We start from the raw sequence: 57,671 nt of genomic DNA on the forward strand, positions 1-57,671 counted from the left end.
ACCGCTCGATCACCGAAAACATCCGGCTCGGCCGTGAGGATGCCAGCGAGCGGGAGGTTGTCGCCGCCGCCGAGGCGGCAGCCGCGACCGAATTCATCGAAAGCCGTCTGGCCGGCTTCGAAACCGAAGTCGGCGAACGTGGCAACCGCCTGTCCGGAGGCGAGCGACAGCGCATCGCCATCGCACGCGCCATCCTGAAGAACGCCCCGATCCTGGTGCTGGACGAGGCGACCAGCGCGCTGGACGTGGAGACGGAGGCCCGGGTCAAGGAAGCGATCGACCGTCTGCGCAAGGACCGCACGACCTTCATCATCGCCCATCGTCTGTCGACCATCCGCGACGCGGACGTGGTGCTGTTCCTCGATCATGGCCGCGTCATCGAAAAGGGCACCTATGACGAACTGTCCGCACTCGGTGGCCGCTTTGCCTCGCTGCTCAAGACGAGCGGCATCCTGACCGATGACACCCGCCCCGTACTGACGCTTGCACCCGTCGGCCAGAAGGCCTGACCGTTCCCGGCGGTCCTGCTGGACACCGGCACACGCAGCCAGCCCTTTACCCTGCGCACGCTCGGCTCTATCAATGACCGACTATACCTACCGTATAGTCGGTTAGTTTATGGAGCTGGCCTGCCGCTCTTGAGGAGCGGCCGGAGGCGACGCTGGGAGGAGCACATGCATCACACCATGAGAAAAACCGCGGCGTCGGGCCTTGTCGCCATGACGAGTCTTTTGGGCATTGCCGGAACGGCCTCGGCCGCCGGCTGCGGCACGCCGCGGGATCCGGGCCGCGCCATGATGGAGATCCGTTCAGGCGACAAGGTCAGGCAGATCGCCTATTTCATCCCGTCCGGCTATGACGGCAGCCGCAAGGTTCCGGTGGTCTTCGATTTCCACGGCAGCACCAGCAGCGCCAACGAGCAGCTGGACCGCAGCGAATGGGAGCGCGTCGCTGAAGCCCAGGGCTTCATCGCGGTGGCGCCGCAGGGCCTGATGCCGGGACAGAAGCCGGACACCTTTTCCTGGAACGTGCCCGGTGTGACCGCCCCCGGCGGGCCGGACGACATGGCCTTCATCCACGATGCGATCAGGGCGGTAGAGGAAACGTTCTGCGTCGACGATACGAAAATTTTCGGCACGGGCTATTCCGGCGGCGGACGCGTGCTTTCGCAATATATCTGCAACGGAACCACGGACTTTGCCGCGGCGGGCTTCGTGGTCGGGCTTCGCGCCGGCTATCCGAAGGAGACGGCGGGCACATGGGCGCCGGACAGCGAGACGTGCAAGCCGGCTCGCCCGCTGTCGCTCATCGCCTTCGCGGGGCGGCAGGACAAGATCAACCCCTTCGACGGCGGCGGCCTGCCCTACTGGCAGTATGGCGCGCAAGCCGCGCTGCAGCGCTGGACGGAACTCGACGGCTGCAAGGGGGAACCGACCGTTACTGAAAACGGGACGGTGCGCACCGTCCGGTATGAGAACTGCGCCGGCAAGGCCCGTATCGTCTCCACCGTGATCAGCGATGGCGGGCACACCTGGCCCTCCTCCACCGCGCTGCTGCGCTACCAGAAGCAGCTCGGCAAGATCTCCTATGCGGTAAACGCCACCGACGCGATCTGGCGCTTCTTCGAAACCGCGGCCCCCTGACGGCAACGCCTTCCTCGCAGGAAACCCTCCACGAAAAAGGCCCCGGATCGATGGATCCGGGGCCTTTCCGTTTGATGGATCGCTCCACCGGTCAGCCGAGGCGGAAGCCGTCCTCGGCCGCCACGGTCGCACCGTTGACGGTGACACGCGCCTCGCCATCCGCCATCTCGACGGCAATCGCATAGGTCTTGTCGTCCAGCGTCAGTTCGGCCGAGAAGCCGCTCCACTCCGTCGGCAGGACCGGACGGATGAAGAGACGGTCACCTTCACGGCGGATGCCAAGAATGCTTTCGACGGCAGCACGGTAGAGCCAGCCGGCAGAACCGGTATACCAGGTCCATCCACCGCGGCCAGTGAGGTCCCCGACGCCGTAGACGTCCGCGGCCACGACATAGGGTTCGACGCGGTAATGGTCTGCAGCCGCGCGATCGAGCGCATGGTTGACCGGGTTCAATAGCTTGAAGGCCTTCCAGGCATCGTCCCCGCGCTTCAGGGCTGCCAGCGCCAGCACGACCCAGATGGCCGCATGCGTATACTGGCCGCCGTTTTCGCGCACGCCCGGAGGATAGGCCTTGATATAGCCGGGGTCCTTCGGGGTGGTGGCAAAGGCCGGCGTGAAGAGGCGAATCAGGCCATCCTGTTCATCGACCAGCTTCTCCATGACCGCATTCATCGCCTGCTGCTGGCGAGCCGGGTCACCTTCGCCGGAGAGCACGCTCCACGACTGGCCGAGCGAGTCGATCGCGCATTCCAGATTGCCATTGGCACCAAGCGGGCCACCATCGTCAAAGTAACCGCGACGATAATAGGTGCCGTCCCAGCCGGCCGTTTCCAGCGCATGCTTCAGCGAAGCCAGATGCGCGGTCCACCGTTCGACGCGTGCCTGATCGGCCCGCTCTTCGGCATAGGGCAGGAAGCGGCGCAGTGCTGCCGCCAGGAACCAGCCCAGCCAGACGCTGGTGCCGCGACCGCCAACGCCGACACGGTTCATGCCGTCGTTCCAGTCGCCGCCGAGGATCAGCGGCAGGCCGTTGGACCCGGTGCGCTTGATGGCGAGGTCGAGCGCACGGGCGGCATGCTCGTAGAGCGAGGCCTGCTCGTCGGTCACGTCAGGCTTGAAGAAGGCATCATGCTGGCCGGCGGTCAGCACCGCACCCTGCAGGAAGGGCGTCGTTTCCTCGAGGATTGCGGCATCGCCGGTCGCCTGGATGTACTGATGCGTCGCATAGGCAAGCCACACCACGTCGTCGGAGATCGAGGTGCGGACACCCGCGCCGGTGCCCGGCAGCCACCAATGCTGCACGTCGCCTTCCTTGAACTGGCGGCTGGCGGCATTGACGATCTGACGGCGGGCAAGATCCGGCTCGTGCATCAGGAAGGCCAGCGTATCCTGCAACTGGTCGCGGAAACCATAGGCACCGGATGACTGGTAGAAGGCCGTGCGCGACAGGATCCGGCAGCCGAGCGCCTGATAGGGCAGCCAGGTGTTGACCATCAGATCCATCGCCTTGTCGGGCGTCGAGATCTTCAGGCGGCCGGTAAATTCCTGCCAGAAGCCGTTGGTGGCCTTCAGCACGCCGTGGAAGGACTGGGCCTTCACCTCGGCGGCAAGCGCTGCGGCCTCCTCGCGGCTGGCGCAGTCACCCATGAAGAAGGTGACCACCTTCTCCTCGCCGGCGGCGATCTCGATGTCCTGGGCAAGAGCCGCGCAGGGCGCGCCATCCGGCTCCAGCGAACCGTTGAGCGCCGAGCGACCCGTTACCGCGGTCGGTGCAGCGATCGTGCCGAAACGACCGATGAAATCGCGGCGGCTGGTGGTGAAGCCGGAGGCCTCGCCATCCAGGCCGAAGAAGGCCGTGCGGCGGTAGTCGATGCTGTAGGGGTTGGTGGCAAACAGCGTGCCCGTCGCCTCGTCCCGAGCGCTCAGGATGAAGGGCTGGGTGCGCTGCGGGTTGTTGCCGAGGATCCATTCCGCATAGCCGTAGACGCGCAGGCGCTTCTTTTCCGTGCCGGTGTTCTTCACGACCAGGCGGGAGAACTTGACCGGACGAATCCGATCCACAGTCTGGGTCAGCGTCAGCGTCACACCCTCATCCTCGGACACGAAGGTCGAGTAGCCGAGGCCATGGCGCGTTTCAAAACGCACCGAGGGACGACGCGACAGCGCGGCAAACGGAGTGGCGACCACGCCCGTCTCGAGATCCGTCACGTAGAAGGCCTCGCCCGGACGGTTGACGACCGGATCGTTCGCCCAAGGCGTCAGCTGGTAATCGCGCGAGTTCTGGCTCCAGGTGAAGCCTGCGCCTTCCGCCGAAATGTGGAAGCCGAAGATCTCGTTGGAGATGACGTTGATCCACGGATGCGGCGTGGCGCCGCCACCGGCCAGCCGGACGACATATTCCTTGCCGTCGTCGGCGAAGCCGCCATAGCCGTTCCAGAACTGCAGGTCGCCCGCATCCGCTTCGACCGGCCGGCCGAAATCCGCTGCCGACAGCAACGCGCGACGGTCCATCTCGGTCTCGACGCCGCGCGGCGCGGAGAAGAGGGCGACGGCGCGTGCCACCTGATCCTCGATCTTGCCGTTGCGGGCATGCAGGACGACGCGCGAGGCGGCAATCAGGGCAGCCCAGGTTGTGTCGTCCATCAGGTCGCGGCGCAGCGCAAATACCTGCTGGCGGCCTTCGGTCTGGCCGAGGCGGCGGATGCTTTCACTGATCTGGTCGATCGCGTGCTGCATGTCCTGCGCATAGGAGGCAGGCTTTTCGTTGACGATGGCCAGATCGATCATCACGCCGCGCGAGCGCAGATATTCCTGCGCCGACAGGGCTTCTTTGACGACTTCCATGTCCATTTCGTCATTGACGCGCAGCGTGAAGATCGGCAGGTCGCCGGAGATCGACAGACCCCAGAGCTGGCGCTGCGAAGCAAGACCGGATTCCACCGTCTGGGCATCGGCGCGCAGATGCATGTCCGGATAGACAAGGTAGCGGCCGAGATGCTGGAAGGCGGCGGCCTGCTGCGAGTTGACGCCGATATGGCGCATCTGCACCTGCACGCGGGTCCAGGCCTGGGTGAGTTCGGTCGCAAACGAGTCCGGGTGGCGATAGCGTTCGATCGCCACGTCCAGTTCCTCGCGGCTCGGCGCCGCAATGGTCCAGAAGATCACGCTGACCTTCTTGCCCGCCGGAACGCGCACGACGCGGCGCAGCGACAGGATCGGATCGAGCGTGAAGCCATCGGTGCCAGAGAGCGTTGCATCCGCATCGAAGGCGGCGGCTTCGGCGAGCGTGCGGCCACGGCCGAGGAAGCGGCGACGGTCGGTCTCGAACTCGGTCGGACGCGAAGCGCCCGCATTGTCGGCCGCCAGATGCGCGATCTGCATGGCCGGTTCGTTCGGGTTGCGCTTGTTGCGCCAGGCGCGGATCACGTCGCCACGGCGGCCGATCTCGGTGCGGACGAACATCCGCGAGAAGACCGGATGCGCATTGTCGTCATCCTCGTTGGCAATCACCGGCTCCAGATAGGAGGTGACTTCGATGAAGCGGTCCTCGGTGCCCGTGTTGAGCAGCGTCAGGCGGCGGCCTTCGGCATCATGCTCGGTGGCGACGATGCATTCGACCGTAGACACGAGCGTGCCGACCGTCTTGTGGAACTCGGCCTTCTCGTCGCTGAAGACGGTCTTGACCTTCTCGCCCTCGATGCGGCGCGGCTCGGCGGTCGTCGACCACCACTGGCCGGTCGCGGTATCGCGCAGGAAGAGGAAGTTGCCCCACCGATCCTCGACCGGATCGGGCTTCCAGCGGGTGACCGCAAGCCCGTTCCAGCGGGAATAGCCGGTGCCGGTTGCCGTCAGCATGGTCGAGTAATGGCCGTTCGAGAGGAAGACCATTTCGCGGTCGCGGCCGGCCGGATCCTGGATGGTGCGGATTTCCGGCCGAAGCAGGTCGGCCTGGCCCTTGCCGGGGGTTTCCGGCTCGTACTTGGAGCCCATCACCGGCACTTCGCGCGGCGCCTTTTCCTGCAGCAGCAGTTCGGCCGCTTCCACCACCGGATCGGCATGGAAGAGTTCGCGCAGCTTGCCGTTGTTGACGACGTTGGCGATGGCCGCAATCGACATGCCATGATGGTGGGCATAGTAGTTGAACACGACGGCGCAGCGCTTGCCTTCCGGAACACGGGTCGGGGTGAAATCGACTGCATCATGGAAGCCGTACTTGCCGAGCGCCCCGACGGCCCGCAGCTTCTGCAGGTTTTCCAGCGCTTCCAGCGGCTTGTACTGGCTGGCGAGGATCGAGGCATAGGGCGCGATGACGGCATTCTGGCCAAGACCGCGCTTCAGGCCAAGCGTCGGCACGCCGAAGTTCGTGTACTGATAGTTATAGTTGTGGTCGCGGGCATTGAAGGCGGCCTCCGAAATCCCCCAGGGGATGTTCAGACGGCGACCATGGTTCATCTGCTCCTCGACGATCAGATTGTTCGTCTGGTTCAGAATACCGCCCTGACGCTCCTGCATGACGAGCGGCGGCATCAGATATTCGAACATCGAGCCGGACCAGGAGATCAGCGCGCCACGCGCACCGATCGGCACGACCTGACGGCCGAGGCGATACCAGTGTTCCGTCGGCAGGTCACCCTTGGCGATGGCAAACAGACTGGTCAGGCGGCATTCAGAGGCCAGAAGGTCGTAGCAGGCCTCGTCGAGGTCGTTGCTTTCGACACGGTAGCCGATCGACAGCAGGCGGCGATCCTTCCGGTAAAGGAAGGTGAAGTCCATCGAAAAGGCCAGATTGCGGGCCCGGTCGCGCAGCTGGATCAGGCGCTGGCGCAGCGGCTCGATGTTGGTCATGTCGAATGTGCTGTCAGCGATATGCGCCTCGCAGGCTGCCACCAGCATTTCCGACCAGCGCGTCACTTCCGTGCTCTGCGCGGAGCTGACCTCATGGTCGAGATTGGTCGACAGCTTCAGGATGTCGCGCGCCAGAACCGCAAGGTTGATGATGCGGATCGAGGCGAATTCGTGCTCGCGCTTGACGGCAGCCAGCGCATTGCCGAAGCCGACGATGCGCTCTTCCAGACGACGACGCAGCGGGCGAACCGTCTTGCGGTCATCCGGCAGGTCTTTCAGCGTCTCGGAGAGGATGCCGGCGACATCGCCGATACCGTCGAGGCTCGCCTGCAGATGCGCCGAGGGCGCTTCCGCCCATTCGCGGCAGGCGGAGGATACGGCGATCAGATGGCCGGCGAGGTTGCCGCTGTCGACAGTCGAGACATAGCGGGGGCCGAGCGTCTGGAGCGTATCGGTGTGGTACCAGTTGAACAGGTGGCCGCGATACTTGTCCATCTTCTCGACGGTCGCGATCGTGTTCTCCAGCCGGTCCAGCGTTTCCTGGAAGCTGATCCAGCCGAAATGCCGGGCCGAGACGGTCGACAGCAGGTAGACACCGATATTGGTCGGGGAGGTCCGCTTGGCGACGATCGGCTCCGGCTTCTCCTGGAAGTTGTCGGGCGGCAGGAAGTTCTGGTCCTCGGTAACGAACGCCTCGTAGTAACGCCAGGTGCGGCGCGAGATCTTGCGCAGCTCGACGGACACGGCCTCCGGAACAAAGAGCGTGTCTTCCGTCTCGGCGGACTGGCTGACATACCAGGCAACCAGCGGCGAGAGCACCCAGAGCAACACGAAGGGCAGGCCGACGAGGAAGGCATTGTCATCCGGCAGCGCGGCGAGCATCAGGCCGAACACGGCCGCGACCGGCGCATGCCACATGGAGCGGTAATAATCCTGCGGGCTGCCCTGCGCAGACGACTGGATGCTGGCGGCGGTGCGCCATTCCAGCATCAGCTTGCGGCTGACGAACAGGCGGTAAAGCGAGCGCACGATCGCATCGATCATCATGAAGGCGGAGTCGGCGATGAAGACAATACGCAGTGCCACCTGGGCATTGGCCGAGCGGATATCCGACCAGACCGAATAGAAATGCGCGCGCGGCACGATGTCGGTGGAGCGCGGCAGGAGGCCGGTGATCAGCGACAGGGTCGGCGCCACGAACAGCGAGAAGATCAGCAGGATCTGCCAGATCAGCGCACCGAGCGGGTCCATGAAGTACCAGCCGAGCACGGAAGACAGGAACCAGGCGATCGGGGTCAGCGAACGACGCAGGTTGTCGACCATCTTCCAGCGGCCGAGCGCGGTGACGCCGCGCATCGGATCGAGGATGTAGGGCAAGAGCTGCCAGTCGCCACGCGCCCAGCGATGCTGGCGCGAGACTTCCACCTCGTAGCGGGTGGGGAAGTCTTCCACCAGCTCGACATCGGTCACGAGCGCGCAGCGTGCGAACGAGCCTTCGAGCAGGTCGTGGCTGAGGATCGCGTTTTCCTCGATGCGGCCGCGCAGCGCCGTCTCGAAGGCGTCGACATGGTAGAGGCCCTTGCCGGTGAAGGAGCCTTCGCCGGTCAGGTCCTGATACACGTCGGAAACGGTGAAGACGTAAGGGTCAATGCCGCGGCTGATCGAATACACGCGCTGGAACACCGAGGCATCCTTGCCGGTGGTGAGCGACGGCGTGACGCGCGGCTGCAACAGCCCGTAACCATGGATCACACGGCCGGAATTCGGGTCGTGCACCGGGCGGTTGATCGGGTGGTGCATCTTGCCGACCAGCTTCGTCACCGCATCGCGCATCAGGCGCGTGTCGGCGTCCAGCGTCATGACATACTGCACGTTGTCCGGCACCGTGTTGGCGCCCGGCATGTAGGTCGTGTCCTTGTCGCCGCGCAGCAAAAGGTTCAATTCGTGCAGCTTGCCGCGCTTGCGCTCCCAGCCCATCCAGACACCTTCGGACGGGTTGAAGAGGCGGCGGCGATGCAGGAGGTAAAAGCGCGTCTTGCCGTCGAACGCATAGCGGGCGCTCAGCAGCGCCACCTCGCGACGGGCATATTCGAGCACTTCGAGATCGGCATCCGTCTGCTCGACCGAGCTGTCACGCCAGTCGCTCAGCAGCGCGAAATAGATCTCGCCATGCGGGTTGGCGAGATAATGGACTTCCAGATTGCGCACCAGTTCATCGACGGTGTCGCGGTTGGTGATCAGGCAGGGCACCACCACCAGGGTGCGGGCGTCTGCCGGAATGCCTTCCTTGAACTCGTAGCCGACCAGGCGCGCGGGCTTCACCACATAGGTGACGAGCGTGTTGAAGAGGCCGGTCGCACCTTCCGAGGCAGGCAGCGAGAACATCAGCAGGAACAGCAGGATGACCGGCGTGCTCATGCCGGCATGGGCGAGGAAGCCGCCAACGATGGCCAGCGCCAGGAAGGTGAAGAACAGAACCGGGATTGCCACCGCAAACCAGTTCATCTTCTGGGCGGTGCGCAGCAGGCGCTGGGCAATGTTCGGCGTATAACCGACACGCTTTTCCAGCTCGGCGCGATACATGCCGGTCAGGAAGGCGCCGACATTGGCCTTGTGCGGATCGGGCTCGGGGGCTGATGCCGCCTCCGAAGCAAGCGCGATGGCCGCACGCGCCACCTCGATTTCCGTCTTGCCGCAATAGCGGGCGATCTTCTCGATGCGGTTGCGGTAGGAGTTGCGCGATCCGAAATCGAGTTCGTTGTAGTCGCTCTGCTCGCGCAGCACCTGGTCGACAAGGCAGACTTCCTCGAACCAGACGCTCCATTCGGTATCATCGATCTCGCGCAGGCTCTTGATGATGTTGCCCATCGTGAGATTGCCGGAGGAGAGGCGGTTCTGCTCCGCCATCATCACTTCTTCGGTGTCGGTGCCGGCCGCCTCAAGGCGCGCTTCCAGCCAGGCGATCGCAAAGGCGGGCGACTGCGAGGCATTGCGGAGGCGATAGAGGAACTGCGTCGAGAAGGTATTGTCTTCCGTCAGCGCCTCGATCTTCTTCAGGATCTCGGCGGACGCCGCCTCGTCGTTCAGCTTGATGATCTCGTCGGCTGCGTCATTGGCCTGCTGGCGCATGCGGCGGGATTTTTCCACGCGAATCGAAATGCGCCGCAGGTTTTCGATCAGCACGAAGCGCAGGAAGGACGGCAGCGCCCAGAGTTCGCCGATTTCCAGCGACTGGTGAACCTGGAACCCTTCCGTCATCGCCGTCAAATTGTCGCGGTTCAGCGTGCTGTGGGTATGGGCAACATAGAGCCAGGCGAGCGCCAGCACGCGGGGCATCTCCATGCCACCGATACGGATGGTCGGCAACTGGCGATAGAACTTCTTCGGGAAATCGCGACGGACTTCCTGGATCGCTTCTTCCACGATGTAGTGGTTGTCGAGCAGCCATTCCGCCGCGGGCGTGATGGTGGCGCCGGCCTCCACATCCTTGGCGGTGGTGCGGTAGACGCGAAGGATTTCCTTCTCGTTTTCCTTGTGCCGCTCGCGGAAATCGAAGGGCATCAGGCCGGGAAGCGTCTGGGCGCCGTCGCGGGCAAGGGCCTCGCCGCAACTGCGCAACTCCTCGGCATTCAGATAGACTGCGCGGATCGCCTCGTTGTGGTCGATCTGCTTGCCTTCCGTTTCACGCGGGGTCTGAGAGGGCGTCTGGTGAAATGACATCGTGGCGGCTTCTAAGAATGAGTGGCACTGTCTTGGCGAAAGGGCGACGGGCAAGGCCCGATCAGGTTCGGCAAAAAGCCTTAAGCGCAAGAAGACGAATGGAGGATGACACCGGATGCGGCCCGCAATGGCCGCCGGATGCGCGAACGGACGAGGAAAACCTGTTCACATGCTTCTCCAATTTTATCATCGCTCGCCTCTATCCCGCCAGGTCTGAATGAAACCTGAACGTAATCAGCCGGTTGAACAGCGCGCAGAACAGCGGAGCCCGGCGCATCGACGCAAGACCCCATGAACGGCAATGAGCGTAAGTCTCCTCAACTTCACTGGTTCCATGACATCATCACAGGCCCGGTTCAAGCGCCATGTTCAAACCGGGGGATCGACGCGGAAAATCGGCAAAAGCCGGGCCCTGCGGCAGGCCGTGACGTAAAGTGACTTAACCCGCACCAGCCCGCCTGCTATGGCTTCAGCTGCCGCCCTCGAGGCGGCTCAATGCCAGACATCGACCGGGGTTTGCCGATGACGATCCAGTTTTCCAACTACCTTCCCGACCTTGTCGCCACCCGGCGCTTCCTCCACCAGAACCCGGAACTCGGGCTCTCCGAATTCAAGACCTCGGATTTCATTGCCGAGCAACTGACCGCCATGGGCTATGAGGTCACCCGCGGGCTTGGCCAGACGGGCCTCGTCGCGACCCTGAAGAATGGCAGCAGCGATCGCGCGATCGGCATCCGCGCCGATATCGACGCCCTGCCGATTTTGGAGGAAACCGGCCTCGATCACGCCAGCCAGACGCCCGGCCTGATGCATGCCTGCGGCCATGACGGACACACCGCGATCCTGCTCGGCGCTGCGCGCGCACTCGCCGAGCGGCGCAATTTCGACGGCACGCTGAACCTGATCTTCCAGCCAGCCGAGGAAAATTTCGCCGGCGCCAAGCTGATGATGGATGACGGCCTGTTCCAGCGTTTCCCCTGCGATGCGGTGTTCGGCCTGCACAACGACCCGGCCATTCCCTTCGGCAAGATCGCCGTCAAGGAAGGCCCGATGATGGCGGCGGCCGATGAATGCCTGATCGTCGTCAACGGTCGCGGCGGCCACGGCGCCGAGCCTCAGGACGCCCGCGACCCGATCGTCTGCGGCGCGAGCATCATCATGGCGCTGCAGACCATCGTTTCGCGCAACCTGCATGCCATGGACCAGGCGGTGATCACTGTCGGCGCCTTCAATTCCGGCAAGGCGAGCAATGTGATCCCCGAGCGGGCCGAGATGGCGATCACGGTGCGCTCCTTCGATCCGGCCGTGCGCGACACGCTGGAACGGCGCATCCGCGAGGTGGCGGAAGGTCAGGCGGCAAGCTACGGCATGGGCGTCACGATCACCTACGAGCGCGGTTACGAGCCGACGATCAACCACAAGGCCGAAACGGATTTCGTGCGCCGGCTGGCCGGCCGCGTGGTCGGCGACAGCAATGTGATCGATCTCGCCCGTCCCTCGATGGGCAGCGAGGATTTTGCCTTCATGCTGGCGGAACGCCCCGGCACCTATTTCCTGCTCGGCACCGGCAAGACCGACAACGATCCGCCGCTGCATCATCCGCGCTTCGACTTCAACGACGATGCGCTGCCGATCGGGGTGTCGATGTGGGTCGAGATCGCCGAGGAATGGCTGAAGCCCGCCTGAACCCGCTCTTTTCGCAGAACGGGTTCAGTCTGGACGGAAGGCAAAGCGGAGGAAAGCCATGGCGGATGTCGATGCCGTCGTCATCGGAGCCGGCGTCGTCGGGCTGGCGGCTGCGCGCGAACTTTCGCTGGCTGGCGCCTCCGTGCTGGTCCTCGAGGAGGCGGGCGCCATCGGCACCGGCACCTCCTCGCGCAACAGCGAGGTCATCCATGCCGGGCTCTACTATCCGAAGGGCAGCCTGAAGGCCCGGCTCTGCGTCGAAGGTCGCGAAAGGCTCTATGATTTCTGCCTGAGCCATGGCGTGGAGCATCGCCGCGCCGGCAAGCTGGTCGTGGCGAGCGATCCCGGCGAACTGCAGGCGCTCGCGAACCTCAAGCAGAAGGGCGAGGCGAATGGCTGCACGGATCTGCGGCTGCTGACGCGCGTCGAAGCGGAAGCACTGGAGCCGGCGCTTGCCTGCGTCGGCGCCCTTCTGTCGCCCTCAACCGGCATCATCGACAGCCACGGTCTGATGTTGGCGCTACAGGGCGCTGCGGAGGAGAACGGTACGGCGATTGCCTTTCATGCCCCCTTCCTCTCGTCGCGCCGCATCCACGACGGTTTTGTGGTGCAGGCCGGCGGCGCCGAACCGCTGGAGCTTTCCACCACGATGATCGTCAATGCCGCCGGCCTCGCCGCCTCGCAGGTGGCGCGGACCATTGACGGACTGCCGGTAGAGACGATTCCGGAGACTCGCTATGCCAGGGGCAACTACTTCCTGCTTACCGGCCGGGCGCCGTTTGACCATCTTATCTACCCGGCGCCGCACACCCACGGGCTCGGCGTGCATCTGACGCTCGATCTGGGTGGACAGGCCCGCTTCGGGCCGGATGTCGAATGGATCGATACCATCGACTACCAGGTGCGGCCGGAGCGCGTGGCCGGCTTTGCCGAGGCGATCCGCCGCTACTGGCCGGATCTGCCGGACGATGCGCTGGCACCCGGCTATAGCGGCATCCGCCCGAAAATCTGCGGACCGGACGATCCGGCAGCGGATTTCCGTATCGACGGGCCGGAGGTGCATGGCGTGCCGGGACTGGTCAATCTCTACGGCATCGAAAGCCCGGGGCTGACAGCCTCGCTGGCGATTGCCCGCGAAATCGGCGACCGGCTTCTGCCGGACCGGCGCACACAGGCCGCCTGACAGGCCTAACCGCTTTCGGTAAACCGCAGCCTCGCCTTGATCGGCAGATGGTCGGAGGCGACGCGGGCAAGGGCGGTATCATGCACCTTGACCTCGCCAAGCAGGCCCGGCCGGTTGCTGATGATGCGGTCGAGCGCCAGCACCGGCAGGCGCGAGGGGAAGCTCGGCACAGCCGGCGGCATGCCGCGGAACATCGGCGCGAGCGAATGCAGCGCGGAACGGTCGCCCAGCCGCCATTCGTTGAGATCGCCCATCAGCAGCGTCGGCGCGTCGCCGCGCCCGGAGAGAATGTCGAGGATCATGCGCGCCTGCTGCTGGCGCGAGCGGTTGAGGAGGCCGAGATGGGCGGCGATGACCCGCAGCATCCGCCCGTCCTGCATGTCGAGTTCGGTGATGAGCGCACCGCGCGGCTCCAGCCCCGGCAGCTTCACCTGATGCACGTCGCGCACCGCGCCCTGCCGGAAGAACAGCACATTGCCATGCCAGCCATGCGCCTTGGCGACGCCTGACAGCGGCACCGGCTGCAAGCCCGTCTCGCGCTCCACCCAGGTAAGGTCCAGCAGGCCGCGCCGTTCGCCGAACCGGGTATCGGCCTCCTGCAGGGCGAGAAGATCCGGGCCGATCTCGCGGATCACCTGGGCAATGCGGCCGGGATCGAAGCGCCCGTCGACACCGACGCATTTGTGAACATTGTAGGAGGCGACCAGCAGCGAGGCATCCGCCCGGCCCTCCTCATCGTCGCCGAGGCCCGAGCCGCGCTGCCTGCGATTGCGTAGCGAGTGCAGAATGTTGGCCCGAAGAGTCGGATTCGTCAGTTGCGTCATGCCGTGGGCCAGAATGTCATCGCAGTCATCATGATCAGACTATAGCGCCTCGCGGCAGGGCTTCCAGAGCCTGCATCAAAGATAGGGTGAGCCGAGCCAGAGAATGCGGTCGATCAGGCGCAGCGCGAAAGGCCGGGCCCTCAACGCCTCCAGCGTCACCGGTGTGGCGGTCTTCAGCATCCGATCGGTGCGTTCCTCCAGCAGGCGGGCGAAATCGAGATCGTAAACCTCGACATCGACCTCGAAATTGAGGCGCAGCGAGCGCGGATCGAGATTGGAGGACCCGATATAGGCCCAGCGTCCATCCACCACCAGAAGCTTGGAATGGTTGAACGGACCATTGGCACGCCAGATGCGGCAATCGCCCTTCAACACCTGATCGAACTGCGCAGTCATGGCGCGATCCACCAGTGTCAGATTGTTGGAAGCTGGCACGATGATATCGACAGAGACCCCGCGCCGGGCGGCCGTCGCCAGCGCCGCGATCAGTTCGCGATCCGGCAGGAAATAGGGCGAGACGATGCGGATCGAGGTGCGGGCGACGGAAAAGGCGCCCATCAGGATCTGCTGGTTGGCTTCGAGGCTGCGATCCGGGCCAGACGCCACCGCACGCGCCAGCATGGGGCTGCCGGGGCGGGTGGCGGGCGTTGCGATCTGCCAGGCCTCGCCGGACAGCAGTTCACCGCTCACGAAGCGCCAGTCCTCGGCCGCCACCGAAAAGAGATCGGCGACCACCGGGCCCGTCAGCCGGAAATGCGTATCGATGGCATGGACGACACCGGCATCATCGCGGGCGAAATCCTCCCGGATGTTCATGCCGCCGGTGAAGGCGACATGGCCATCCACCACCAGGATCTTGCGGTGGGTGCGCAGGTTCGCATAGGGCAGGCGCAGGCCCATGATGACATTGCCGTTGAAGACATCCACCGTGACGCCGCCTTCGGCCAGCAGGCCAAGCACGCTCGGCACCGAATAGCGGGCGCCGACGGCATCGATCAGCACCCGCACCGCCACGCCACGCTTCACCGCCTCCGCCAGCGCTGTGGCAAAGCGGCGGCCGATGCGGTCACGGTCGAAGATATAGGTTTCGAGCAGGATGCTGCGCCTGGCCCCGGCAATCGCCTGCAGCATGGCCTCATAGGCCGCATCGCCGCCATCCAGAATCTCGATCGTGTTGCCGGTGGTGAGGAAATAGCGGTTGACCCTGTCGCCCAGCGTCTTCATCGCCAGGAACCGCCGGCCGAACTGGGCGGCAACCGCTGCATCTTCCGCGTCGAACACCTCGATATGATCGACAAAGGCATCGCCGAGCAGCTGGCGCTGGTTGCCGAGCGCGCTGCGGCGCATGCGGTTGATGCCGGCGATCAGATAGAGCAGCGCGCCGATGATCGGCGACAGCAGGATGACGCCGACCCAGCCGACGGCAGAGCGCACCTCTTCCTTGGTCATCGTGACGTGAATGGCTGCGGGCACTCCCATCAGAACGGAAAGTGCAAAGACAATGTGCGGCCAGTAGTGGGCAATAAGATCCAGCATCGGCTGGAATATAGGGCCCATCGCGGCGGGCGCAATCAGGCACCCGCCGCGATGAAGAAGAAGATCAGGCGACCTTCAGCTGCGCCTGGAACTGGTCGAGCGAGGCTTCGAAGATATCGAACATCGCGCCCACCTGCTGTTCCGTGATGATCAGCGGCGGGCAGAGCGCCAGCGAATCGCCGATGGCACGCGAGAACAGGCCGTTTTCCTGCATCACGGCCGCAAGCTTCGGACCGAGCTGGCCGGTGGCAAAACCCTCGCGGGGGGCAAGCTCGAGCGCGCCGATCAGACCGATGCCACGCGCCTCGATCGCCAGCGGATGGCTCTCCAGCGCCTTGAAGCGCGACTGGAACAGCGGCGCCAGCGCCTGCACATTGCCGAGCAGGTTGCGCTCCTCGATGATCGCGAGGTTTTCGAGCGCGACGGCGGCGGCGACCGGATGGCCGGAGCCGGTATAGCCATGGCCGAAAGTGCCGATGCGGCCGGATTCCTCGGCGATCGGCTGGTAGACGCGGTCGTTGATCAGCAGCGCCGAGATCGGCTGGTAAGAAGACGACAACTGCTTGGAGACGGTGATGATGTCCGGCTCCAGCCCCATGGTGGTGGTGCCGAACATTTCGCCGGTGCGCCCGAAGCCGCAGATCACCTCGTCGGCGATCAGCAGGATGTCATGCTTCTTCAGCACCGCCTGGATCGCCTGCCAGTAACCGGCCGGCGGCACGATGACGCCACCGGCGCCCATCACAGGCTCACCGATGAAAGCGGCGATGGTCTCGGCCCCTTCCCGTTCAATCAGCGCTTCGAGATCGGCCGCGCAGCGGGCCACGAAAGCGGCCTCATCCTCGCCTTCCTGCGCAAAGGCGCGGAAATGCGGACAGTTGGTGTGAAAGATCCCCGGCAGCGGCAGGTCGAAGGAGCGATGGTTGTTCGGCAGGCCCGTCAGGCTGGCGCTTGCCAGGGTGACGCCGTGATAGCCCTTGATGCGGGAAATGATCTTCTTCTTTTCCGGCTTGCCGAGCGCGTTCGAGCGGTACCAGATCATCTTGATCGCGGTGTCGTTGGCCTCGGAACCGGAATTGGTGAAATAGGCCTTGGACATCGGCACCGGCGCCATCCGGATCAGCTTTTCCGCCAGATCGACCGCCGGCCCGTGCGTGCGGGCGCTGAAGGTGTGGTAATAGGGAAGCGTTTCCAGCTGCCGGCGCGCGGCCTCGACCAGCCGCTGCTCACCGAAGCCGACGGCAACGCTCCAGAGACCGGCCATACCCTCGATATAGCGCTTTCCGCTGGCGTCATAGACATAGATGCCTTCGCCGCGCTCGATTGCCAGCGCCCCGTCGCGCTCCAGCGCCTTCGCATTGGTATAGGAATGCAGATGATAGGCCCTGTCGCGGCCTTCGATGGAATTCGGCTGGATCGTCATGGGGCTTCCTGCGATATCTTGAGGGTGAAATTTCGCGATCTGCGATCGCAATATCACGATCTCGGAGCAAACGAAAGCACTGCTTCGGCCTGTCCCGAAATGTAACTCCTGAGAAAATTTTTTTACAAAAATCTAACCCTGCCCTGAGAAGATTGCGACAGACTATCGAAAAATCCAGAAGCAAAGCCGCCATCCGGGGAACCATGTCATGACAAGCGCCAGAAGCCTTGCCACAACCCAACCGCAGATCCCTGCCACGCCGCGCTCCATGCGCGTGGTGACGGACGGGATCAGCATAGACCTGCAGCGGTTCAGCGCCGACAACACGCATGTGGTCAAGCAGATCAAGCTTCTGGCCATCAACGCGCTGATCGAGGCCGCACGCGCCGGCGAGACGGGCAAGGGCTTTGCCGTCGTTGCCAACGAGGTACAGCGGCTGGCGCAGGTGGCGACGGACATTTCGGGACGTTTCGAAAGCAATGTGCTCGGCCGCATCGGGCTCAGCCGCACCATGGCCGACCAGCTGGTGACCGAAATGGAAGGCGTGCGCCTGACCGACCTTGCCCAGACGCTCGTGCAGCTGATCGTGCGCAATCTTTTCGAACGCACGGCCGACGTGCGCTGGTGGGCAACCGACCCGGCGCTCTGGGAGGCGCTGCAGGCCCCCTCGCCGGACAAGGCCGCCTATGCCGCCACCCGGCTTGGCGTCATCAACCGCTTCTACACGGTCTACCACGATCTGGTGATGACCGACCTCTCCGGCCGCATCATCGCCTCCTCCAACCCCGCCCATCAGCGGCGTCTCGTCGGACGTTCGCTGGCCGGCGATCCGTGGTTTGAGGCCGCCGCCCGCTGTGCCTCAGGCGATGAGTACATCGTCGACGAGGTCAAGGAGAGTCCGCTGCACGAGGGCCATCACGTGCTGGTCTATGCCACCGGCATCCGCGAAGGCGGGCGCGGCGACGGGCGCCTCCTCGGCACGCTCGGCGTCTATTTCGACTGGCAGAACCAGGGTCATGCCATCGTGGAGAAGGAAGCGAACCTGCCGGAACAGCAGGCCGGCCGCACCACGGTGATGCTGCTCGACGAAAAGGCGAGGGTGATTGCCTGCAACCGGCCGGAGCGGCTGTTCACCCATTTTGCGCTGAAGGTGGAAGGCGGCCGCCAGAAGGGCAGCTATTACAACGAGCAGGGCGCCATCGTCGCCTATGCGCGAACCCTCGGCTACGAGGATTATGACGGGCTTGGCTGGTACGGTGTCGTGGTGCAGGAGACCGAAAGCGACGAGGCAATCCGCGGCCAGCTCGACCTGCGCGCCAGCCGCTGATCTCTTTGGTCGTCGCCTGTCAGCCTCGACAGGCCGGGAAGCCCGTTACCGGGCCCGGCGTCGCCCGCCCATGGCCTCGACCGGCGGCTCCGTGCCTTCCGGGATCGGGCTGCGATAGGCCTGGCCCTTCAGCCGGCGCTTGAGATCAACCCAGGCGGCCTGCCGCAGCTGTTCGCTCTGCAGGGCGGCAAGACCGGTAGCAGCCATGGCCTTGGCGGTCGCGATCATGCCCTTGTGGGCGATGCCGCTCTTGCCCTGCGCAACCACCTGCCAGGTGTGCAGCTGCGTGCCGATGGCCAGCGTCGGACCATAGGCCTGCACCGTCGGCACCACCCAGCTGACATCGGCCACATCCGTCGAACCGCCCATCTGGCGCACCTCATTATGAGCCGGCAGGATGAAATCGGCGAGCGGAATATCGCGCTCCTCCAGCCGCTCCTGCGCCCAGCTGGCGGCAATGTCCTCCGGGCTCAGGGTCGCGCGGATCGCCTCGGCAAAGGCGATATCCTTCGCGTCGAAATCGGGTGCGCCCATGCTCTGCCAGATGTCCTGCATCACCTCCATCAGCGGCGTGTTGACGATGAGGTTGGAGACGCCGGAAAGGATCTTGTGCTCCATCTTCGTCTCGGTCATCAGGGCGGCACCCTCGGCCACCTTCTTCACCCGCTCGATCAGGGAGAACAGGCCGGAAAGTTCCGGCGCGCGCACCACATAGCGCACCTTGGCATGTGCCTGCACAACGTTCGGGGAAATGCCGCCGGCATCGAGCAGCGCATAATGGATGCGGCATTCCTGGTGCATGTGCTCACGCAGATAGTTTACGCCGACATTCATCAGTTCGACAGCATCGAGCGCGCTGCGGCCAAGCTCGGGGCTGGCGGCCGCATGCGAGGCGCGGCCTGTAAAGGTGAAATCGATGCGACAATTGGCAAGCGACGTTTCCCGCTGCACGCCGGCAAAATTGCTCGGATGCCAGCAGATGGCGATATCGACATCCTCGAAGGCGCCGGAGCGCACCATGAAGGCTTTTGCCGCACCGCCCTCTTCCGCCGGGCAGCCGTAGTAGCGCACGCGGCCGGGCATGCCGGTCGCCTCCAGCCAGTCCTTCAGTGCGGTGGCGGCCAGCAGCGAGGCGGAACCCAGGAGATTGTGGCCGCAGCCATGGCCGTTGGCCCCGGCCTTCAGTGGCTCGTGATGGGCAAGGCCCGCCTTCTGGCTGAGCCCCGCCAGCGCATCATATTCGCCGAGAAAGGCGATCACCGGGCCGCCCTCGCCCGCCTCGCCGATCAGCGCGGTCGGAATGTCGGCGACGTTTTCGGTGATGCGAAAACCCTGCGCTTCCAGCATTTCCCGATGTGCGGCCGCCGATTCCTCTTCCATGTAGCAGGTTTCCGGGGTCGCCCAGACCCGGTCCGCCAATTCGGTGAACACCTCCCGCTTTCTGTCGACCGCATCGAAGATTTCGGGAAGGTTGCTGCTCATGGACATCGGATTTCACCTGCATGCGACAATCATGGATGGCCCGGACCCTATCCCAGCAGCGACAGAATGCAAACCTTTCTTGCAGGCTTCAACAATGCCAGTTTTCTGAGCAGAGGGCGGTTTCCAGCCGTTTCCACTCCTGCGTCCGTGGCAGCCCGACCCGCAGACAATCCGGCCGCTCGGCAAAGCGGCGCACCAGAATGCCCGCCTGCCCCAGATGCTCGAACAGGGCACCAGCGCGCGGGTGGCGCAGATAGCGAAACAGCGGCGTGCCGCCGCACACGGCAAACCCGGCCCCGGCCAGCAGAGCATCGAGCCGCGCTGCCTCCTGCGAAAGCTGCACGCGCATCCCCGCCTGCCAGACGCGGTCAGACAGCGCCTCCAGGCCGATGGAGAGCGTCGGGCCGGGGATCGCCCAGGGCCCGAGATGCGCGCAAAGCCGCTCAGCGACAGGGGGGGCTGCCACGGCAAAGCCGAGGCGAACGCCGGCCAGCCCATAGAACTTGCCGAAGGAGCGCAGCACGGCGATCCCCTCATCCACCGCGCCTGCGACCGAAGCCTGCGGATCGATCACATCGAGAAAGGCCTCGTCCACGACCAGCAGCCCGCCCTTTGCCGCAAGATGCCGGCCGAGCGCCAGCAGGTCATCACGTGCGACGATGCGCCCGTCCGGATTGTTCGGATTGACGACGATGGCGAGATCCGCCGCCTGGAGAGCGGAAAGATCCGCCGTTTCGTGAACCGCAAAGCCGGCAAGGCGCGCCATATGTGCATGCTCGGCATAGGTCGGCGAGAGGATCGCGGCCCGCTTGCCGCCCGCCGCAGTGCGGCCGAAGACCGCCTCGATCAGCAGCGGCAACAGGATCTGCGTGCCGGGAGCGGCCGCCAGATGCGCCGGCGAGGGCGCGCCGTAGAGATCTGCCGCGCATGCCTTCAGGCGCGCAAGATCGGCGGGTTCCGGCAGGCGGGAGAAAGCGGTGGCCGCCGGCGGCGAAAAAGGATAGGCGTGCGGATTGATGCCGGTGGAGAGATCGATCCACGGCGCCGGCGCCTGCGGAAACAGCTGTTCCGCACGGCGAAGGTTGCCGCCATGCTCGATCGCGCCTCCGGACACAGTCATCCGCCTCTCCTGCAGCTTGTCAGTCCCGCCCATGGCCCTCTCTCTCGCCTTCCTGGCTCTCGTTATTGAACGGCTTCTCGGTTATCCGCAATGGCTGGTCGATCGCATCGGCCATCCGGTGATCTGGATCGGCCGGCTGATCGGGGCTCTGGAAACCCGCTTCAACCGGCTGGACCAGTCCTTCGCGCGTCGCAAGGCTCTGGGTGTCGCAACCTTCATCGTCCTTCTGACGGTTACGGGCACGGCGGCGACCGTGATCGAGAGCGCGCTTCTGTGGCTGCCGCTCGGCATCCTCGTCGTCGCCCTCTTCTCGTCCAGCCTGCTCGCCCAGAAAAGTCTGGAGGACCATGTGCGGGCGGTCGCCGACGCGCTGGAGAGCGGCGGACTTACCGCGGGTCGCAAGGCCGTTTCGATGATCGTCGGGCGCGATCCCGACCAGCTGGACGAGGCGGGCGTGTGCCGCGCCGCCATCGAAAGCCTTGCGGAAAACTTTTCCGACGGCATCACCGCCCCGGCCGTCTGGCTCGGCCTGCTCGGCTTGCCAGGCGGAGCGCTCTACAAGGCGACCAACACCGCCGACAGCATGATCGGCCACAGGAATGCGCGCTACGGCGCCTATGGCTGGGCGGCGGCCCGTTTCGACGATCTCGTCAACCTGCCCGCCTCGCGCCTTACCGCGCTTCTGTTCATCGCGGCGGCCGCCATGACGCCCGGTGCTGCGCCGCGAGCGGCCTGGCAGGCCGTGCGCCGTGATGCGGGAAAGCACAAATCCCCCAATGCCGGCTGGCCGGAGGCCGCGATGGCCGGCGCGCTCGGCCTCGGTCTTGCCGGTCCGCGCGTCTATGGCGGCGTGCTGGTGGACGATCACGTGATGGGGGAAGGGGGCCGCCGCGAGGCGACAGCCATCGACATCCGCCGCGCGCTTACGCTTTCCCGCACCGCCGACCAGCTGCTGATCATCCTGTTCGGCCTGCTCGCCGTCGGCTTTATCGTGCTAGTCTGAACAGGCGATCGAGATCGAGATGCCGCTCCATATGGGCGGCCAGACGGTCCAGCACCGCCTCGACGCCCGCTTCGTAATCAAGCCGCGAGGCCTCGCCGCCCAGCCGCGTCAACCAGGCGGAACGCTGGCGGTCATCGGCAAACAGGCCATGCACATAGGTGCCGCTGATAAGGCCGGATGGCGCCGTCGCCCCCTCCGGCCGCCCCGCCACGCGGGCAAAGGCCCGGGCACAATCCGGACCGGAGGTTTCGCCGACATGCATTTCATAGCCGGCGAAGGAATTTCCGTCGGCCGTCTCGCCCGTTACCGCCTCCAGCCGCTTGTCGCCGGTCAGGCGCGTCTCGACATCGAGAAGGCCAAGGCCCGTCTCGATGGCGCCGGCGGGGCCCTCGATCCCGTCCGGATCCGCGACGGTTTTGCCCAGCATCTGGTAACCGCCGCAGAGGCCGAGCACCGGCTTTCCCCGCCGAACATGCGCGGCGATATCGATATCGAAGCCCGCCGCCTTCAGCGCCTGAAGATCGGCGATCGTCGCCTTCGATCCGAGCAGCAGCACGAGATCGGCATCAGCCGGCAGCACGCCACCCGGACGCACCCGGACAAGTTCCACATCCGGCTCGGCATCCAGCGGATCGAGATCGTCGAAGTTGGAGACATGCGGCAGGATCGGCACGGCAATGCGGATTTTTGCGCCGGGCTTGGCGACCGGGGCGGAATTCAGCGCCAGCGCATCCTCGGCCGGAAGCCGCACAGCCTCTGCAAAATGCGGCAGCAGACCGATCGGCGACCAGCCGGTAAAGCCCTCGATCATCCGCATGCCCTCGGCAAACAGGGCCGGATCGCCGCGAAAGCGGTTGACGATGAAGCCGCGGATCATCGCCGCGTCCTCACGCTCCAGCACCAGCTTCGTGCCGGCGAGACTGGCGATCACACCGCCGCGGTCGATATCGCCGATCAGCACCACCGGCACATCGGCGGCACGGGCAAAGCCCATATTGGCGATGTCGTTGCGGCGAAGATTGACCTCGGAGGCGCTGCCGGCACCTTCCACCAGCACCAGATCCGCCTGCGCCCGAAGCCGGTCAAAGCTCTCGAGAACGCGCGGCATCAGGCGGGCCTTGATCTCCTGATATTCGGCAGCCTTCGCATTGCCCTCCACCCGGCCCTGCACGACGAGCTGGGCACCGACCTCGCTTTGCGGCTTCAGCAGCACCGGGTTCATGTGGACGGACAGGGCGGCGCGCGCCGCGCGGGCCTGCAGCGCCTGCGCCCGGCCGATCTCGCCGCCATCTTCGGTGACGGCGGCATTGTTCGACATGTTCTGTGGCTTGAAGGGCAGCACCTTCAGACCGCGCAAGGTAAAGGCACGCGCCAGCCCCGCCACCACCAGCGACTTGCCGACATCCGAGCCGGTGCCCTGGAACATCAGCGCCTTGGCAACCCTGCCCGTCTCCATCAGAATTCGATTCCCGCCTGAGCCTTCACGCCCGCCTTGAAGTGATGCTTCACCAGCGTCATCTCGGTCACCATGTCGGCGGCCTCGATGAGGGCGGGTTTGGCATTGCGGCCGGTAACGATCACGTGCAGGTCTTCGCGGCGGGCGGCAAGATCGGCGATCACCCGGTTAAGATCGAGATAGTCGTAGCGCAAGGCGATGTTGAGTTCGTCGAGGATGACGAGCCCGACATCCGGCAGCGCCATCATCTCCCTCGCCTTCTCCCAGGCTCGCCCGGCCGCGGCCACGTCGCGCTTCAGGTCCTGCGTGTCCCAGGTAAAGCCTTCGCCCATGGTGTGCCAGATCACCCGCTCGCCGAAGGCCTCCAGGGCCACGCGCTCGCCGGTATCCCAGGCGCCCTTGATGAACTGCACCACCGCGACCTTTCGTCCGTGCCCCAGCATGCGCAGCGCCAGCCCGAAGGCGGCGGTGGACTTGCCCTTGCCCGGTCCGGTGTTGATGATCAGGAGACCCTTTTCGAGGGTCTTTGAGGCCACTTCGGCATCCTGAACCGCCTTGCGGTTCTCCATCTTACGCCGATGACGGTCCGCCTCGCGCTCGTCGATCTCCTTCATCGGCCACACCTCTCCTTGCGTTTCGTCCTGCATTTTCATCGCGAGCGGCGGACTATAGTCGAATGGAAGCGCGCGGCAATGCGCCATTGACACACGGTTCTGCAAGCGCATAGTGAATCCGCAACGGTCTTTTCCCGGCAACGGGGAAAGCTAAGAGGGAACGTGGTGCGGCAATCCTCGCCAAAACCACGGCTGCCCCCGCAACTGTAAGCGGCTTCCGCCCGAACGGGCGGGACGCCCGACGCACCAGGCCACTGAGGCAGACGCTTCGGGAAGGCGGCGTTCGGGCGAGGACCCGCGAGCCAGGAGACCTGCCGTTGAGGAAGACAAGTCCAGCCGGGCGGGGTGCTCCGGCAGGGACCTTACCGAACCATGCGGCATTTCCCCGCCATGGGCGCACCCCTCTATGACGAACACCCGGGGTGGATCTTGGATCTGACGGCACGACACGATGAGCAGCAGAGTGGCGCACAGGAAACGCGGCGCGTGACGGTGCATGTCTGCGATACCTGCCGCAGCGGCCAGGAAGCGGCCGACGCGCCGCGCGACGGCGCCCTCCTCTCCGAACGCACCAAGACACTGGCGGCCGAAGGCGGAGACGTGATCGAGATCCGCGCTGTTGCCTGCCTTGCCAACTGCAAGCGCGGTCTGAGCGCCAGCATCCAGAGCGCGGACGGCTGGTCCTATGTCTTCGGCGACCTGACGACGGAGGCCGCGGCGGATCTGTTGACCGGCGCGCGCCTGCTTGCCACATCCCCCGACGGGCTGATGCCCTGGAAGGGCCGCCCGGACACGCTGAAGCGCGGCATGATTGCCCGCATTCCGCCGCTCCGTTCCATCTCCCCTGAAAGCTGAAGGACTGCCCCGATGACCCCCTCGCTCTCCCGCGTGCCCTGCACCGTCGTTACCGGTTTTCTCGGCGCCGGCAAGACGACGCTGCTGCGCCATGCGCTGGAAACCATCAAGGGCAAGCGCCTTGCCGTGATCGTCAACGAATTCGGCGATGTCGGCATCGATGGCGAGATTCTGAAGAGCTGCGGCGTCGAGAATTGCCCGGAAGACAACATCATCGAACTCGCCAATGGCTGCATCTGCTGCACGGTGGCCGATGACTTCGTGCCGGCGATCGACAAGATCCTCGCGATGGAACCGAAGGTCGACCATATCCTGATCGAGACCTCCGGCCTGGCACTGCCGAAGCCGCTGGTGCAGGCCTTCCAGTGGCCAAGCGTCAGGAGCCGCGTCACCGTCGATGGCGTGGTGGCCGTGGTGGACGGGCTGGCGCTCGCCGAAGGCCGCGTCGCCGACGATCTGGAGGCGCTTGCCGCCCAGCGGGCCGAGGACCAGTCACTCGATCATGACGACCCGGTGGAGGAAGTCTTCGAGGACCAGATCGCCTGCGCCGATCTCGTCATCCTGACCAAGACGGATCTTCTCCAGGCCGCCGATCTCGAAAAGGCGCGGGCGCATGTGGAGGATCACCTGCCGCGCGCCGTGCGCATCGTCCATTCCGAAAACGGCCAGATCGATCCTGCAATCTTCATCGGCCTCGGCCTTGCCGTGGAAGACGACATCGAGAACCGCAAGACCCATCACGACGACGAACTGGACCACGAGCACGACGATTTCGACAGTTTCGTGCTGGACCTGCCGGCGATCGCCAGCCCCGAAGCGCTCAGCCAGCGCATCGCGGCGGTGACGGAGGCGGAAAAGGTGCTTCGCATCAAGGGGTATGTGGAAGTGGCGGGCAAGCCGATGCGGCTTCTGGTGCAGGCCGTCGGGCCGCGCGTCAACCACTATTTCGACCGTCCCTGGACCGCGACGGAGGACCGCCGCTCGCGCCTCGTGGTGATCGGCGAAAAGGGCATCGATGTCGACCGGATCGGGAAGATGCTGGCCGCCTGATGCATATTCTCGCCACCACATCCGCGTCGCTCGACGACCTGATCGAACCGGTCGATCTGAACCAGACGCCCGGCGATGTGGTGGTGCTGTCCTTTACCGACAGCGACCTGAACGGTGTCGCGTCCGCCTGGGCGCGGCGCGGCGCGAGCGGCCTTTCGCTGCGGCTTGCCCAGCTCTCCGATCTTCGCCATCCGATGTCGGTCGACCTGTGGATCGACAAGGTGGCGCGGCATGCAAGAGTCCTTCTGGTGCGCGTACTCGGCGGTTACGACCGCTGGCGCTACGGCGTGGAAGAACTGTCGCATGTGGCGCGGCAGCGCGGCCTGCCGCTGATCCTGCTGCCGGGCGAGTGCAGCGAGACGGACGAGCGCCTCTCGGCCGCCTCGACGGTGGCGCAAGGGGAAATCAATCGCCTGCTCTCCTTCTTCCGCGAGGGCGGACCCGACAATCTGGACCGGCTGGCGGAAACGCTGCAGGCCCTGGCAAGGGGCGAGGCGCCACGGCCCCAGGCGGCCACCGCCGTGCCGAAGCTCGGTTTCTATCGTCCCGGACGGGGAGTGGTGTCCGAAGCCTGGGCGCTGTCGGGAGCCGAGGGACGGCCGATCCTGCCGCTTCTGTTCTACCGCTCCATGCTGCTCGCGGACGATGTAGCGCCGATCGATGCGCTCTGCACAGCGCTTGTCGCGCGTGGTGCCTTTCCGCTGCCCGTCTTCGTGCCCGGCCTCAAGGACGCGGCGACGCTGGACACGCTTCACGACACGCTGGCGAGACTGAAACCGGCGGCCGTGATCACGGCCACTGCATTTGCCAGCAATGCGGGCGCGGATGGCCGGACGCTGTTCGACAGGCTCGGCGTGCCGGTGTTCCAGACGGTAATCGCCACGACAAAGCGGGCCGCCTGGGCCGCAAGCCCGCGTGGTCTCGGCCCCTCGGATCTGGCGATGCATGTGGTGCTGCCGGAACTCGACGGGCGCATTCTGGCGGGCGTGCTGTCCTTCAAGGCGGAGCAGGAAAATGCCGGCGAGGCCGGCTTTTCCGGTTTCGCCAACCGGCCGGAGCCGGATCGCGTCGAAGCCGTCGCCGACCGGATCCTGCGCCATCTCGATCTCTACTCCACGCCGAAGGCCGAGCGCCGCCTCACCATCCTGATGCCGGATTATCCGGGAGCGGCGGGGCGCACCGGCTATGCCGTCGGCCTCGACGTGCCGGAAAGCGTGCTCGCAATGCTGCGCAGCCTTGCCGCCGATGGCTATGACGTGGCCGACATTCCGGAGACGGCAAAAGCGCTGATGGATCTCGTGCTACGGGCCGAGGCACGGTTTCCGCTGACCTCTTACGATTCCGTGCTTGAGGCCCTGCCCGCCGAGGCGCGCGAAGCGGTCGCCGCCACCTGGGGCGATCCGTTAGCCGACGAAGGTTTTGACGGCGAGGCCTTTCGGTTCCGCGCCGTCCGGTTCGGCAAGATCACGGTCGCGCTTGCCCCGGATCGCGGCCGGGAGGCAGACCGGCGCACGGATTATCATGATCCCGCCCGCCCGCCGCGCCATGCGCTGATTGCCTTCGGCGGCTGGATGCGGGAGGCCACTGGGGCACAGGCCATCATCCATGTGGGCGCGCATGGCACGCTGGAATGGCTGCCGGGCAAGACCGTTGCCCTGTCTCGCGCCTGCTTTCCCGAGATCGTCACGGGAAGCCGGCCGGTGATCTATCCCTTCATCGTCTCCAATCCGGGCGAGGCGGCGGTCGCCAAGCGGCGCATCGCGGCGCTGACCATCGGCCACATGCCGCCGGTTCTTGCCGAAGCGGGGCTCTCGGAAGCGCAGCAGAGGCTGGAACTGCTGGTGGATGAATATGCTCAGGCCGATGGTCTCGACCGCAAGCGGCGCGACCGGCTGGCGCGGCTGATCGTGGAGACGGCCGAGGAGACGGGTCTGGCGCAGGAGGCCGGGATATCCCGCGATCTCGATCCCGATACGGCCCTGTCGCGCATCGATGCCTTCCTCTGCGATCTCAAGGATTTTGCCATCAAGGACGGCCAGCACGTGTTCGGCCGCGCCGAGGCGGACGAAACGGACCCGCTGCGGCGCGACAGCGCAGACGCAGAACGCACGGCCCTGCTTGCGGCGCTCGACGGCCGCCACCTGCGCCCCGGCCCCTCCGGTGCACCGGCACGCGGACGCCGCGACGTGCTGCCGACCGGCCGCAATCTCTACGCCTCCGACCCGCGCACCATGCCGACACCGACCGCCTTCGAGCTCGGCCGCGCGGCTTCCGAAGAGGTGATCCGCCGCTATCTGCAGGATCACGGCGATTGGCCGAAAAGCCTCGTGATCGACCTCTGGGGCAGCGCGACGCTGCGCAGCGGCGGCGAAGAGGTGGCGCAGGGGCTGGCGCTGATGGGCGCGCGCCCGCTGCAGGATCCGGCCACCGGCCGCATCACCGGCATCGAGGTTCTGCCGCCGGCGCAACTCGGCCGGCCGCGCGTCGATGTCACCTTCCGCATTTCCGGCCTGTTCCGCGACATGTTCCCGACGCTGATCGCCCTTATCGATGCCGCCGCACGGGCCATTGCACAGCGCAGCGACGAGGCAGACGGTGACAATCCGCTGGCCGAGGCCGCCCGCGGGACCGGAGAGGTTCCGCCGCGCATCTTCGGCTCGGCACCCGGCACCTATGGCGCCGGCATCGAGGAGACACTCTCGTCCGGCGACTGGCAGGCCCGCGAGGAACTGGGGCGCGCCTATCTCGCGATGACCAGCCATGCCTTTGGCGGCGCGGACGGCGAAGGTTTTCATGCCGCGGATGCCTTCGCGGAACAGGTGCGGCAGGCCGATCTTCTGGTGCATACCGGCGATGATCCGGGCCGCGACCTGCTCGATGGTTCCGGCGATGTTGCCTTCATCGGCGGCTTTGCAGCCGCCGTCGCGGCCCTGGGCGGCAAGGCGGACCTGATCGCGCTCGATACCACCGATCCGAACCGTCCGCGCGCGCGCTCGGTGGCGGAAGCGGTCACTCGCGTCGTGCGGGCGCGCGCCGTCAATCCGCGCTTCATCGACGGGCAGATGCGGCACGGACCGCGTGGTGCTGCCGAATTCGCCGAGACCGTCGACCGCCTCGTCGGCTTTGCCGAAACCACGGAGGCCGTTCCGCACACGCTGATGGATGCCGTTTACGACGCCTATGTCGCAGATGAGCGCGTGCGCGATTTCGTGCTGGACCAGAACCCGGAGGCGGCCGGCGCGATTGCCGAACGGCTGATGTCGGCGCGACGCCGCGGTCTCTGGCAATCGCGCCGCAACACCGTGGACCGCGATCTGGAAGCGCTGCGCCTCGTTGCGCGGCAGAGGGAACGCGCATGACAGAGCCTCTCCCGTCCATGGCCCGCGGCGCCTGCCCGGCTCTTGCCCGGCCGATGCTGACCGGCGACGGCTATCTGTCGCGCGTTGCCCTGCAGGCGGCAATCGGCCCGGCCGCGCTTGCGGGGCTCGCGGTACTTGCCCTTCGGCATGGAAACGGCATTCTCGACATTTCGGCGCGCGGCAACCTGCAGATTCGCGGCCTGACCGAAGCCTCCGCGGCGGCGCTGGAGGCCGATGTGCGCGCGCTCGACCTGCCGCTGCGCGAGGGGCTTGCGGTGGAATGGACGCCGCTCGCCGGGCTCGATCCCGCCGAGGCGGTCGATCCGCGTCCGCTCGGCGCGACGATCATCGCAGCCGCTCGCGCCGTTCAGGGCGAACTGGCGCCAAAACTCTCGGTGGTCATCGAAACCGGGGGCCTCATCCGCCTCGACCATCTGCTGGCCGATATCCGCCTGGTCGCCGCCCCGACAGCCGATGGCTTGCGGTGGCGGGTTCTGCTTGGCGGCACGGCCAAAACCGGCACGACACTGGGGCTTGTCGCGGATGGGGATGCCGCCGAACTGGTCGGAGGCCTGCTGGTCCATCTGTCGACGCAAGGTCCCCGCGCCCGCGGTCGCGATCTTGAGCCGGCAAACCTTCCTGCCTCCCTGCTTGCCCTGCTCAGCCCCGGCGAGTCCACCGTTGCGGAAAGCCCCGCGCCGCCTTTCGGCATCTTTGCCCTGACGGCAGGCCTGCATGCCCTGCGGGTTGCCCTGCCCTTCGGCCAGATGCGGGCCGAGGATCTGGCGGCACTGACGGCACAGGCTGCGCGTGCCGGAATCCTGTGCCTGAAGCCCGCGCCGGATCACGCGCTGATCGCCATCGGTTCGGGCGAAGCCTGCGAGGAGCTGGAACTGGAAGCCCGCGCGGCGGATCTTCTGGTGCGCGCCGGCGAGCCGCTTTCGGAGATCGCCGCCTGCCCCGGCGCGCCCGCCTGCCGCTCAGCCCGGCTGGAAACGCACAGCCTCGGGCGGCTTGCCGCTGAACAGGCCCCCCTGCTGTTCGACGGCTCGGTGCGGCTGCATCTCTCCGGCTGCCAGAAGGGCTGCGCCCATCCGACACCCTCGACGCTCGCCTTTGCGGGCACCGAGGGTGCGACGCATCTTGTCTTCGAGGGCAAAACCACCGATACCCCGCTGAAACGGCTTGCTCCCCGAACGGAAGCTGCGGCGCTTTCTGCGCTGTCCGAGCTGATGCGCCTGGAGCGCCGGCCCGGGGAAACCAGTCGTGACTGTCTTCTGCGCCTCGGCCCCCGGCGGATCGAGGCGGCGCTCGCCTGAAGGATCATGATGACGACCTACGACTATATCCGCGACGGCGATGCGATCTACGCCAAATCCTTCGCCATCATCCGGGCCGAGGCGGATCTCTCCCGCTTCAGCGAGGAGGAGGCGGAGATCGCCGTGCGCATGATCCATGCCTGCGGCCTGGTGGACGCTGCTGCCCATTTCGAATTTTCCGAGGGTTTCGTCGCGGCTGCCCGCGCGGCCCTGACCGCCGGCAAGCCGATCTTCTGCGACGCGCAGATGGTGGCGCATGGCGTGACCCGCGCCCGGTTGCCGGCCAGCAACGAGGTGATCTGCACGCTACGCGATCCGAAGACGGCGGACCTCGCGAAACAGGTGGTCAATACCCGCTCCGCCGCCGCTCTCGAACTCTGGCTCGACCGGCTGGAAGGATCCGTCGTCGCGATCGGCAATGCCCCGACCGCCCTGTTCTACCTGCTGGAAATGCTGGACCGCGGCGCGCCGAAACCGGCTGCGATCATCGGCATGCCGGTCGGTTTCGTCGGCGCGGCGGAAAGCAAGGAGGCGCTGGCGGAAAGCCGCCACGGCATTCCCTATGCCATCGTGCGGGGCCGCATGGGCGGCTCGGCCATGACGGCGGCCGCCGTCAACGCGCTGGCGAGGGCAGGACTGTGAGCGAAACCATGGCAGGCAAGCCCCCCGGCAAGGTGTTTGGCGTCGGCACCGGCCCCGGCGATCCCGATCTTCTGACACTGAAGGCCGTCAAGGCGCTGAATGGCGCCGATGTGCTGGCCTTCTTTGCCAAGCGCGGCGCGCGTGGCAACGGCCGCACCATCGTGGAGGCCCATGTTCGGGCCGATATCCTCGAACTGCCACTCGTCTATCCCGTCACGGTGGAGGAGGACAAGGAGAGCGACAGCTACAAACGCGCCATCGATGGCTTCTTCGACGAATCGGCCGCGCGGATCGCGCTGCATCTTCAGGCCGGACGCAATGTCGCGGTGCTGAGCGAAGGCGACCCGCTGTTCTACGGCTCCTACATGCACTTGCATCTGCGGCTTGCACCGCATTTTCCGGCAGAAGTCATCCCCGGCGTCACCGCCATGTCGGGCTGCTGGTCTCTGGCCGGCCTGCCTCTGGTGCAGGGCGACGACATTCTGAGCGTCCTTCCCGGCACGCTGGCCGAAGAGGTGCTGGTCACGCGGCTGGCCGGCACCGACGGCGCGGTCATCATGAAGGTGGGCCGTAACCTGCCCAAGATCCGCAGGGCGCTGGAAGCCGTCGGCAAGCTGGACGGCGCGATCTATGTGGAACGGGGCACCATGCCGACCGGCGCGGTCATGCCGCTTGGCGATCATGACGGCTCGCCCGCCCCCTATTTCTCGCTGGTGCTGGTCCCCGGCTGGAAGGGCCGGCCACAGGGAAGCCTCTCATGACGGGCAAACTCACCGTCGTCGGCCTTGGTCCCGGAAGCCCGCAGCAGGTGACGCCGGAAGCGCTGGCGGCCGTGGCGGAGGCGACGGATTTCTTCGGCTACGGCCCCTATGTGGACCGGCTCGACCTGCGCCCCGACCAGCGCCGCCACGCCTCGGACAATCGCGAGGAAATGTCCCGCGCTGCCGCTGCGCTGACCCTGGCTGCCGCGGGTGGTTCGGTCTGCGTCGTCTCGGGCGGAGACCCCGGCGTTTTTGCCATGGCGGCCGCCGTCTGCGAGGCCATCGAACAGGGGCCGGATGCCTGGCGCGGCATTGAGTTTGCCGTGGTTCCGGGCGTCACCGCCATGCTGGCCGTTGCGGCAAAGGCCGGCGCGCCGCTGGGGCACGACTTCTGCGCCATCTCGCTGTCCGACAATCTGAAGCCCTGGTCGGTGATCGAAACGCGGCTGATCGCGGCGGCCGGGGCCGGCTTCGTGATGGCCTTCTACAATCCGGTCAGCAAGGCCCGCCCGCACCAGTTGCCCAAGGCCTTCGAAATCCTGCGCGCCCATCTGCCGGGCACGGTTCCGGTGATCTTCGGCCGCGCCGCCGGCCGTCCCGACGAGGCGATCCGGATCGTGCCGTTGTCGGAGGCGCGCGCCGACATGGCCGACATGGCGACCTGCATCATCGTCGGCTCGGCGGAAACGCGGCTGATTGCGCGCGACGGCAACCGCCCGCTCGTCTATTCGCCCCGTTCCTGGGACGCGGCCTCTGCGGGAAAGCGCTGACACGCATGAGCAACGAGCGCCTCGACCGTTTCAAAGGATCGGACCGCCGGCAGCACCGGACGGCGGATCATGACCACCGGAATGCCGAGCGCGCGGGCGGCTGCGATCTTGCCGTAACTGGCCGTGCCGCCGGAATTCTTGGAGACAATCACCTCGATGCGGTTTTCCGAGAGAAGCGTCCGCTCGTCCTCCTCCGCAAAGGGGCCTCGGGCGGTCAGATAGGTCACCTGCGGCAGGGCAAGCGGCGGATCGACCGGATCGACGCTGCGCACGAGATAGACATGCCGGGGGGCAGCCTCGAACGGCAGAAGCTCCTGACGCCCGAGCGCCAGAAAGGCGCGGCGTGGCGCCATTCCCAGTGCCTCGACGGCCGCCGGAACGTCGTCGACCTCAATCCACCGGTCGCCGGCGACGTGCGCCCAGCCCGGACGCCTCAGCGCCAGCAGCGGCACACCGGCGAGATCGGCCGCGCGGGCAGCATTGGCGGAGATGCGTGCCGCGTAGGGATGCGTCGCGTCGATCAGCAGGTCGATACCCCGCTCCCGCAGATAGGCCGCCAGCCCCTCGGCGCCGCCGAAGCCGCCCTGGCGAACCGGCACGGGTTGCGTGACCGGTGTGCGGGTGCGGCCCGCCAGCGACAGCTCCAGCCGGAAACGGCCGAGACCCTTCAAAGCCTCGGCGATCTGCCGCGCTTCCGTCGTTCCGCCCAGAATGAGAAGGGAGTGCACCATCTTGGCTCCTGAATCCTCTTCCTCCCTTCTAGCGGCTCGCCCCTGGTTGTCCATCGTCGGCATCGGCGAGGATGGACTGGAAGGCCTCGGAGAGAGGGCCCGCGCCGCGATTGCCGGGGCTGCCGTGGTGTTTGGCGGCCGGCGACATCTGGAGCTTGCGGCCGCGGCAATCACCGGCGAGGCACGCGCCTGGCCGCAGCCCTTCGACACGGCGATGCAGGCAGTGCTTGCGCTCCGGGGCCAGAAGGTCTGCGTGCTGGCATCCGGTGATCCGTTTTTCTTCGGCGTCGGCGTCACACTGGCGCGGCATGTGCCGGCCGCGGAGTTTTACGCCTATCCGTCACCCTCTGCCTTCTCGCTTGCCGCCGCGCGGCTGGGCTGGGCGCTGCAGGACATCGAGACCGTGTCGCTGCATGGCCGGCCGCTCGATCTGGTCCGGCCGCTGCTGCATCCCGGACGAAAGGTACTGGCCCTCACCTCCGATGCGGCAGGTCCCGGCGCACTTGCCCGCCTGCTTTGCGACGAAGGGTTCGGCGCAAGCCGGTTGACGGTGCTGGAAGCGCTCGGCGGCGACGGGGAGCGCCTGAGCGGCACGCTGGCCCGCGACTTTGCGCTGACCGGGATCGATCCGCTCAACCTCGTCGCGCTCGAGATCACCGCCGAGCCCGCGGCGCGCGTACTGCCGCTCGGCTTCGGGCTGCCGGACGAACTTTTCGACCATGACGGGCAGATCACCAAGCGGGAGATCCGCGCCGCAACGCTCTCGGCCCTCTCGCCCTGTCGCGGCGAACTGTTGTGGGACATCGGCGCCGGCTCTGGCTCGATCGGCATCGAATGGATGCTGGCGCATCCCTCCCTACAGGCGATTGCCGTCGAGCATCATGCAGAACGCGCCGCCCGCATCCGCCGCAACGCAGCTCGCTGCGGCGTGCCCGGCCTGACGCTGGTGGAAGGGAAGGCACCGGAGGCGCTCAAAGATCTGCCGCGCCCGGACGCCATCTTCATCGGCGGCGGCGGCAGCGGCACGGGCGTGATGGAAGCGGCACTTTCGGCGCTTCGCCCCGGCGGCCGGCTGGTCGCCAATGCAGTGACGCTGGAGATGGAGCAGGTTCTTCTGGCCTGTCACGCAAGGCTCGGCGGTAGCCTGACACGCTTCTCGGTCGATCGGGCCGAACCGGTCGGCCGCATGACGGGCTGGCGGCCGGCCATGCCGGTGACCCAGTGGATCTATCGACATCAATAGGAAGCAGACCATGATGATTGCCGGAATCGGATGCCGCCGCGGCACCAGTGCAGAGACGGTGATGGCCGTGCTGGACGAGGCACTTGCAGCCTTCGGCCGCGCTGGCGAACGCCCCGCGCGTCTTGCCACCGGAACGCTGAAGGCCAACGAGGCGGGCCTGCTGGAAGCCGCCGAGCGGCTGGGCGTGCAGCTTTCCGTGCTCTCCGAGGCAGAGATGGACGCGGTGTCGGATCGCACGCTGACGATCTCGCCGCACAGCGTCGGCCATGCCGGGATTTCCAGCTTCTGCGAGGCGGCAGCGCTGGCCGCCGGCGGCCCATCCGCGCGCCTCGTCGGGCCGCGCCATGTGTCGCAGGGTGTCACCTGCGCCATCGCCATTGTCGGGGAAACCATCGAGGACGCCGCATGACGGTTCATTTCATCGGCGCCGGCCCGGGCGCGGCCGATCTCATCACCGTGCGCGGCCGCGATCTCATCGCCCGCTCGCCGGTCTGCCTCTATGCCGGTTCCATCGTGCCGCGCGAACTGCTGGATTACTGCCCGCCCGGCGCCCGGATCGTCGATACGGCATCGCTGTCGCTGGACGAGATCGAAGCGGAATATCTGCGTGCCCACACGGCGGGCGAGGACATTGCCCGCCTGCATTCGGGCGATCTCTCCGTGTGGAGCGCGGTGGCCGAGCAGATGCGCCGGCTCGACCGGCTGGGCATCGACTACACATTGACGCCCGGCGTTCCCTCCTTTGCTGCGGCGGCAGCGGCCTTGAAGCGCGAACTCACCATTCCCGAAGTTGCGCAAAGTCTGATCCTTACCCGCGTCTCCGGCCGCGCCTCGAAAATGCCGGAGCGGGAAACGCTCGCCAATTTCGCGGCGACCGGCGCGACGCTGGCCATCCACCTCGCCATCCACGCGCTGGAGACGATCGTTGCGGAACTGACCCCGCATTACGGCGCCGATTGCCCGGTTGCCATCGTCGTGAAGGCCAGCTGGCCGGATGAGACGATCCTGCGCGGCACGCTCACCGACATAGCCGCACAGGTTGCGGCCCAGCCGATCGAACGCACGGCGCTGATCTTCGTCGGCCCTGGCCTCAAGGCGGCGGATTTTCGCGAAAGCGCGCTCTACAGCGCCGATTACGTACGCCGCTTCCGCTCGCCCAGGGGCAAGGACGAGGCATGATCGGAGGGGGTGAAGGGCGCTTCGCCGACGAGCTTTCCGGCCCGGTCGAAGATCAGGATCTCGAGCGCGATCGCCTCGCTGCCAAGGGCGGCGGCAGCCGTCTGCCAGGCGCGCGCAGCCATGCGGTTGCCGAGATCAAGCCCCTCGCTTTCGGCAAGCGCGAAGGCCTGAGCCACCGTGTTGGCGGTGCGGATGGCGGATGCAAGTGGAGCACTGGCACCCGCCTCCTCCGCAACGGCCGCCAGCGCGTCGAGATCGGCAAGCCCGCGCTTGGAATGCACGTCGAGCATGCCCTGGGCGAGCTTGGTGATCTTGGCAACACCACCGGCGACCGTGACCTTCGCCACCGGATGCTTGCGCAGATATTTCAGCATGCCGCCGACGAAATCGCCCATGTCGAGCAGCGCCGTCTCCGGCAGAGTGTGATGCGCCTGAACGGCCTTTTCCGTGGTCATGCCGGTGGAACCGGCCACATGCGTCAGTCCCTCTGCCCGCGCCACATCGATGCCGCGCCAGATGGAATGGATCCAGGCCGAGCAGGAAAACGGAATGACGATGCCGGTGGTGCCGAGCACCGACAGGCCGCCGACAATGCCAAGGCGCGGATTGAGGGTCTTTTCGGCAAGCGCCGCGCCGCCAGGAATGGAAATTTCGACGTCGATATCGGCGGCCTCGCCGGCCACCTCGCGGATCGCAGCGGCGATCATCTGGCGCGGCACCGGGTTGATGGCCGGCTCGCCGGGCGGAATGGGGAGACCCGGACGCGTGACCATGCCGACGCCCTCGCCGGCAAAGAAGCGGATGCCGGCGCCGGCCGGACCGGCCCTCAGCGTGCTGACGACCAGCGCGCCATGGGTGACATCCGGGTCATCGCCCGCATCCTTGATGATACCGGCGCGGGCAAAGCCCTCGCCGCGCTCTTCCAGCGCGAGCGAAAAGCCGGGGCGCTGGCCGCCGGGCAGCGTCACCTCCACCAGATCCGGAAAGCCATGGCCCGTCAGCGCCAGACAGGCAGCCTTGGCGGCGGCCGCGGCACAGGTGCCCGTGGTCCAGCCGCGCCGCAGGGTCTTGCCGGTCTCGTCTTTGCGTTCCGCATCCATGAGCGTTTCTATAGCGGTGGCGTGGTCGCACGTCACCGACAAAAGGTTTTCGTATGACGAACCCCGCCCTTCAGCGTCTTGCCGCCCGCCTGCCCGCCTTCGAGCCGGGCCATGTGTGGCTTGCGGGCGCCGGTCCCGGCGATGCCCGCTATCTCACGCTCGATGTGCTGGATGCGCTCGGCAAGGCCGATGTCGTCGTGCATGATGCGCTGGTTTCCGAGGAGGTGCTTGGCTTCGCACCGCAGGCGGAGGTTCTCTATGCCGGCAAGCGCGGCGGCAAGCCCTCCACGGCGCAGGAGGACATCACCCTGTCGCTGATCCGGCTGGCGCGCGCAGGCCGGCGCGTGCTGCGGCTGAAGGGCGGCGATCCCTTCATCTTCGGCCGCGGTGGCGAAGAGGCCGAGGCGCTGGCATCGGCCAAGATTCCGTTTCGGATCCTGCCGGGCATGACGGCCTCGCTGGCGGCGCTCGCATCGGTGCGCATTCCCGCCACCATGCGCGGCATCAGCCGGGCCATCACGCTCGCCACCGGCCACGCGGCCGGCGAGGAAGGCGACCTCGACTGGACGGCGCTCGCCAGAACCGGTGAACCGATCGTCGTCTACATGGGGCTGAAGAACCTCGCCACCATCAGCCGTCTGCTGATCGAGGGCGGGCGAACACCCGACACGCCGGCGGCCATCATCATGGCCGCGACGACAGCGGAAGAACGGCTGCTGACGGCAACGCTTGCCACTCTCGCCGCAGAGGCGGAGCAGCAAGGCTTTGCCGCCCCGGCGCTGATCGTGATCGGCGACATCGTCACCATGCGACCCCGCCTGAATGGCCTGGAGACAGCGTCATGACGCGGGCCCTCATCATCGGCGCGCCCCGTTCCGGCGCCGGCAAGACCAGCGTCACCATCGGTCTGTTGCGGGCGCTGTCGCGCCGCGGCCTTCGTGTGCGGGGCATCAAGTCCGGGCCGGACTATATCGATCCGGGCTTTCACCAGGCCGCCACCGGCCGGCAGGGCCTCAACCTCGACAGCTGGGCGATGGAGCCGGATCTGGTGCAGCACCTCCTGGCGGAAGCGGCCGAGGACACCGACCTGCTGCTGATCGAAAGCGCCATGGGCCTGTTCGACGGCATTGCCGGTGGCGAGGGCCGCACCGGTTCGGCCGCCGATCTTGCCCGTCTCCTCCACATTCCGGTGCTGCTGGTGCTCGACGTGTCCGGCCAGAGCCAAACGGCGGCTGCCGTTGCCGTCGGCTTCCGGCATTACGACGCAGCGGTGCGGATCGCCGGGATCGTGCTGAACCGGGCCGGCAGCGACCGGCACGTCCGCCTCTCGAAAACGGCGATCGAACAGGCCGGGCTTTCCGTCGTCGGCGCGGTGATGCGCAACGAGACGCTGTCGATGCCCGAACGGCATCTCGGCCTCGTGCAGGCAAGCGAGCACCCGGCCATCCAGAGCCATATCGACCGGCTGGCGGATGTGATGGAAGAGGCGCTTGACCTCGATGCGATCCTCTCGCTCGCGGTTCCGATCGCACCCGCCGCGGGCGCGACCATCGCCCATCTGCCGCCGCCCGGACAGCGGATCGCCATCGCCTCCGATGCCGCCTTCACCTTTCTTTATCCGCATCTCGGCCGCCACTGGCGGGCTGCCGGTGCCGAACTCGTCCCGTTCTCGCCGCTTGCCGACGAAGCGCCGCCGGCAGACTGCGATGCCTGCTGGCTGCCCGGCGGCTATCCGGAGCTGCATGCCGGTGCACTGGCGGGAGCGCAGAATTTCAAGGCCGGGCTTCAGCGCTTTGCCGAAACGCGGCCGGTGCATGGCGAATGCGGCGGCTACATGGTGCTCGGCGAGGGTCTTGAGGATTCAGACGGCGTTTCCCACGCGATGACAGGGCTTCTCTCGCATTCCACGAGCTTTGCCAGACGCAAGATGAACCTCGGCTACCGGCAGGCCCGGCTGCTGGCGGACGGGCCGATGGGGAATGCGGGCGCGCTTATTCGCGGCCACGAGTTTCATTATGCCCGCGTGACCGATCCCGGCCGCGACGCGGCCTTTGCCGAGATCGCCGATGGCACCGGCACGCCGATCGGTCTGTCGGGCGGACGACGCGGCCGGGTGACAGGCACCTTCTTCCACGCCATTGCGCGCGTCACCTGCTGATCATTCGATGAAGACGCGCACGGTTGCGGCACGCCCCACGGCGTCGATCACCGTCAGCGTCGAATAGCCGGCGCCATCCGGCTGCCATTCCGAAATGCGCTTGCGGGAGAGATCCGAAAGCGGCTTGCCATTGGCGAGCCAGCGGAACGGTGCACGCCCGCCCTGCAGCTTCAGCACCAGCGGCGCAATCTCCTGGCCGGCACGGGCGCCGAGATCGACGCGCGCACCTTCCGGCGGATAGACGATCTGCGGGGCAGCCTCGCGGGTGGAGGAGCGGACGAGGCCGCTTGCCGTTACCGCATACCGCCGCTGACCGATCGGCAGATCGGCAAGCGCCAGCCGCTGCGCGCCGGACGGCGGCGCTGGATGCGGGCTGATCGCCACACCCGACCGGGCAAAGGCCTCGAACAGCAGCGGGGCCGCCGTGCCATAGCCGGTGATACCGGGTACGGCGCCATTGTCCGGCCGTCCAACCCAGACGCCCAGCACATAGCGCCCGTCATAGCCCACCGACCAGGCGTCGCGGTAGCCGTAGCTGGTGCCGGTCTTGTAGGCGAGGCCGAGCTTGCGCGCCCCCTGCGGCGGCAGCACGTCGGAGAGAACATCGGTCACGTTCCAGACCGCGACCGGGTCGAGCAGCGGTTCGGCCGCCAGCCGCCGCGGCTGGTCGCGGATCCCGTCGCCAAGCAGAACCGGAAACCCCTGGTTCGCGAGCCCTGCATAGAGCTGCACCAGATCCTTCAGCGTCAGCCCCACGCCGCCAAGGCCGATGGCAAGGCCCGGCGCCTCGCCGGCCGGCAGCATCGGCCGCACCTCGGCCCGGCGGAAGCGCACCATCAGCTTGGCCGGCCCGACGCCTTCCAGCAGCCGCACCGCCGGTACGTTCAACGACAGCTGCAAGGCCTCGCGCACGCTGACATCGCCCTGGTAGCGCATGTCGAAATTGCGCGGGCGGTAGCCGGAAAAATCCGCCGGACGATCCTCGATAATGGTTTCCTGCGCCACCAGCCCGTCCTCGAAGGCGAGCCCGTAGATGAAGGGTTTCAGCGTCGAGCCGGGCGAACGCGGCACCCGGGTCATGTCGATCCAGCCGGAGCGGGCGACATCGAAATAATCGGCGGCGCCGACCTCGGCCACGATCGCGCCCGTCGTCGCATCGGCCATTACCATGGCAAGCGATGTCTTCGGCGGCAGGCCGGAAACCGCGGCGGCCGCCACCGCTTCCAGTCCCTGCTGGATCGGCTTCAGCAGCGTCGTGACATGGCGGCGCTCGTCGGGTTTCAGCCTGACGGCCGCTTCCGCCAGATGGGCAGCGAGCGCCGGTAACTGTCTCCGCTCGCGTGGCACGCCGACAAGGGCGGCGCGCTCCGCCTCCCCCTCGCCCACCGCCGTCGCCACCGTCTCGCGCCCCAGCACCCGCTGGCGTGCCGCCCGTGCCACCTCCGGAAAACGATCCGGCCGGCGCGCCTCCGGCGATTGCGGCAGGGCGACGAGAAGGGCCGCCTCCGCCACGGAAAGCCGCTTCGGCTCCTTGCCGAAATAGGCAAGGCTTGCCGCCCTCACCCCTTCCAGATTGCCGCCATAGGGCGCCAGCGTCAGATAGAGATCGAGGATCTCCCCCTTGCCGAGCCGCCGCTCTATCTGCACGGCGCGCGCCATCTGCTTCAGCTTTGCCAGCAGCGAGCGGCTGTCGCGGGGTTCGATCAGCCGCGCCACCTGCATGGAGAGCGTGGAGGCGCCCGAGACGATCCGGCCACTGGTCAGCAATTGGCCAGCGGCGCGCAGGACGGCGTAAGGATCGACACCGCCATGCGCATAGAAACGCCGGTCCTCATAGGCGACCAGCATGCGCAGGAACTGCGGATCGACATCGGCGGCCGTGGTCTTCAGCCGCCAGAGGCCATCGCGAGTGGCAAAGGCGCGCAACAGGCGCCCCTCCGCATCGAACACCTCCGGGGAGATCTCGGAGGCGGCCTCAAGCGGCGGCGGAAAGGCACGGTCGGCAGCATCGAGCGCAACAAGGCCGGCCGTCGCCAGAAGCACGAGCCCGGCCGCACCCGCCGCTGCCAGACGCCACCGTCGCATCACGCCTTACTTCGCCTCCGTCACCTGCATGCGGCCAGTCGCAGTGCGGGCCGAAAGCTGCGGGCGGTACATGTCTTCCACGGTCGCAGCCGGATGATCGTAGGTACCGGGGGTCACGGCCCGAACGACATAGGCGAGCGTGATTTCCCGATCATCGCCGGCGCTGCGGTCGAAGGCCGCGACGAAACGATCGTTGCGGAACTCGGTATGCGCCGCCTGTACCTCACCCAGCCAGTCGAAATTCGAGAGATCCGCGCTGTTGACGAGGTTCGGGTTGTCGATCTCGAACCCGGCCGGCAGCAGATCCTGGATCAGGATGCGGGACGGCCAGTCATTGCCCTCCTTGACGGTGAGAACCACGACATAGCGCTGGTTCTGCTGCACATCGCTGACGCTGACCTCCTCGCCCTCCATCGTGTAATAGGCACGGGCGATGGAAAAACCCTCGCCGCCGGCCGGCAGGGGCTGGGCGGGCGCGGCAACCGTGGTGACGACCGCCGAGACCGGATCGGCCGAACGATTGGTCAGCGTTACCGGCGCCTTGACCAGATCGTCGCCGGCCATGCGTTCGGCATAACGGCCGGTCTGAGACGCACCGTTGACATCCACCTTCAGCGCCTCGTCACCCTGCTGCAGGGCCCGGGCGGCGAGCAGCATCCACGCCTGTTCCTGCGTGCTGGTATAGGCCTTGGCGCGCCACTGGCCGGCAACCAGCGCGGAAAGCTGCGGCACGATAGCCGGCATTGGCCGGCTTTCGGCCGCCAGCGCCAGCACCGCCGCGCCATCGCGCAGCAGCGAGCCGTAATCGGAGCGCGACAGGCTGACAGGTTTCGCCACCGATTGCTGCGTCATCTGCAGCGCGGCATTGAAGGCGGTCTTCGAGCGCTGGGCATCGCCATAAAGGGCAAGAGCCGCCCCGAGATGCGCCCGCGACAGCGGGGTTGGAAAATCCGACAGCATCGTATCTGCATAATAGCGCAGGTCGCTGATCGAGGCCTTGCGATTGCGGGCGAGCACATAGAGCGCATAGGCGATCTCGCTGCCCTGGTCCTTGACGTTGACATCGTAAGCCAGCGAATTCTGGAGATTGCTCAGCGCCTGCACCAGCGCCTGTTCCGGCACGTCATAGCCCTGCTCGCGCGCCCGCGTCAGGAAATCGGTGACATAGGCATCGAGCCACTTGTCGCCATAGCCAGGGCTCCACAGGCCGAAGCTGCCTGAGGAGGACTGGTAGGAGAGCACGCGGCGGATTGCCTCCCCGATCCGCTTCTTTACCGCGGCATCGTCCGCCAGGCCGTTCTGGCGGGACAGCTCGGAGAGATAGAGCAGCGGCAGCGCCCGGCTGGTCGTCTGTTCGGCACAGCCATAGGGGTAGCGGTCGAGCGACATCAGGAGCCCCGGCACGTCGAACTCCGCCGCCCGGGTGACGCTGAGCGCGACCGATGCGCCAGACAGCACGGAGTCCGCCAGCAGATTGCCGTCGACCGTCAGGCTCTGGCCCGGCGCCAGCGGGATCACCCGTCGCTGCGTGACCGGCAGCACGGCCGGCCGCACCGGCAGGTTCAGCACCTGCTCCATCGGGGACACGCCAGTGCCGGAAAGCGTCAGCGTCACCGTCGCATCACCGGTCCGCACCGCCTTCAGGGGCAGGTTCAGGGTCTGCTTGCCGCCGGCCTCCAGACGGACGGTGCGGGTCGCACGCGCGGTATCGGTTTCAACAAGACCGTTGGTCGTCACCGCCAGCTGATAATCGCCAGCGGGCGCATCGGTATTGGCGATATCGAGACGCAGGCGTGCCTGATCGCCAGGCGCCAGGAAGCGCGGCAGGCTGGCGGTCAGCACGACCGGATCGCGGATCACCACATCGCGGGTGGCATGGCCGACGCCGCTGCGGCTCCAGGCCACCGCCATCACGCGCGCCGTGCCGTTGAACTGGGGAATATCGAAGGAAACCTTCGCCTTTCCGTCCGTATCGAGCCGGACGATGCCGGAGAAGAAGGCGACGAGCTTTTCCTTGGGCGGGCTTGCCTGCAGCGCAATGCTGCCGCCATCGCCGCCGGTGCGCAGACGCCCGGTGGCGCCGAGCGAGCCATCGATCAGCCTGCCATAGATGTCGCGAATTTCGAGCCCCAGGCGACGCTGGCCGAAATACCAGTCATCCGGTGCCGGCGGCTCGTAGCGGGTAAGGTTGAGAATGCCGACATCGACGGCCGCAACAGTGACATAGGCCTCCTCGCCGACACCGGCACCCTTCACGTCAACCGACACATCGAGCGGCTGGCGCGGCAAGGTCTGGTCGGGCGCGGACAGCGTCACAGCCAGATCGCGCGTCTGCGGATCGACCTTCAGCCAGGTAATGCCGATCGCCCGCATCGGCATGCGGCTTTCCTGGGCATTGCCGGGACGATAGAGCGTTGCCGTGACATAGGCGCCCGCCCCGAAGGCCTCGGTCACGGGGATATCGACCTCGCCGCCGGTCTCGCCGATCGACACATTCTGCACGGATATCAGGTTTTCCGCGCCGCTCGTCACCATCAGCTTCCCAGCATAACGGGAGGAAATCTTCAGCTTCGCCGTCTCGCCGACCTTGTAGCTCGGCCGGTCCAGCGCGACCTCCAGCGCATCCGGGGTTTCGGTGGAGCTTGCAGTGACGAACCAGCCGGCATCGAACTCGGCGCTGCTGGCCGGGCCATCGGCCGCCGCCGTTTCCACCTCCAGGCGGTAGCGTCCCCACTCGACCGGCACCGAGACGCGACCGCCATTGGCGGCCTCGACCGACACCTTGCCATCGGCCACCCGCCGCGTGCGGCTGACCGCCTCGTAACGCCAGGCGCTGCCCTCGCGATACCACTGGTAATCGCGCTCGATGCGCACCAGCGACCAGTGAAGGTCGCGGGCGGCCTTGCGTGCGCCATCCGCCCCCACCAGAATCACGTTGAAATTGGCGACGGCCCCTTCGGCGAGGTCGCCCGAAAATTCCGGCTTGATGCCGATGCGGTCGCCATCGGCGCGCACCGGCAGCGTCAGCTTGCGCTCCACCGCCCGGCCGCCACCTTCCTTGAGGCGCACGACGATCTCGGCATCCGTCAGCTGCGTGGTCGCGGCCAGTTCCGTCAGGCCTGCATCGAAGCTTGTCTTTCCGGCTTCGTCGAGCGTGGAGAGATCGTCGAGCGGCAGCCGCTCCGCCTCGGTCGCCTCCTCATCCGCCAGACCGAACAGATAGCCGGGATAGGTCTCCCGCACCCGGGTGTGCTTCAGGACGATCTCGCCTTCCAGGCCAAGGCCGGCCGCCGGCGCACCATAGAGATAACGGCCATCGACAGTGACCGGCACCTCTTCGCCAAGCACGATCTCGCGCGCCTCGGTCTTCAGGTCGAACTCGACACGATCCGGCACGAAGTCATCGACCAGGAAGCGCTTTTCGGCAATCGGCGAGCCCTTGGGGTCGGTGAAGGCCTGCAGGGTCCAGGTGCCGCGCATGGATGTCGCAAGCAGCGGCAGGTCCACGGCATAGCCGCCGAGCGTGCCATTGCCCGTCATGCGCCGGTCCTCGACGCCGTCAGGTCTCAGGAAAACGAGCGTGAGCGGCAGGTTTTCGATCGCCGCCGCCTCCGTGTCGCGCGCCAGGAGCGCCGCATGCACGGTTTCACCGGGGCGGTAGATGCCGCGTTCGGTCCAGGCATAGACATCGATCGCGCCGGGAGCGGGGCGACCCGTGACACCGCGATCGGACAGGTCGAAGCCCGCCCGGGTCATGTCAAGGAAGACGAAATCATCCGCCCCGCGCGAGGCCATCAGCACGGCCGGCACCATGGCGGCGGTGCCGCGGATCAGGCCGGCGCTGAAGACGGCGCGGCCGTCCGCATCAGTCGTCGCCGTGCCCAGCACCTCGTTGTTCTTGGCCAGCAGCTGCAATTGAACGCCAGCGGCGGGCTCCGCGGTCGCCAGAGACCGGACGAAGACATTCAGCCCGTCGGTGCCGGCAAAGGTGGAAAGGCCAAGATCGGAAACGACAAACCACTGGGTCGCCTGGTTCGACCACTCATCCACCGTGCCGGTGCCGGCGGCTGCCGTCAGCACATAGACGCCCGGCTTGCGCTTCGGCAGGGCCTCGTCGACCGGAAAGCTCGTCACCACGTCCTTGTTGACGTCCTGGGCGATGTCGATCGTGCCCTGCCAGACGAGTTCGCCGTTTTCCTCGCGGATACGATCGGCGCCGTAGCCGCTCATCTGGGTCAGGAACTGCGAATTGGCGAGCAGCGGCGCAATGTTGCGATCGCCGATCCGGTAGAGCTTCAGCATGGCGCTGGTGGTGTTGACCGAGACCAGCGGAATGCCGCGCCGCGCGGTGGACGGCAGCACAAAACTGTCGCCGGTGAAGCGCACCGAGGGGGCGCGGTCCTTCACGTAGATGTCGAGATCAACCGTCGCCGGCAGGCTTTCGGCATTGGCGGAGGGCAGACCGCGCCGCAGCGACAGCTTGTAGCGCTGTCCGTGCAACAGGCCTTCCACGCAGATCTGCTGGTCCTTCGCCTCGACCGCCTTCGGCGCCACGCCGTTCAGCGTCACGAAACTCGCATAATCCGTTCCGAACTTCTGCAGGGGTTCGGACACCTGCACGCAGGCGCGCGGGCTTGCCGCATCCGCATCCACGGAATGATCAACGACGCGGAAACCCCAGCGCTCCTTCAGGTCGTTGTAGCGAGCCTGCACGCTGCGCGAGGCGACGAGATCGAGACTTTCCTTCAGTGCCTCGATGGCAAGGCGGTGATTCTCCTGGGCCTCGAACGCCTCGCCAAGCCGCGCCAGCGCCTCCGCGCGCACCGGCGCGGTGCGGGAAAAGGCATAGGCATTGATGGCGGCGGGCAGCGCCGTTCCGGCCAGTTCGGCATTGTCGCGCACGGTGCCGGCGGTGCGGGCCATCTCGATCCAGAGGGTCGCATCCTCGGGCTGGATGGAGAGCGCGCCGGTCAGCGCCGCAATCGCGCCCGGCACGTCACCGTTGACGAGATCGAGCTGGGCCAGCGCCTTCAGGCTTTCCAGCCCCTGGCCCGCCAGTTCCGCTGGCATTTCGAGCCGGTTATAGAGTTCATCCGCCTGGTTCTTCGCCTGCGCCGACAGGAAGGAGAGGCGCGGCGGCGCGCCAAGATCCGGCTCGGCGGAGGCCGTGACGATGCGCCCCGCCACGGCACCGGCAAAGCTGTTCTGCTGGCTATAATCGGATTTCAGGAAACACCACTTCGCCTTCACGTTATAGGTGAAGGCGCGGCAGGATTTGTCGTCGACGCAGGCCTTCTCGCATTGGTCGAGAGCCAGATTCTTCACGGTGCGAAGGTCGAAGCCGGGATAATCGGCATCCGCGGTCTTTTCGATGCGGCGTTCCGTCTGCTGGGCCATCAGGCTTTCGGCAGGGGTGAGGGCGGCAAGAAAAAGGGAAAGTCCAAGCCATACGCGTCTCGACATGATGTCCCCCGGAAGCTGGCAATCGGATGGCGGCAACTTGTTGGGTAAGAACCTGCTTGTCAATGCATCCGTGATACTTCGACGGATTCCGATGGATTCACCCGGCGGCTCTTGATATGGGCAGAAAAGCACCAGACAACCCGGAGGGCGCGTCATGCCGCACACCGATCGACAGGCCATCCGGCTCGTTCTGCGACTGGATTTTCCGCCAGCGGACAGGCTTGGGCGGGGCAAGATCGAACTGCTGGAGCACATCCGCGACACCGGCTCCATTTCTGCGGCGGGCCGGGCGATGGACATGTCCTATCGCCGCGCCTGGCTGCTGGTGGACGCCTTGAACGGCATGTTCGATGAGCCGGCAGTGGAACGACAACGGGGCGGCAAGCAGGGCGGCGGCGCGCAGTTGACCGCCTTCGGCGAGGTACTCATCCAGCGGTTCCGGGCCATGGAGGCGAAGGCCCTGGAGGCGATGGGCGAGGACCTGGCCTGGCTGGAAGACCAGCGACCCAGAACGCAGGCAGCCGGAGCCCGGGTCCCATCGGAAATGCCGGAATAATCCGGCACCCGTCCGCTCTCAGTTGAGCGCTTCGGCGCTTTCGCTGCGCAGGTCACTGCCGGAGAGCTGCAGCCGCAGCAACATGGCAATGTCGCTGGTCAGTGCATCCACCTTGGCATGCAGGTTGGCAATTTCCGCTTCAGAGCGCAGGTTCGTTTCATAGTCCAGCCGTGCTGCCAGCCGATCCTTTGCAGCCTGCCTGTTCTGGCTCATCATGATGATCGGAGCCTGCAGGGCAGCCAGCATCGACAGCATCAGGTTCAGGAAGATGAACGGAAAGGGGTCGAAGGCATTGGCGGCCAGCACCACCGTATTCAGGATCGCCCAGGCGACCAGGAAGACGGTGAAACCGATGATGAAGCTCCAGGAGCCACCGACCACAGCAATGCGGTCAGCCAGCCGGTCGCCGAAGGTCAGGCGTTCGGCGAAGATTTCGTTCGGATCCCTGCGGGCCGTGGTGCGGCGCAGCTGATCGGCAAAAAAGCGGATGGTTGCGTTCATGGCTCACCTCCTGCGAACGACCGGCCGTCTGCGGCCCGTCGCGAGGGAGCCGAAGAGAAGATCAGCTCAGCGCGGCGGCCGCAAACGGCACGGTCAATCGACTATGGTCGTTGGATGGCATGATCCCCTCGGGGGTCGGTTTCGGGAAAGTGCGCACGGAACGTCGCGCCTTCTTGAGGTAGACCCGCTCGCTGCGCACGTCAAATGGAAAATCGCCGCACGGCAGGCAGCCAGAGGTATCGCAAAATCACATTTCCGCGATCGCGATCACAGGGCTCGGCAGGCCTTTTCAACCGCGATCAAGCGCCACCGTCTTGACGATCGCATGGACGCGCATGCCCTCAACAAGCGCCAGCCGGTGCATGGAAAATTCCGTGATGCGGGCGTGGATGATGTCGAGGCCGCAACGGATCGCCACATCCACCGTGCCGGCGCCGCGCGGCTCGAGCGCCGCCACCCGTCCCTCCAGAATGTTCAGCGCGCTGATGCCCTCCGGCCGCACGGTTGCCACCAGCACATCGCGCGCCGGAATGTGAAGCCGCACGCTCTGGCCTTCCACCAGCCCCGCCTGCGGAATCATCAGCCGGGACGACGAGAGTGAAATCACCGCAAGGCCGGCGTCACGATCGAGGTCGGAGACGGTTCCGGTCAGCACGCTGCCCGCCTCGCGCCCGCTCGCCTCGGCAAGACCGCCCAGCATCTCGCTCGGGCTGCCGATCCCGTCCACCTTGCCATCGGCCATCACCACGACGCGATCGGCAAGCCGGGCCACCTCCGCCACGGCATGGCTGACATAGAGAATGGGCAGGTCCAGTTCATCGCGCAGCCGCTCCAGATAGGGCAGGATTTCTGCCTTGCGGGCCTCGTCAAGCGCCGAGAGCGGCTCGTCCATCAACAGCATGCGCGGGCTGGAGAGCAGGGCCCGGCCGATCGAGACGCGCTGCTTTTCCCCGCCCGACAGCGTGGCAGGCCGGCGGTCGAGCAGATGGCCGATCCCCAGCATCTCGACAATCCGGGCAGCGTCGGCGCGCGACGTGGCGCGGCCGGAAAACCAGCGACCGTAGGCCAGGTTCTGGCGGACGGTCAGATGCGGAAAAAGCCGTGGCTCCTGAAACACATAGCCGAAGCGGCGGCGATGGGCGGGAACATCGATCCGGCGACCGGGACCGCGCAGCGTATCGACCAGTATGTCGCCATCAAGCGTGACACGCCCCTCGTCCGGTCGCACGAGGCCGCCGACGATGCGCAGCACCGATGTTTTGCCGGACCCCGAGCGGCCGAACAAAGCCGTCACGCCACGCTCCGATGCGAAGGAGACATCAAGCAAAAATTCGCCCTGGCGGTGACGGATGGCAACCGAAAGCGTCATGCCGCGACCCTTTTCGCCACCAGACGGGCGAGCAGTTCCGAGGCCAGCAGGGCCGTCATGGACAGCGCTACCGCAATCAGCGTCAGCCGCAGCGCGCCCGCATCGCCGCCCGGCACCTGGGTGAACGTGTAGATCGCGGCAGAAAGGGTCTGCGTCTCGCCCGGAATATTGGAGACGAAGGTGATGGTCGCACCAAACTCACCCATCGCCTTGGCGAAGGCAAGGATCAGGCCGGCAATCACGCCCGGCAGCATCAGCGGCAGGGTGACGGTGAGGAAAACGAAGACGGGCGAGGCACCAAGCGTACCGGCTGCCTCCTCCAGTTTCACATCCACCGCTTCGATGGAGAGCCGGATCGAGCGCACCATCAGCGGAAAACCCATGACGGCGGCGGCAAGCGCCGCACCCGTCCAGCGGAAGGAGAGAACAAGACCGAACGCCTGATCGAGAAACGCGCCGACCAGGCCGCGCCGACCGAACAGGATCAGCAGGATATAGCCGGTGACGACCGGCGGCAGGATCAGCGGCAGGTGCACGAGACCGTTGAGCAGCGACTTGCCCCAGAAGCGCCCGCGCGCCAGAAGATAGCCGACGAGGATGCCGACGGGCAGGCTCAGCAGCGTGGCGACAATCGACACCCGCAGGCTAAGCGCAATCGCCGTCCATTCCTCCGCACTCAGGGACCAGAAACTCGACACGAGACACACCATGCAGACGGGCGCGGCGCGGACGCCGCGCCACCTGTCGTCCAGCCTACTTCAGAACCGTAAAGCCTTGCGACTGGAAAAAGGACGCCGCCGCCGGCGATTTCAGGAAGGCGAGATAATCGGCCGCCGCAGCATTCTTCGAATCGGTGAGGAGCGCCACCGGATAGATGATCGGCGGATGCGTGTCTTCCGGAAAGGTGCCGACAACCGCGACACCCGGCTCGGCCGCCGCATCGGTGGCATAAACGATGCCGTAGGGCGCCTCACCGCGCGAAACGAGGGCAAGCGCCGCGCGCACGTTTTCAGCGCCGGCCACGCGCGACGAAACGCTGTCCCACACGCCGAGCTTTTGCAGCGCCGCCTTGCCATATTTGCCGGCCGGCACGCTCTCGACGGCGCCCATGGCCAGCCGCCCGTCGCCCAGCAGGCCCTTGAGATCGAAGCCGGGCTTGATCTCCACCGGATGCGCGGCAGCCTTGGCGGCGACCAGCACGATGCGGTTGCCGAGCAAATCGGTGCGGGTTTCCGGCCTGATCAGCTTCTTGCCGGCCACCTCGTTCATCCAGTCCTGATCGGCAGAGATGAAGAGATCGGCCGGCGCGCCGGATTCGATCTGCTTGGCGAGCGCCGAACTCGCCGCATAGGAGACCGTGACCTCGACGCCCTTCTCCTTCGTGAAGGCGGCATTGGCGGCATCCAGCGCCGTCTTCATGCTGGCGGCGGCAAAAACGGTGATCCTGCCCTCCGCCTTGGCCTGGGCAGGCGCCAGGGTGGAGGACAGGATCGAGGCCGACAGGGCGGCAAACAGCATCAGGCAATGGCGACGAAGGAACATGGCTCTCCCCGGAAATCGACGTATCGGCTGGAATATATCGACTTCGAACGGAATGGCCAGCGTTATGTTTGAGAGGATACATCCATCGAATGGACATCCCGTTCTTGCTTATCGGGTCGCACCCGGTCGGAAACACGCAAGCGCCAGCACCCTACGGCACCGATCCCCGTCAGCCTGGACCCCAAGGATCCGATCGCGTTCCGTAAACTCACCATCCATGTTCTTTACACCCCGTTTAACGTCGGCAATCCGACCACTTGACGGAAATCGGAGACATACCAAACATCCTTTGATGTGATTCCTTCAATACATCCTCGCTATCGACCAATTGGACCGTCAAAAAGTGTTTCAGCGCATCGACATATTCATGGAAAAAATTATATCCGTCCACGAGGTATTCAAGGAGGCACGATCGAAATACGACGTTGAATTGAGCATGAACTTTTCTGCTTTCGAATTGTTTGCTCCCAATGAGCTGGCTCTTTCCAGAATCTTGGCATGGATGCTCGACCCGAGGGGATCCCACAGCCAGGGAGCGCGCTTTCTACGGGAATTTCTGCGGCAAATGAACATTCAGCATCAACAGCTCGATACGGCGATGGTGCAGATAGAGGAAGTCGTCGCCCAAGGACGGCTGGATATCTCTGTCAAACTGGGAGACCGTCGAAAGATCGTCATTGAGAACAAACCTTTCGCGCCGGACCAACCATTGCAACTAAAGCGTTATCTCGATCATGTCGGCGAGCATGGACACGTCATCTACTTGCCAGGCGCTCGAAAAGAGGCACCGAATGTCAGCATCCTGAGCGAAAGCCGCATGTATAACATCAAAAGCGGGCGCCTGATCGAAAGCAGCTGGATCGACCTTATTCCCTTCTTCGAAAGATGCCGCGACATCAACCACTCGCCCCGGGTCCGCGCCTTCATCGACGAAATTCCCCGCTATGTCCGTAAAGTCTTTCAAGGAGTCAGGGACGTGACCGAAACTGAAGATGTTGCTTCCTACATGGCTGCCGAGGCGGACACCATTGAGACGGCGTTCCTCGTGAGCAACGCCATGGATGCGCTGCGAGAGCGCCTGATCCAGAAGCTACAGGCCGACATCAGTGATGGGTTGCCAGAGGGCTGGTCCCTTGAAGAGACCATCGTCAAGGGCTCTCGGTGGTCGCGCCTTTGCATCGCGTATCCGGACCTCTCTCTCCGATTCTATACCTTCTTCGACAAATCGAACTACAATGACTTCAGCTATGGCCTACAGTGGAGGATGGATCGGAGGCAACCGAGCCTGGAGTCCGTCAGACAGGTTTTGCTAAGGCACGACTTGGGCGTCGGCGAGATCGTAGAGAGCCAGGACGATTATCCGCTTTGGCGGTGGGGTGATGAAACACCGGGCGCGGATCTGCCGCGTCGGTGGCAAAGTGACCCACGCCCATGGATGTTGATTTCGACCGGCGAGGCGGCCAGGAAGATCATCGAGATCGCTCGGTCTTACGAGCCGGTAGCACAGGAACTGGACCGACTGCCCCATCGGCAACTTGACGAAAGCCAACACACCCCCATCTAATGGATCTGCGGCGCGCGGCCTTCGGGCAAAACTCCGACGCCGGTCGCGGACGGGATGTTTTCCATGACGGACACACCGACAGAGCCTGAAGACAGCAAGCTGACCACCACCAAGCGGAAATGGGCAGCCGAGGGGCGGTTTCTGACCGGCCGCATCAGCAGACCGGACACGGATCGCCTGCCGCCAGGGCAGCATCTGGTCAAGAACTGGCCGGTGCTCGATCTCGGCCAGCAGCCGCAGATTTCCGAGATGCAATGGCGTCTCGATGTCCGCGGCGCGGTGGAACAGGCGATCACCTTGGACTGGAAGAGTTTTCTCGCCCTGCCGCAGACGACGGTGATCTCCGATATCCACTGCGTGACCACCTGGTCGCGCTACGACAATGGCTGGCAGGGGGTGATGGTGCGCGACCTGCTCGATCTCGTGCACCCGACAGCCGAGGCCGATGCGGTGATGCTGACGAGCTTCGACGGCTATACCACCAACCTACTGCTGTCCGATTTCGCTGCCGAGGATGCGATCCTTGCCACCCACTGGGAAGGCCAGCCGATCAGCCGCGAACACGGCGGGCCTATGCGTCTGGTGGTGCCGCATCTCTATTTCTGGAAAAGCGCCAAGTGGCTGACGCGCATCGAATTCACCCGGCAGGACCGCCCGGGCTTCTGGGAGAAGAACGGGTACCATATGCGGGGCGACCCGTGGCAGGAGCAGCGTTATTCCGACGACTGAACCGCCCCCCTGAAGGCACGCCTCCGGCAAAGCCGGAGGTCAATGGATAATGGGGAGACGGATCAGGCGATCTCCTTCCCTCCAAGACGGACGGGTCAGCTCTCCGGAAAAATCGGATCGTTGACGAAATTGCCGCCCTGATAGACGTGCAGCGCCGCCTTCGGGTCCGGCCTGCCGAGGCTCGCATCGAGTTCGGCGCGAAAAACTTCTGCATTGTCCTGCGGCTTCCAGCCGAGATAGGCGGCGTGCGAATTGTCCCACCACTTTGAATCATTGTCCGAAATGCCCCAGATCACCGGGCAGCCCAGCATCGGCGCGCGAAAGACGCAGGCGATCAACTGCGTGAAATCGCGATAGGACATCCAGCTGGACAGCATGCGGTGGTTGGTCGGCTTTTCCATGCAGCTGCCGATGCGCACCAGCGCCGTTTCCTGTCCGAACTTTTCGAAATACATGCGGGCCAGCGCCTCGCCGAAGCATTTGGAGACCCCGTAGAGCCCGTCGGGACGCATCGGGACCGTCACGTCGATATGCTGGTCCTGCCGGTAGAAGCCGACCGTGTGGTTGGAACTGGCAAACACGATGCGCGGCTGGCCATGGGCGCGCGCTGCCTCGTAGAGATTGTAGAGGCCAAGCAGGTTGGCGTTCATGATCTTGGAAAACTTGTCCTCGACCGAGATGCCGCCCAGATGCACGATGCCATCGCAGCCTTCGACCAGGCGATGGACTGCCTCGGCATCGCCGAGATCGCAGCGCACCAGTTCCTCGTTGGGCTGCGCCTCGCCGAGGTCGCTGATGTCGGAGAGGCGAAGAATGTCGGCATGCGACGCAAGGCGCGTGCGCATGGCACGCCCCAGCGCGCCGGCGGCACCGGTAATCAGCAGTCTTTTCAAGGGATCCTCCATGCGGGCAGGCGAGAAGCGGGACTCGTCTGCCCGCCACGGTAAATTTATCATACATGTTGGCAGGCGGGCGTCAACACGGTACACCTAGGCATGACAGAGAGACGAGACCGTCCTCATCGGACCGGACCAGGAAGGGGACAGACATGGCGATTGCCACCAAGGAGAGAACGGGGGGTGCCGCGATCACGCTGGCCGCACGGTTGAGCGACACCCTGCGCCAGGCCATCGGCGCCGGGCAGTTTCCGCCCGGCAGCAAGCTGCCGAGCGAGGCGCAACTGGGCGAAACGCACGGCGTGAGCCGCACCGTGGTGCGCGAGGCAATCGCAGCGCTGAGGGCCGACAGGCTGGTGGAGGCACGCCAGGGCGCCGGCGTCTTCGTGCTCGAGCCTCCATCCCCGATGGCGCCGGCCCCTTTCTCCGTCGACAATATCGACCACGCCCGCGTTTCCTCGGTGATCGAATTCCTCGAACTGCGCACCGCCGTCGAGGTGGAGGCGGCGGGGCTTGCCGCCGTGCGCCGCTCACCCGCCCAGGAAGAGGTGATCTTCGACTGTCACTATGCGGTGCGTGCCTGCCTGGAAGCGGGACAGCCGACCAGCGAGGCGGATTTTGCGCTGCATCTCGCCATTGCCGAGGCCACCAACAATTCCCGATTCCGCGATTTCCTGTCGATGATCGGCAAAAGCGTCATTCCCCGCGCCGCCCTGCGCAACGAGGACAGCGAGGCGGACCAGGCAACCTACATCAACCTCATCATGGAAGAGCACAACGCCATCATCGTGGCGATCTCGGCCGGCAATGAAGAGGCCGCACGCGAGGCGATGCGCCGGCATCTGCGCGGCAGCCAGTCGCGCTACCGCGCCCTGCTGCGCGAGCAGCGACAATTTGTAAGATAAGTTGTTGACACTTGTATGGCGAATATATACCACAAGCAACGGAGGAAGCCTCTGAAAAGGAAGTGAGACTATGACGCCAGAAGAGATCAAGGCGGCGCTCGGCGCTGGCCTTCTGTCCTTTCCCGTGACCCATTTCGATGGTGAAGGCCAGTTCCAGCCGGAAAGCTATCGTCGCCATGTCGAATGGCTGTCGGGTTTCGAAGCGCCCGTTCTGTTTGCGGCCGGCGGCACCGGCGAGTTCTTCTCGCTGTCGCCCGACGAAATCCCGGGCATCGTCAAGGCCGCCAAGGAAGCGGCCGGCAAGACCGCCATCGTCTCCGGCTGCGGTTTCGGCAGCCATGTGGGCGTCGAACTGGCAAAGTCCGTCGAAAAGGCCGGTGCCGACGGCATCCTGCTTCTGCCGCATTACCTGATCGATGCACCGCAGGAAGGCCTCTACCAGCACGTCAAGAAAATCTGCCAGTCGGTCGGCATCGGCGTGATGGTCTATAACCGCGACAATTCCGTTCTCTCGGTCGACACGCTGAAGCGCCTGTGTGACGAGTGCCCGAACCTGATCGGCTTCAAGGACGGCACCGGCGACATCGGCACCGTGCGCCAGATCACCGCCACCATGGGCGACCGCCTGATGTATCTCGGCGGCATGCCGACGGCGGAGCTGTTTGCCGAAGCCTATCTCGGCGCCGGCTTCACCACCTATTCCTCGGCCGTGTTCAACTTCGTTCCGGGCCTTGCGGTGGAATTCTACAAGGCGCTGCGCGCCGGCGAGCGTGCCCATTGCGAGAAGATCCTCCGGGATTTCTTCTATCCCTTCATGGCCATCCGCAACCGGCGCAAGGGTTATGCGGTGGCTGCCATCAAGGCGGGTGTGCGCCTGCAAGGCTTCGATGCCGGCAAGGTTCGCCCGCCGCTCGACGACCTGACGCCGGCAGAGGAGGGCATGCTGCTCGACCTCATCGGCCCCTGGAAGCGCGGCTGAGGACCGGCTGACGATGAAGATCACCGCAGTCCGCACCCATCTTCTGGAACACCGGCTCGACGTTGCCTTCGAAAGCGCGTCCATGCGCTTCGATCGCCGCGCCCATGTTCTGGTGGAAATCGAGTGTGACGATGGCACGGTCGGCTGGGGCGAATGCCTCGGCCCAGCCAGGCCCAATGCCGCCGTCGTCGCCGCCTATGCCAACTGGCTGATCGGCGAGAACCCGCTCGAAAACGAGAAGATCTGGGCCAGGCTCTATAACGCGCTGCGCGACCAGGGCCAGCGCGGACTGGCGGTGACGGCGCTTTCGGGCATCGACATTGCGCTATGGGACATCAAGGGCAAGCATTTCGGCGTGCCCGTCTCCATCCTGCTCGGTGGCCGCTTCCGCGACAGCGTGAAGGCCTATGCGACCGGCAGCTTCAAGCGCGACGGCGTCGATCGCGTGGAAGACAATGCCATCGACGTTGCCCGCTACTGGAAGGAAGGTTTCCACGCCACCAAGATCAAGATCGGCTTCGGTGTGGCGGAAGACCTGCGCGTCGTGCGCGCCGCCCGCGAGGCGGTGGGACCGGAGATGCGCATCATGGTCGATGCCAATCACGGTTACGACGTGGTGGAGGCCGTCCGCTTCGGCCAGGCGGCCGCAGAACTTGATCTCGACTGGTTCGAGGAGCCGGTGGTACCGGAACAGCTTGCTGCCTATCGCGAGGTGCGCGCCCGCCAGCCGATCCCGGTCGCCGGTGGCGAAACCTGGCATTCCCGCTGGGGCATGCGCGAGCCGATCGAGAGCCGCTGCGTCGATATCCTGCAGCCGGATCTGGCCGGCGTCGGCGGTTTCACCGAAGCCAAGCGGGTCGCCGATCTTGCCGCCCTGCATGGCGTGCGCGTCGTACCGCATGTCTGGGGCACGGCCGTCCATATCGCCGCCGCGCTGCAGTTCATGGCCGCGATGATTCCGAGCCCGGTGCGCGTCAACCCGATCGAGCCGATCCTCGAATTCGACCGGACGCACAATCCCTTCCGGCAGGCGATCGTCAAGACGCCGATCGAGCACGTCAACGGCGTGGTGGCGATCCCGAACGGCCCCGGCCTCGGCATCGAGATCAACCGCGAGGCGCTGGCCGAATTCCGGATGGGAGACGCCTGATGCTGGTGCGTCGGCTTTCCGGGGACAAGCCGAGGATCGCACTGCCAAAGGGCAGCGTGGACACGCAGATGCACATGTATCTGCCGGGGTTTCCCGCCCTGCCCGGCGGCCCCGGCCTGCCGGCCGGCGACCTGCCGACCCCGCGCCAGTACCGCCAGCTGATGGACTGGCTCGGCATAGACCGGGTGATCATCACCCAGGGCAATGCCCAGCAGCGGGACAATTCCAACATCGTTGCCTGCCTGCGGGAGATGGGCGGCTTGGCGCGCGGCGTCGCCGCCGTCGACCCCGACGTGACCGATAGCGAATTGGACTGGCTCACCGAAGCGGGCGTCGTCGGCCTCAGGATCATGGACCTGCCCGGGGGTGCCGTGAACCTCTCGGCTCTGGAACTTATCGATGCCATTGCCGCGGCGCGTGGCCTGATGCTCGCCATCCAGTTCGACGGCAGCCATATCGAGGAACACGAGCCGCGGCTCTCCCGGCTGAAATCGCGCTGGGTGCTGGATCACCACGGCAAGTTCTTCTGCGGCGTCACGCCGGACAGCCCGCAGATTGCCGCGCTGCGCCGCCTGATCGACGGCGGAAACTGCTGGTTCAAGTTCGCCGGCGTCTATGAAAGTTCAAAGAGCGGTGGCCCCGATTACGAGGATGTCGCCGCCATTGCCCGGACGATTGCCGCCCATGCGCCGGAGCGCATCGTCTGGGGCACCAATTGGCCACACAACCTTGCCCGCGAGCAGGCGGATTATCCTGACGACGCGGCATTGACGGATACGGTCCTGGGCTGGCTGCCGGACGAGAGAGCGCGCCGCCTTGCCCTGGTTGACAATCCGGAAGCCCTGTTCGGGCTGCCGGCATGGACGGAGGAGAAAGCATAGAGACCCGCGCCCGGGCAGGGG

At 65.8% G+C, this 57,671-nt stretch carries 42 protein-coding genes and 1 riboswitch (1 of these 43 only partly in view); of the genes, 25 read left to right on the top strand and 17 right to left on the bottom strand.

Translation table 11 applies throughout. The features are described from left to right. A protein-coding gene (locus F3H95_RS15600) for a glucan ABC transporter ATP-binding protein/ permease (RefSeq protein WP_143126298.1) crosses the window boundary here: on the top strand, positions 1-509 show its final stretch. 1,264 nt of this gene lie to the left of the window's left edge; the window shows 509 of its 1,773 coding nt (coding positions 1,265-1,773); the start codon falls outside the window, past its left edge; it ends in the stop codon at positions 507-509. A 210-nt stretch (positions 510-719) separates the two neighbouring features. Then, on the top strand, positions 720-1,643 hold the full coding sequence (locus tag F3H95_RS15605) for a polyhydroxybutyrate depolymerase (protein WP_149746662.1): 924 nt from the start codon (positions 720-722) through the stop codon (positions 1,641-1,643). Between the two features lie 91 nt (positions 1,644-1,734). Here F3H95_RS15605 and F3H95_RS15610 read toward each other — a convergent pair whose 3' ends face one another. Beyond that, positions 1,735-10,209 carry a glucoamylase family protein gene (locus tag F3H95_RS15610; protein ID WP_149746663.1) on the bottom strand — a complete coding sequence of 2,825 codons (8,475 nt, stop codon included), beginning with the start codon at positions 10,207-10,209 and terminating at the stop codon, positions 1,735-1,737. Positions 10,210-10,731: 522 nt separating this feature from the next. Between F3H95_RS15610 and F3H95_RS15615 the strand changes: the two genes are divergently transcribed. Both F3H95_RS15615 and F3H95_RS15620 read left to right on the top strand, forming a co-directional pair. Further along, positions 10,732-11,895, top strand: a complete 1,164-nt coding sequence (locus F3H95_RS15615) for a M20 aminoacylase family protein (protein ID WP_149746724.1) — start codon at positions 10,732-10,734, stop codon at positions 11,893-11,895. 58 nt (positions 11,896-11,953) lie between these two features. After that, positions 11,954-13,078: an NAD(P)/FAD-dependent oxidoreductase gene (locus F3H95_RS15620; RefSeq protein WP_149746664.1), complete on the top strand. Its 1,125-nt coding sequence runs from the start codon at positions 11,954-11,956 to the stop codon at positions 13,076-13,078. Between the two features lie 5 nt (positions 13,079-13,083). Here the strand turns inward: F3H95_RS15620 and F3H95_RS15625 are convergent, their stop codons facing one another. From F3H95_RS15625 to F3H95_RS15635, 3 genes are all read right to left on the bottom strand, one after another. Beyond that, the gene (locus F3H95_RS15625; RefSeq protein ID WP_149746665.1) at positions 13,084-13,902 is read right to left on the bottom strand and encodes an endonuclease/exonuclease/phosphatase family protein; all 819 of its coding nucleotides are present in this window, start codon (positions 13,900-13,902) and stop codon (positions 13,084-13,086) included. A gap of 75 nt (positions 13,903-13,977) precedes the next feature. After that, positions 13,978-15,438 carry a cardiolipin synthase gene (cls, locus tag F3H95_RS15630; protein ID WP_149746666.1) on the bottom strand — a complete coding sequence of 487 codons (1,461 nt, stop codon included), beginning with the start codon at positions 15,436-15,438 and terminating at the stop codon, positions 13,978-13,980. 64 nt (positions 15,439-15,502) lie between these two features. Then, the gene (locus F3H95_RS15635) at positions 15,503-16,861 is read right to left on the bottom strand and encodes an aspartate aminotransferase family protein (protein WP_143126304.1); all 1,359 of its coding nucleotides are present in this window, start codon (positions 16,859-16,861) and stop codon (positions 15,503-15,505) included. A 208-nt stretch (positions 16,862-17,069) separates the two neighbouring features. Between F3H95_RS15635 and F3H95_RS27645 the strand changes: the two genes are divergently transcribed. Beyond that, complete coding sequence (locus tag F3H95_RS27645; RefSeq protein ID WP_149746667.1) at positions 17,070-18,188, top strand: methyl-accepting chemotaxis protein; 1,119 nt, start codon at positions 17,070-17,072, stop codon at positions 18,186-18,188. Between the two features lie 45 nt (positions 18,189-18,233). Here F3H95_RS27645 and F3H95_RS15645 read toward each other — a convergent pair whose 3' ends face one another. After that, positions 18,234-19,676 (bottom strand): M20 family metallopeptidase, encoded by a 1,443-nt coding sequence (locus tag F3H95_RS15645; RefSeq protein WP_149746668.1) that lies wholly within the window; start codon positions 19,674-19,676, stop codon positions 18,234-18,236. 82 nt (positions 19,677-19,758) lie between these two features. Further along, the gene (cobD, locus tag F3H95_RS15650; protein WP_244618028.1) at positions 19,759-20,790 is read right to left on the bottom strand and encodes a threonine-phosphate decarboxylase CobD; all 1,032 of its coding nucleotides are present in this window, start codon (positions 20,788-20,790) and stop codon (positions 19,759-19,761) included. Positions 20,791-20,821: 31 nt separating this feature from the next. Between cobD and cbiB the strand changes: the two genes are divergently transcribed. Then, positions 20,822-21,793, top strand: coding sequence for an adenosylcobinamide-phosphate synthase CbiB (cbiB, locus tag F3H95_RS15655; protein ID WP_149746670.1), 972 nt, complete (start codon positions 20,822-20,824; stop codon positions 21,791-21,793). Here cbiB and F3H95_RS15660 read toward each other — a convergent pair. Both F3H95_RS15660 and cobO read right to left on the bottom strand, forming a co-directional pair. Next, positions 21,777-23,249, bottom strand: a complete 1,473-nt coding sequence (locus tag F3H95_RS15660) for a cobyric acid synthase (protein WP_149746671.1) — start codon at positions 23,247-23,249, stop codon at positions 21,777-21,779. The two genes, cbiB and F3H95_RS15660, sit on opposite strands and share 17 nt — an antisense overlap. Next, complete coding sequence (gene cobO, locus F3H95_RS15665; RefSeq protein WP_149746672.1) at positions 23,249-23,863, bottom strand: cob(I)yrinic acid a,c-diamide adenosyltransferase; 615 nt, start codon at positions 23,861-23,863, stop codon at positions 23,249-23,251. Before cobO ends, F3H95_RS15660 begins: the two co-directional genes overlap by 1 nt. Positions 23,864-23,970: 107 nt before the next feature. Beyond that, positions 23,971-24,197: riboswitch (cobalamin riboswitch) on the top strand. 152 nt (positions 24,198-24,349) lie between these two features. Between cobO and F3H95_RS15670 the strand changes: the two genes are divergently transcribed. Genes F3H95_RS15670 through F3H95_RS15700 form a run of 7 tightly spaced genes read left to right on the top strand, consistent with a single transcriptional unit; the run spans position 24,350 to position 32,619 of the window. After that, positions 24,350-24,718: a DUF1636 domain-containing protein gene (locus tag F3H95_RS15670; protein WP_244618029.1), complete on the top strand. Its 369-nt coding sequence runs from the start codon at positions 24,350-24,352 to the stop codon at positions 24,716-24,718. A gap of 12 nt (positions 24,719-24,730) precedes the next feature. Beyond that, the gene (gene cobW, locus F3H95_RS15675) at positions 24,731-25,768 is read left to right on the top strand and encodes a cobalamin biosynthesis protein CobW (RefSeq protein ID WP_143126311.1); all 1,038 of its coding nucleotides are present in this window, start codon (positions 24,731-24,733) and stop codon (positions 25,766-25,768) included. Continuing rightward, complete coding sequence (gene cobN / locus F3H95_RS15680) at positions 25,768-29,127, top strand: cobaltochelatase subunit CobN (RefSeq protein ID WP_149746673.1); 3,360 nt, start codon at positions 25,768-25,770, stop codon at positions 29,125-29,127. Before cobW ends, cobN begins: the two co-directional genes overlap by 1 nt. After that, positions 29,124-30,446 (top strand): precorrin-3B synthase, encoded by a 1,323-nt coding sequence (gene cobG / locus F3H95_RS15685; protein WP_149746674.1) that lies wholly within the window; start codon positions 29,124-29,126, stop codon positions 30,444-30,446. The genes cobN and cobG overlap by 4 nt, the downstream gene beginning before the upstream one ends. Positions 30,447-30,455: 9 nt before the next feature. Further along, on the top strand, positions 30,456-31,088 hold the full coding sequence (locus tag F3H95_RS15690) for a precorrin-8X methylmutase (RefSeq protein WP_149746726.1): 633 nt from the start codon (positions 30,456-30,458) through the stop codon (positions 31,086-31,088). A gap of 8 nt (positions 31,089-31,096) precedes the next feature. Next, a complete protein-coding gene (locus F3H95_RS15695) occupies positions 31,097-31,849 on the top strand; it encodes a precorrin-2 C(20)-methyltransferase (protein WP_149746675.1) in 753 nt (250 codons plus the stop codon). After that, the gene (locus F3H95_RS15700) at positions 31,846-32,619 is read left to right on the top strand and encodes a precorrin-3B C(17)-methyltransferase (protein ID WP_149746676.1); all 774 of its coding nucleotides are present in this window, start codon (positions 31,846-31,848) and stop codon (positions 32,617-32,619) included. The genes F3H95_RS15695 and F3H95_RS15700 overlap by 4 nt, the downstream gene beginning before the upstream one ends. Here the strand turns inward: F3H95_RS15700 and F3H95_RS15705 are convergent. Continuing rightward, the gene (locus F3H95_RS15705; RefSeq protein ID WP_149746677.1) at positions 32,574-33,350 is read right to left on the bottom strand and encodes a cobalt-precorrin-6A reductase; all 777 of its coding nucleotides are present in this window, start codon (positions 33,348-33,350) and stop codon (positions 32,574-32,576) included. The two genes, F3H95_RS15700 and F3H95_RS15705, sit on opposite strands and share 46 nt — an antisense overlap. A 1-nt stretch (position 33,351) precedes the next feature. Between F3H95_RS15705 and cbiE the strand changes: the two genes are divergently transcribed. Genes cbiE through cobM form a run of 3 tightly spaced genes read left to right on the top strand, consistent with a single transcriptional unit; the run spans position 33,352 to position 35,772 of the window. Next, entirely contained in the window at positions 33,352-34,593 is a 1,242-nt protein-coding gene (gene cbiE, locus F3H95_RS15710) for a precorrin-6y C5,15-methyltransferase (decarboxylating) subunit CbiE (RefSeq protein WP_244618030.1), read from the top strand. Positions 34,594-34,603: 10 nt separating this feature from the next. Next, entirely contained in the window at positions 34,604-35,002 is a 399-nt protein-coding gene (locus tag F3H95_RS15715) for a cobalamin biosynthesis protein (RefSeq protein ID WP_143126318.1), read from the top strand. Further along, positions 34,999-35,772 (top strand): precorrin-4 C(11)-methyltransferase, encoded by a 774-nt coding sequence (gene cobM / locus F3H95_RS15720; RefSeq protein ID WP_149746679.1) that lies wholly within the window; start codon positions 34,999-35,001, stop codon positions 35,770-35,772. Before F3H95_RS15715 ends, cobM begins: the two co-directional genes overlap by 4 nt. On the opposite strand, the gene F3H95_RS15725 is transcribed toward cobM, so the two are convergent. Continuing rightward, on the bottom strand, positions 35,727-36,872 hold the full coding sequence (locus tag F3H95_RS15725) for a cobalt-precorrin-5B (C(1))-methyltransferase (protein WP_149746680.1): 1,146 nt from the start codon (positions 36,870-36,872) through the stop codon (positions 35,727-35,729). The two genes, cobM and F3H95_RS15725, sit on opposite strands and share 46 nt — an antisense overlap. Positions 36,873-36,925: 53 nt before the next feature. Between F3H95_RS15725 and cobA the strand changes: the two genes are divergently transcribed. Both cobA and F3H95_RS15735 read left to right on the top strand, forming a co-directional pair. Beyond that, positions 36,926-37,717 carry a uroporphyrinogen-III C-methyltransferase gene (gene cobA, locus F3H95_RS15730; protein ID WP_149746681.1) on the top strand — a complete coding sequence of 264 codons (792 nt, stop codon included), beginning with the start codon at positions 36,926-36,928 and terminating at the stop codon, positions 37,715-37,717. Further along, the gene (locus tag F3H95_RS15735; protein ID WP_149746682.1) at positions 37,714-39,030 is read left to right on the top strand and encodes a cobyrinate a,c-diamide synthase; all 1,317 of its coding nucleotides are present in this window, start codon (positions 37,714-37,716) and stop codon (positions 39,028-39,030) included. Before cobA ends, F3H95_RS15735 begins: the two co-directional genes overlap by 4 nt. Here the strand turns inward: F3H95_RS15735 and pbpC are convergent, their stop codons facing one another. Then, the gene (gene pbpC / locus F3H95_RS15740) at positions 39,031-41,115 is read right to left on the bottom strand and encodes a penicillin-binding protein 1C (RefSeq protein WP_149746683.1); all 2,085 of its coding nucleotides are present in this window, start codon (positions 41,113-41,115) and stop codon (positions 39,031-39,033) included. Between the two features lie 6 nt (positions 41,116-41,121). Continuing rightward, positions 41,122-46,578, bottom strand: coding sequence for an alpha-2-macroglobulin family protein (locus F3H95_RS15745; RefSeq protein WP_149746684.1), 5,457 nt, complete (start codon positions 46,576-46,578; stop codon positions 41,122-41,124). A gap of 154 nt (positions 46,579-46,732) precedes the next feature. Here F3H95_RS15745 and F3H95_RS15750 point away from each other — a divergent pair, with 154 nt between their 5' ends. Then, positions 46,733-47,134, top strand: a complete 402-nt coding sequence (locus tag F3H95_RS15750; RefSeq protein ID WP_149746685.1) for a LysR family transcriptional regulator — start codon at positions 46,733-46,735, stop codon at positions 47,132-47,134. Positions 47,135-47,152: 18 nt separating this feature from the next. Here the strand turns inward: F3H95_RS15750 and F3H95_RS15755 are convergent, their stop codons facing one another. The 4 genes from F3H95_RS15755 to modA all read right to left on the bottom strand — a co-directional run bounded on the left by F3H95_RS15755 (position 47,153) and on the right by modA (position 50,546). Beyond that, positions 47,153-47,635, bottom strand: a complete 483-nt coding sequence (locus F3H95_RS15755; RefSeq protein WP_143126326.1) for a DUF1003 domain-containing protein — start codon at positions 47,633-47,635, stop codon at positions 47,153-47,155. A 289-nt stretch (positions 47,636-47,924) separates the two neighbouring features. Continuing rightward, positions 47,925-49,004, bottom strand: a complete 1,080-nt coding sequence (modC, locus tag F3H95_RS15760; protein ID WP_143126327.1) for a molybdenum ABC transporter ATP-binding protein — start codon at positions 49,002-49,004, stop codon at positions 47,925-47,927. Then, the gene (gene modB, locus F3H95_RS15765; RefSeq protein ID WP_149746686.1) at positions 49,001-49,714 is read right to left on the bottom strand and encodes a molybdate ABC transporter permease subunit; all 714 of its coding nucleotides are present in this window, start codon (positions 49,712-49,714) and stop codon (positions 49,001-49,003) included. Before modB ends, modC begins: the two co-directional genes overlap by 4 nt. A 43-nt stretch (positions 49,715-49,757) precedes the next feature. Then, positions 49,758-50,546: a molybdate ABC transporter substrate-binding protein gene (gene modA, locus F3H95_RS15770; protein WP_143126329.1), complete on the bottom strand. Its 789-nt coding sequence runs from the start codon at positions 50,544-50,546 to the stop codon at positions 49,758-49,760. Positions 50,547-50,889: 343 nt separating this feature from the next. Between modA and F3H95_RS15775 the strand changes: the two genes are divergently transcribed. Together F3H95_RS15775 and F3H95_RS15780 are read left to right on the top strand one after the other, a co-directional pair. After that, positions 50,890-52,110 carry a PD-(D/E)XK nuclease family protein gene (locus F3H95_RS15775; protein ID WP_149746687.1) on the top strand — a complete coding sequence of 407 codons (1,221 nt, stop codon included), beginning with the start codon at positions 50,890-50,892 and terminating at the stop codon, positions 52,108-52,110. Between the two features lie 63 nt (positions 52,111-52,173). Further along, positions 52,174-52,839 carry a sulfite oxidase-like oxidoreductase gene (locus tag F3H95_RS15780; RefSeq protein ID WP_149746688.1) on the top strand — a complete coding sequence of 222 codons (666 nt, stop codon included), beginning with the start codon at positions 52,174-52,176 and terminating at the stop codon, positions 52,837-52,839. Between the two features lie 95 nt (positions 52,840-52,934). On the opposite strand, the gene F3H95_RS15785 is transcribed toward F3H95_RS15780, so the two are convergent. Next, the gene (locus tag F3H95_RS15785; protein WP_149746689.1) at positions 52,935-53,732 is read right to left on the bottom strand and encodes an NAD(P)-dependent oxidoreductase; all 798 of its coding nucleotides are present in this window, start codon (positions 53,730-53,732) and stop codon (positions 52,935-52,937) included. A 155-nt stretch (positions 53,733-53,887) separates the two neighbouring features. Here F3H95_RS15785 and F3H95_RS15790 point away from each other — a divergent pair, with 155 nt between their 5' ends. The 4 genes from F3H95_RS15790 (at position 53,888) to F3H95_RS15805 (ending at position 57,650) form a co-directional block, all read left to right on the top strand. Then, entirely contained in the window at positions 53,888-54,640 is a 753-nt protein-coding gene (locus tag F3H95_RS15790) for a FadR/GntR family transcriptional regulator (RefSeq protein ID WP_143126332.1), read from the top strand. 70 nt (positions 54,641-54,710) lie between these two features. Next, a complete protein-coding gene (gene kdgD / locus F3H95_RS15795; RefSeq protein WP_149746690.1) occupies positions 54,711-55,619 on the top strand; it encodes a 5-dehydro-4-deoxyglucarate dehydratase in 909 nt (302 codons plus the stop codon). Positions 55,620-55,632: 13 nt separating this feature from the next. After that, positions 55,633-56,769: a mandelate racemase/muconate lactonizing enzyme family protein gene (locus tag F3H95_RS15800; RefSeq protein WP_149746691.1), complete on the top strand. Its 1,137-nt coding sequence runs from the start codon at positions 55,633-55,635 to the stop codon at positions 56,767-56,769. After that, positions 56,769-57,650, top strand: a complete 882-nt coding sequence (locus tag F3H95_RS15805; protein WP_149746692.1) for an amidohydrolase family protein — start codon at positions 56,769-56,771, stop codon at positions 57,648-57,650. The genes F3H95_RS15800 and F3H95_RS15805 overlap by 1 nt, the downstream gene beginning before the upstream one ends. Positions 57,651-57,671 lie beyond the last annotated feature (21 nt).

Source organism: Rhizobium sp. RU35A (assembly GCF_900156005.1).
In the GTDB taxonomy this organism is placed as follows: Bacteria; Pseudomonadota; Alphaproteobacteria; order Rhizobiales; family Rhizobiaceae; genus Neorhizobium; species Neorhizobium straminoryzae.

Coding starts and splice junctions, on each gene's coding strand:
- modB (WP_149746686.1), bottom strand. CDS start 49,714: ATGGTGTGTCTCGTGTCGAGTTTCTGGTCCCTGAGTGCGGAGGAATGG.
- cobW (WP_143126311.1), top strand. CDS start 24,731: ATGACCCCCTCGCTCTCCCGCGTGCCCTGCACCGTCGTTACCGGTTTT.
- F3H95_RS15610 (WP_149746663.1), bottom strand. CDS start 10,209: ATGTCATTTCACCAGACGCCCTCTCAGACCCCGCGTGAAACGGAAGGC.
- modA (WP_143126329.1), bottom strand. CDS start 50,546: ATGTTCCTTCGTCGCCATTGCCTGATGCTGTTTGCCGCCCTGTCGGCC.
- kdgD (WP_149746690.1), top strand. CDS start 54,711: ATGACGCCAGAAGAGATCAAGGCGGCGCTCGGCGCTGGCCTTCTGTCC.
- F3H95_RS27645 (WP_149746667.1), top strand. CDS start 17,070: ATGACAAGCGCCAGAAGCCTTGCCACAACCCAACCGCAGATCCCTGCC.
- F3H95_RS15780 (WP_149746688.1), top strand. CDS start 52,174: ATGACGGACACACCGACAGAGCCTGAAGACAGCAAGCTGACCACCACC.
- F3H95_RS15735 (WP_149746682.1), top strand. CDS start 37,714: ATGACGCGGGCCCTCATCATCGGCGCGCCCCGTTCCGGCGCCGGCAAG.
- cobG (WP_149746674.1), top strand. CDS start 29,124: ATGACAGAGCCTCTCCCGTCCATGGCCCGCGGCGCCTGCCCGGCTCTT.
- cobD (WP_244618028.1), bottom strand. CDS start 20,790: ATGACTGTGTCCGGAGGCGCGATCGAGCATGGCGGCAACCTTCGCCGT.
- F3H95_RS15620 (WP_149746664.1), top strand. CDS start 11,954: ATGGCGGATGTCGATGCCGTCGTCATCGGAGCCGGCGTCGTCGGGCTG.
- F3H95_RS15695 (WP_149746675.1), top strand. CDS start 31,097: ATGGCAGGCAAGCCCCCCGGCAAGGTGTTTGGCGTCGGCACCGGCCCC.
- cobM (WP_149746679.1), top strand. CDS start 34,999: ATGACGGTTCATTTCATCGGCGCCGGCCCGGGCGCGGCCGATCTCATC.
- F3H95_RS15705 (WP_149746677.1), bottom strand. CDS start 33,350: ATGGTGCACTCCCTTCTCATTCTGGGCGGAACGACGGAAGCGCGGCAG.
- F3H95_RS15605 (WP_149746662.1), top strand. CDS start 720: ATGACGAGTCTTTTGGGCATTGCCGGAACGGCCTCGGCCGCCGGCTGC.
- F3H95_RS15690 (WP_149746726.1), top strand. CDS start 30,456: ATGACGACCTACGACTATATCCGCGACGGCGATGCGATCTACGCCAAA.
- F3H95_RS15790 (WP_143126332.1), top strand. CDS start 53,888: ATGGCGATTGCCACCAAGGAGAGAACGGGGGGTGCCGCGATCACGCTG.
- cls (WP_149746666.1), bottom strand. CDS start 15,438: ATGCTGGATCTTATTGCCCACTACTGGCCGCACATTGTCTTTGCACTT.
- F3H95_RS15805 (WP_149746692.1), top strand. CDS start 56,769: ATGCTGGTGCGTCGGCTTTCCGGGGACAAGCCGAGGATCGCACTGCCA.
- cbiB (WP_149746670.1), top strand. CDS start 20,822: ATGGCCCTCTCTCTCGCCTTCCTGGCTCTCGTTATTGAACGGCTTCTC.
- F3H95_RS15800 (WP_149746691.1), top strand. CDS start 55,633: ATGAAGATCACCGCAGTCCGCACCCATCTTCTGGAACACCGGCTCGAC.
- cobN (WP_149746673.1), top strand. CDS start 25,768: ATGCATATTCTCGCCACCACATCCGCGTCGCTCGACGACCTGATCGAA.
- F3H95_RS15700 (WP_149746676.1), top strand. CDS start 31,846: ATGACGGGCAAACTCACCGTCGTCGGCCTTGGTCCCGGAAGCCCGCAG.
- F3H95_RS15745 (WP_149746684.1), bottom strand. CDS start 46,578: ATGTCGAGACGCGTATGGCTTGGACTTTCCCTTTTTCTTGCCGCCCTC.
- pbpC (WP_149746683.1), bottom strand. CDS start 41,115: ATGCGACGGTGGCGTCTGGCAGCGGCGGGTGCGGCCGGGCTCGTGCTT.
- F3H95_RS15715 (WP_143126318.1), top strand. CDS start 34,604: ATGATGATTGCCGGAATCGGATGCCGCCGCGGCACCAGTGCAGAGACG.
- F3H95_RS15660 (WP_149746671.1), bottom strand. CDS start 23,249: ATGGAGACGGGCAGGGTTGCCAAGGCGCTGATGTTCCAGGGCACCGGC.
- F3H95_RS15645 (WP_149746668.1), bottom strand. CDS start 19,676: ATGTCCATGAGCAGCAACCTTCCCGAAATCTTCGATGCGGTCGACAGA.
- F3H95_RS15635 (WP_143126304.1), bottom strand. CDS start 16,861: ATGACGATCCAGCCGAATTCCATCGAAGGCCGCGACAGGGCCTATCAT.
- F3H95_RS15725 (WP_149746680.1), bottom strand. CDS start 36,872: ATGGATGCGGAACGCAAAGACGAGACCGGCAAGACCCTGCGGCGCGGC.
- F3H95_RS15615 (WP_149746724.1), top strand. CDS start 10,732: ATGACGATCCAGTTTTCCAACTACCTTCCCGACCTTGTCGCCACCCGG.
- cobA (WP_149746681.1), top strand. CDS start 36,926: ATGACGAACCCCGCCCTTCAGCGTCTTGCCGCCCGCCTGCCCGCCTTC.
- F3H95_RS15625 (WP_149746665.1), bottom strand. CDS start 13,902: ATGACGCAACTGACGAATCCGACTCTTCGGGCCAACATTCTGCACTCG.
- modC (WP_143126327.1), bottom strand. CDS start 49,004: ATGACGCTTTCGGTTGCCATCCGTCACCGCCAGGGCGAATTTTTGCTT.
- F3H95_RS15755 (WP_143126326.1), bottom strand. CDS start 47,635: ATGAACGCAACCATCCGCTTTTTTGCCGATCAGCTGCGCCGCACCACG.
- cobO (WP_149746672.1), bottom strand. CDS start 23,863: ATGAAGGAGATCGACGAGCGCGAGGCGGACCGTCATCGGCGTAAGATG.
- F3H95_RS15750 (WP_149746685.1), top strand. CDS start 46,733: ATGCCGCACACCGATCGACAGGCCATCCGGCTCGTTCTGCGACTGGAT.